44 protein-coding genes (1 of these 44 running past the window's edge) are annotated in these 57,671 nt (G+C 44.1%); 21 read left to right on the top strand and 23 right to left on the bottom strand.

Annotated features, from left to right (window positions below; all coding sequences use genetic code 11):
• The 4 genes from Q0788_RS02885 to guaD form a co-directional block, all read left to right on the top strand.
• A protein-coding gene (locus tag Q0788_RS02885; protein ID WP_298807739.1) for an FAD binding domain-containing protein crosses the window boundary here: on the top strand, positions 1-711 show its 3' portion. The gene continues 1,008 nt to the left of window position 1, outside the view; the window shows 711 of its 1,719 coding nt (coding positions 1,009-1,719); its start codon lies off the left edge, out of view; its stop codon occupies positions 709-711.
• Between the two features lie 95 nt (positions 712-806).
• Positions 807-3,380: a xanthine dehydrogenase molybdopterin binding subunit gene (gene xdhB, locus Q0788_RS02880; protein ID WP_298807738.1), complete on the top strand. Its 2,574-nt coding sequence runs from the start codon at positions 807-809 to the stop codon at positions 3,378-3,380.
• Entirely contained in the window at positions 3,373-4,344 is a 972-nt protein-coding gene (locus Q0788_RS02875) for an XdhC family protein (RefSeq protein WP_298807736.1), read from the top strand. Before xdhB ends, Q0788_RS02875 begins: the two co-directional genes overlap by 8 nt.
• A gap of 104 nt (positions 4,345-4,448) precedes the next feature.
• Positions 4,449-5,855 (top strand): guanine deaminase, encoded by a 1,407-nt coding sequence (gene guaD / locus Q0788_RS02870; RefSeq protein WP_298807734.1) that lies wholly within the window; start codon positions 4,449-4,451, stop codon positions 5,853-5,855.
• Positions 5,856-5,947: 92 nt separating this feature from the next.
• Here the strand turns inward: guaD and Q0788_RS02865 are convergent, their stop codons facing one another.
• From Q0788_RS02865 to uraD, 6 genes are all read right to left on the bottom strand, one after another.
• Positions 5,948-6,478, bottom strand: a complete 531-nt coding sequence (locus tag Q0788_RS02865; RefSeq protein WP_298807732.1) for an ureidoglycolate lyase — start codon at positions 6,476-6,478, stop codon at positions 5,948-5,950.
• Positions 6,478-7,614, bottom strand: coding sequence for an allantoicase (alc, locus tag Q0788_RS02860; RefSeq protein WP_298807730.1), 1,137 nt, complete (start codon positions 7,612-7,614; stop codon positions 6,478-6,480). The genes Q0788_RS02865 and alc overlap by 1 nt, the downstream gene beginning before the upstream one ends.
• Positions 7,615-7,699: 85 nt before the next feature.
• The gene (puuE, locus tag Q0788_RS02855; protein WP_298807728.1) at positions 7,700-8,680 is read right to left on the bottom strand and encodes an allantoinase PuuE; all 981 of its coding nucleotides are present in this window, start codon (positions 8,678-8,680) and stop codon (positions 7,700-7,702) included.
• An 81-nt stretch (positions 8,681-8,761) separates the two neighbouring features.
• Entirely contained in the window at positions 8,762-10,129 is a 1,368-nt protein-coding gene (locus tag Q0788_RS02850; RefSeq protein WP_298807726.1) for a urate hydroxylase PuuD, read from the bottom strand.
• Positions 10,130-10,240: 111 nt separating this feature from the next.
• Positions 10,241-10,609, bottom strand: a complete 369-nt coding sequence (gene uraH, locus Q0788_RS02845) for a hydroxyisourate hydrolase (RefSeq protein ID WP_298807724.1) — start codon at positions 10,607-10,609, stop codon at positions 10,241-10,243.
• A gap of 65 nt (positions 10,610-10,674) precedes the next feature.
• Positions 10,675-11,208 carry a 2-oxo-4-hydroxy-4-carboxy-5-ureidoimidazoline decarboxylase gene (gene uraD / locus Q0788_RS02840; protein WP_298807722.1) on the bottom strand — a complete coding sequence of 178 codons (534 nt, stop codon included), beginning with the start codon at positions 11,206-11,208 and terminating at the stop codon, positions 10,675-10,677.
• Positions 11,209-11,731: 523 nt separating this feature from the next.
• On the opposite strand from uraD, the gene Q0788_RS02835 reads away from it, so the two are divergent.
• Positions 11,732-12,397: a TetR family transcriptional regulator C-terminal domain-containing protein gene (locus tag Q0788_RS02835; protein WP_298807721.1), complete on the top strand. Its 666-nt coding sequence runs from the start codon at positions 11,732-11,734 to the stop codon at positions 12,395-12,397.
• Positions 12,398-12,539: 142 nt separating this feature from the next.
• Here Q0788_RS02835 and Q0788_RS02830 read toward each other — a convergent pair whose 3' ends face one another.
• The 5 genes from Q0788_RS02830 to tolQ all read right to left on the bottom strand — a co-directional run bounded on the left by Q0788_RS02830 (position 12,540) and on the right by tolQ (position 18,154).
• On the bottom strand, positions 12,540-13,946 hold the full coding sequence (locus Q0788_RS02830) for a nucleobase:cation symporter-2 family protein (protein ID WP_298807720.1): 1,407 nt from the start codon (positions 13,944-13,946) through the stop codon (positions 12,540-12,542).
• A 505-nt stretch (positions 13,947-14,451) separates the two neighbouring features.
• Positions 14,452-15,744: a translocation protein TolB gene (locus tag Q0788_RS02825; protein WP_298807719.1), complete on the bottom strand. Its 1,293-nt coding sequence runs from the start codon at positions 15,742-15,744 to the stop codon at positions 14,452-14,454.
• A 136-nt stretch (positions 15,745-15,880) separates the two neighbouring features.
• Positions 15,881-16,903, bottom strand: coding sequence for a cell envelope integrity protein TolA (locus Q0788_RS02820; protein WP_298807717.1), 1,023 nt, complete (start codon positions 16,901-16,903; stop codon positions 15,881-15,883).
• A 73-nt stretch (positions 16,904-16,976) separates the two neighbouring features.
• A complete protein-coding gene (gene tolR, locus Q0788_RS02815) occupies positions 16,977-17,435 on the bottom strand; it encodes a protein TolR (RefSeq protein ID WP_191115155.1) in 459 nt (152 codons plus the stop codon).
• Entirely contained in the window at positions 17,432-18,154 is a 723-nt protein-coding gene (gene tolQ, locus Q0788_RS02810; RefSeq protein ID WP_057759620.1) for a protein TolQ, read from the bottom strand. Before tolQ ends, tolR begins: the two co-directional genes overlap by 4 nt.
• A gap of 616 nt (positions 18,155-18,770) precedes the next feature.
• Here tolQ and Q0788_RS02805 point away from each other — a divergent pair.
• From Q0788_RS02805 to Q0788_RS02795, 3 genes are all read left to right on the top strand, one after another.
• Entirely contained in the window at positions 18,771-20,066 is a 1,296-nt protein-coding gene (locus Q0788_RS02805; RefSeq protein WP_101204806.1) for an NCS2 family permease, read from the top strand.
• A gap of 739 nt (positions 20,067-20,805) precedes the next feature.
• The gene (gene putA, locus Q0788_RS02800) at positions 20,806-24,069 is read left to right on the top strand and encodes a bifunctional proline dehydrogenase/L-glutamate gamma-semialdehyde dehydrogenase PutA (protein WP_298807714.1); all 3,264 of its coding nucleotides are present in this window, start codon (positions 20,806-20,808) and stop codon (positions 24,067-24,069) included.
• 11 nt (positions 24,070-24,080) lie between these two features.
• Positions 24,081-24,773 (top strand): 1-pyrroline-5-carboxylate dehydrogenase, encoded by a 693-nt coding sequence (locus Q0788_RS02795; RefSeq protein ID WP_101204808.1) that lies wholly within the window; start codon positions 24,081-24,083, stop codon positions 24,771-24,773.
• A 190-nt stretch (positions 24,774-24,963) separates the two neighbouring features.
• Here Q0788_RS02795 and Q0788_RS02790 read toward each other — a convergent pair whose 3' ends face one another.
• Positions 24,964-26,136: a cupin domain-containing protein gene (locus Q0788_RS02790; protein ID WP_298807712.1), complete on the bottom strand. Its 1,173-nt coding sequence runs from the start codon at positions 26,134-26,136 to the stop codon at positions 24,964-24,966.
• Between the two features lie 190 nt (positions 26,137-26,326).
• Here Q0788_RS02790 and Q0788_RS02785 point away from each other — a divergent pair, with 190 nt between their 5' ends.
• The gene (locus Q0788_RS02785) at positions 26,327-26,512 is read left to right on the top strand and encodes an NF038104 family lipoprotein (RefSeq protein ID WP_298807710.1); all 186 of its coding nucleotides are present in this window, start codon (positions 26,327-26,329) and stop codon (positions 26,510-26,512) included.
• Positions 26,513-26,725: 213 nt separating this feature from the next.
• Here Q0788_RS02785 and purB read toward each other — a convergent pair whose 3' ends face one another.
• Both purB and mnmA read right to left on the bottom strand, forming a co-directional pair.
• Positions 26,726-28,117: an adenylosuccinate lyase gene (gene purB, locus Q0788_RS02780; protein WP_201547321.1), complete on the bottom strand. Its 1,392-nt coding sequence runs from the start codon at positions 28,115-28,117 to the stop codon at positions 26,726-26,728.
• Positions 28,118-28,329: 212 nt separating this feature from the next.
• Positions 28,330-29,556, bottom strand: a complete 1,227-nt coding sequence (gene mnmA, locus Q0788_RS02775; protein WP_298807707.1) for a tRNA 2-thiouridine(34) synthase MnmA — start codon at positions 29,554-29,556, stop codon at positions 28,330-28,332.
• Between the two features lie 260 nt (positions 29,557-29,816).
• On the opposite strand from mnmA, the gene ispF reads away from it, so the two are divergent.
• From ispF to Q0788_RS02750, 5 genes are all read left to right on the top strand, one after another.
• On the top strand, positions 29,817-30,320 hold the full coding sequence (gene ispF / locus Q0788_RS02770) for a 2-C-methyl-D-erythritol 2,4-cyclodiphosphate synthase (RefSeq protein ID WP_179797303.1): 504 nt from the start codon (positions 29,817-29,819) through the stop codon (positions 30,318-30,320).
• Positions 30,321-30,436: 116 nt separating this feature from the next.
• Positions 30,437-30,787: a Grx4 family monothiol glutaredoxin gene (gene grxD / locus Q0788_RS02765; protein ID WP_057759647.1), complete on the top strand. Its 351-nt coding sequence runs from the start codon at positions 30,437-30,439 to the stop codon at positions 30,785-30,787.
• A gap of 266 nt (positions 30,788-31,053) precedes the next feature.
• Positions 31,054-31,593 carry a hypothetical protein gene (locus tag Q0788_RS02760; RefSeq protein ID WP_298807705.1) on the top strand — a complete coding sequence of 180 codons (540 nt, stop codon included), beginning with the start codon at positions 31,054-31,056 and terminating at the stop codon, positions 31,591-31,593.
• A 259-nt stretch (positions 31,594-31,852) separates the two neighbouring features.
• Positions 31,853-33,748: a tRNA uridine-5-carboxymethylaminomethyl(34) synthesis enzyme MnmG gene (gene mnmG, locus Q0788_RS02755; protein WP_290175860.1), complete on the top strand. Its 1,896-nt coding sequence runs from the start codon at positions 31,853-31,855 to the stop codon at positions 33,746-33,748.
• Positions 33,749-33,987: 239 nt separating this feature from the next.
• The gene (locus Q0788_RS02750; RefSeq protein WP_298807703.1) at positions 33,988-34,947 is read left to right on the top strand and encodes an AEC family transporter; all 960 of its coding nucleotides are present in this window, start codon (positions 33,988-33,990) and stop codon (positions 34,945-34,947) included.
• Between the two features lie 110 nt (positions 34,948-35,057).
• Here the strand turns inward: Q0788_RS02750 and Q0788_RS02745 are convergent, their stop codons facing one another.
• The 5 genes from Q0788_RS02745 to katG form a co-directional block, all read right to left on the bottom strand.
• Positions 35,058-35,222 (bottom strand): hypothetical protein, encoded by a 165-nt coding sequence (locus Q0788_RS02745; RefSeq protein WP_298807702.1) that lies wholly within the window; start codon positions 35,220-35,222, stop codon positions 35,058-35,060.
• A gap of 48 nt (positions 35,223-35,270) precedes the next feature.
• On the bottom strand, positions 35,271-36,272 hold the full coding sequence (locus tag Q0788_RS02740; protein ID WP_191115163.1) for an LLM class flavin-dependent oxidoreductase: 1,002 nt from the start codon (positions 36,270-36,272) through the stop codon (positions 35,271-35,273).
• A 334-nt stretch (positions 36,273-36,606) separates the two neighbouring features.
• The gene (locus Q0788_RS02735; RefSeq protein WP_298807697.1) at positions 36,607-39,141 is read right to left on the bottom strand and encodes a membrane-bound PQQ-dependent dehydrogenase, glucose/quinate/shikimate family; all 2,535 of its coding nucleotides are present in this window, start codon (positions 39,139-39,141) and stop codon (positions 36,607-36,609) included.
• A gap of 204 nt (positions 39,142-39,345) precedes the next feature.
• Complete coding sequence (locus Q0788_RS02730) at positions 39,346-40,275, bottom strand: LysR substrate-binding domain-containing protein (protein ID WP_290177857.1); 930 nt, start codon at positions 40,273-40,275, stop codon at positions 39,346-39,348.
• Between the two features lie 382 nt (positions 40,276-40,657).
• Positions 40,658-42,841, bottom strand: a complete 2,184-nt coding sequence (gene katG / locus Q0788_RS02725; RefSeq protein ID WP_298808347.1) for a catalase/peroxidase HPI — start codon at positions 42,839-42,841, stop codon at positions 40,658-40,660.
• Positions 42,842-43,625: 784 nt separating this feature from the next.
• Between katG and Q0788_RS02720 the strand changes: the two genes are divergently transcribed.
• From Q0788_RS02720 to Q0788_RS02700, 5 genes are all read left to right on the top strand, one after another.
• Positions 43,626-45,542, top strand: a complete 1,917-nt coding sequence (locus tag Q0788_RS02720) for an MFS transporter (protein WP_298807695.1) — start codon at positions 43,626-43,628, stop codon at positions 45,540-45,542.
• A gap of 50 nt (positions 45,543-45,592) precedes the next feature.
• Positions 45,593-46,465, top strand: a complete 873-nt coding sequence (gene prmC / locus Q0788_RS02715) for a peptide chain release factor N(5)-glutamine methyltransferase (protein ID WP_298807694.1) — start codon at positions 45,593-45,595, stop codon at positions 46,463-46,465.
• 41 nt (positions 46,466-46,506) lie between these two features.
• On the top strand, positions 46,507-47,316 hold the full coding sequence (locus Q0788_RS02710) for a HesA/MoeB/ThiF family protein (protein ID WP_298807693.1): 810 nt from the start codon (positions 46,507-46,509) through the stop codon (positions 47,314-47,316).
• A 170-nt stretch (positions 47,317-47,486) separates the two neighbouring features.
• Positions 47,487-48,830 carry an AarF/ABC1/UbiB kinase family protein gene (locus tag Q0788_RS02705; protein ID WP_298807692.1) on the top strand — a complete coding sequence of 448 codons (1,344 nt, stop codon included), beginning with the start codon at positions 47,487-47,489 and terminating at the stop codon, positions 48,828-48,830.
• 128 nt (positions 48,831-48,958) lie between these two features.
• Positions 48,959-50,215 (top strand): YbfB/YjiJ family MFS transporter, encoded by a 1,257-nt coding sequence (locus Q0788_RS02700; protein ID WP_298807691.1) that lies wholly within the window; start codon positions 48,959-48,961, stop codon positions 50,213-50,215.
• Positions 50,216-50,220: 5 nt separating this feature from the next.
• On the opposite strand, the gene Q0788_RS02695 is transcribed toward Q0788_RS02700, so the two are convergent.
• On the bottom strand, positions 50,221-50,709 hold the full coding sequence (locus tag Q0788_RS02695) for an Lrp/AsnC family transcriptional regulator (RefSeq protein ID WP_298807690.1): 489 nt from the start codon (positions 50,707-50,709) through the stop codon (positions 50,221-50,223).
• Between the two features lie 221 nt (positions 50,710-50,930).
• Between Q0788_RS02695 and leuA the strand changes: the two genes are divergently transcribed.
• The gene (gene leuA / locus Q0788_RS02690; protein ID WP_298807689.1) at positions 50,931-52,715 is read left to right on the top strand and encodes a 2-isopropylmalate synthase; all 1,785 of its coding nucleotides are present in this window, start codon (positions 50,931-50,933) and stop codon (positions 52,713-52,715) included.
• 217 nt (positions 52,716-52,932) lie between these two features.
• Complete coding sequence (locus tag Q0788_RS02685; RefSeq protein ID WP_298807688.1) at positions 52,933-53,568, top strand: hypothetical protein; 636 nt, start codon at positions 52,933-52,935, stop codon at positions 53,566-53,568.
• A 153-nt stretch (positions 53,569-53,721) separates the two neighbouring features.
• On the opposite strand, the gene accC is transcribed toward Q0788_RS02685, so the two are convergent.
• From accC to Q0788_RS02670, 3 genes are all read right to left on the bottom strand, one after another.
• Positions 53,722-55,083 carry an acetyl-CoA carboxylase biotin carboxylase subunit gene (gene accC, locus Q0788_RS02680; protein ID WP_057759692.1) on the bottom strand — a complete coding sequence of 454 codons (1,362 nt, stop codon included), beginning with the start codon at positions 55,081-55,083 and terminating at the stop codon, positions 53,722-53,724.
• Positions 55,084-55,208: 125 nt separating this feature from the next.
• On the bottom strand, positions 55,209-55,640 hold the full coding sequence (accB, locus tag Q0788_RS02675; RefSeq protein ID WP_298807687.1) for an acetyl-CoA carboxylase biotin carboxyl carrier protein: 432 nt from the start codon (positions 55,638-55,640) through the stop codon (positions 55,209-55,211).
• Between the two features lie 240 nt (positions 55,641-55,880).
• Positions 55,881-57,248 (bottom strand): MATE family efflux transporter, encoded by a 1,368-nt coding sequence (locus Q0788_RS02670; RefSeq protein WP_298807686.1) that lies wholly within the window; start codon positions 57,246-57,248, stop codon positions 55,881-55,883.
• Positions 57,249-57,671 lie beyond the last annotated feature (423 nt).

Raw genomic sequence — 57,671 nt, 5'->3', positions numbered from 1 at the left:
GCTGGCATGAGCTATCAGCAGATGTTGCCTGTACTTGAGCAGTATTTTCCAAGTTTTGCGCAAGTATTTGAGCGCATTGCCTCTCCGCAAATTCGTAATATGGGTACCATCGGCGGCAATATAGCCAACGCTTCTCCAATTGGTGATTTACCACCGATTTTATTAGCGTTAGATGCGTCAATTCATCTGCGTCATTGCGCGCCTAATCATGAAGAATCAGGTAACGATTTAGATAATAGTGATTCGGTTTATACGGATGAGATCATACCTTTATCAGAATTTTTCCTAGATTATAAAAAGACTAAACTGCAAGCAGGCAGTTACGTAGTCGCTATTCATATTCCTCTGATGCATGACAATCAGCACTTATTTATTCATAAAATTAGCAAACGCTACGAAGATGATATTTCAGCGTGTCTATTGGCTGCGCGAATCGATGTATCAGCAGATGGCATGACGATAGAGAATGCAAAGCTTGGGCTTGGCGGAATGGCTGCCATACCATTGTTAGCCACAACCTGTCAGCAAGCGCTCATTGGGCAAGCGGCTGAAGTTGCGAGTTTTGAGCAAGCAGCACAAGTCTTGTCTGCAGACGTTACGCCTATGACTGATGTCAGAGCCAGCCGTGAATATCGCTCACATGTGGTACAGCGTCTGCTGGTGAAGTGCGGTAAGCAGTTGGTAGCAGGTAGACAGACTGAGACTGCTTAACTAGCAGAATTGTTGTTTGCTAATACCGCCTTATCGTTATATTTGCCAAGAATAACAGAGCATTAATCAAAGCGTCCTAATAGAAGAGATCCGCCATGAGCCATCATTCGTCCTTATTTGACAGTTATAGTATCCGCCGCGTGCGTCCGCCAAAAAATAAAATTGGTACCTCGGCTAAGCATGATAGTGCGATTAGTCATGTCATGGGGACGGCGACTTATGTGGATGATATTGCAAAACCGCAAGGCACGCTACATCTGGCAGTAGGTAAAAGCAGCCATGCTCATGCACGTGTACTGAGTATGGATTTAAGCGCTGTTAGAGATGCGGATGGGGTGGTAGATGTCTTAAGTTTTAAAGATTTGCCTGCGCAGACGGATATCGGTGCGGTGTTCGACGGTGAGCCACTGATGGTGGATGACATCACAGAGTATGTGGGTCAGACGTTATTTGTAGTAGTAGCGAGCAGTCATCGCGCTGCCAAAAAAGCGGCTACCAAGGCAGTGGTGGAGTATGAGCCATTGCCAGCAGTACTTAGTATTGATAAAGCGTTAGAGCAAGAGTTCTTTGTACGTCCGAGTCACTTTATGAAGCGTGGTGACGCGGCGACTGCACTTGAGAACGCACCGATTCGCATTGAAGGTCATATTCATATGCGCGGGCAAGAGCACTTTTATCTCGAAGGCCAAGTGTCTTATGTCGTGCCTTGTGACGATGGCGGGCTAGAAGTATACACGTCGTCACAGCATCCAAGCGAAGTACAGCAGTTGGTCGCCGAAGTGACGGATTTGCCATTTCATGCGGTAAACACAGTCGTGCGCCGTATGGGTGGCGGGTTTGGTGGTAAAGAGACGCAAGCCGCTGCATGGGCATGTCTGTGCGGTATTATCGCCAAACGTCATAACGTTCCAGTCAGTATGCGTTTAGATCGTCAAGATGACATGGTGGTGACGGGTAAGCGTCATGAGTTTGCCAACCGTTATGAGGTTGGTTTAGACGAGTCTGGTCGTATATTGGGCGTGGATATGCAACTGGCTGGTTTGTGTGGTTATGCGCCAGATTTGTCTGATGCCATCGTTGATAGAGCGATGTTCCATTGTGATAACGCCTATTATTACCCAGCTGCTCATGTTGCGGGTCATCGCTGCAAAACGCATACCGTATCCAATACTGCTTATCGAGGATTTGGTGGTCCACAAGGTCTGATGACTGCTGAATATATGATGGACCATATTGCCTATACATTGGGGCAGGATCCATTACAAGTGCGTTTGGCAAACTTGTATCAAGATGGTCAAAGTACGCATTACGGTCAGACGATTGAGCATTTTGATTTAGCGACCATCATGACCAAACTGGCAGACGATTGCGATTATGACAATCGCCGTCAACAAATTATAGAAGCCAATCAAAAAGCTGCCGCTGAAGGCAGTGATAAACGTTTGGGTCTTGCTTTAACGCCAGTAAAATTCGGTATTTCATTCACGGTGCAGACGCTTAATCAGGCAGGTGCATTGGTACATATTTATACCGATGGCAGTATCCACCTTAATCATGGTGGTACGGAGATGGGGCAGGGTTTATATATTAAAATCGCCCAAATTGTTGCCAATGAATTTGACGTTGATCTGGATACAGTTAAAGTATCAGCGACACGTACGGATAAAGTGCCTAACACTTCACCAACCGCCGCGTCATCAGGTACCGATATCAATGGTAAGGCGGCTCAAAACGCTTGCTTGAATATCAAAGCGCGTATACTTGAATTTGCTGCTGAACATTTCGACGTAGCGCAAGAAGACATACGTTTTGAAAAGAACCATGTCTATATTGGCGATAAAGAAACATTGACTTTTGCTGAGATGATTCAACTATCGTACCAGAACCGTATCAGTCTATCGTCTACTGGCTACTACAAAACGCCGAAGATATTTTATGATCGCTCTAAAGCATGGGGACGTCCGTTCTTCTACTTTGCTTTGGGCGCTGCCTGTGCTGAGGTGGAAATTGATACATTGACAGGTGAGTACAAAGTCCTGCGCTGTGATGTGCTGCATGACGCAGGACAATCGATCAACCCTGCCATTGATATTGGCCAGATTGAAGGTGGCTTTGTGCAAGGCATGGGTTGGCTCACAGCAGAAGAGTTAATCTGGAATGACAAAGGTAAGCTCGCATCTGATAGTCCTGCTAATTATAAAATTCCAACCGCGCATGACTTGCCTAAGCAGTGGAATGTCAAATTGTACGATCGCAAAAACGAAGAACAAACGATTTATAACTCTAAAGCCGTTGGCGAGCCGCCGTTTATGTTGGCAGCCAGTGTTTGGTGTGCCCTTAATAATGCAGTGGCTAGCCTTGGTGATTATAAAAAGAATCCAGAGCTGACCATGCCTGCGACGCCAGAAGCGGTTTTAAAAGCAGTCATGCACATGCAAGGCACGTCGTGGAATTTAACAACTAAAGCAGATACAGATACGGTTGATAGTTTAGTAAAAGGCGCAGAAGAGAACAGTGACCTTTACAACGAAAAAGCAATGCCGCAAGACGTACGTCATGCTAAAGACATCGATCCAAAAGAAGTCGAAGGCAAACAAACCGATGACCAGCCTAACGCGATAGAGCATCCAAATGTAGCAGGGGCAAGAGGTCCTGCGCACAGTGAATGAGTCGCTAGCACCGCCAGTCGTTTGGTATGAAGGTCTAGCGCGATATCAGCAGCAAGGCATCGCTCACGTGTTGGCGACGGTCGTGGCCGTAAATGGATCTGCTCCTCGAGCGCTACAGGCAAAGATGATCGTCGCGCAGGACAGTATCATAGATACGCTAGGCGGCGGCGGTCTAGAACATGACGTGATCAATACTGCACGGCAGCTATTAAATGGTGAAATAGCAGCAACGGTATCAAAAGAAGTAAAACCAAAAGTCGCTGAAACTGACGGTGAAAGCGCATCAGTACCTTCTAAAGGGGTACGCCGTGATGCTGTCTATACTAAGCACTACCCGCTAGGTGCAAAATTGGCACAGTGTTGCGGCGGTAGCGTCACCGTTATGTTCGAATGCTTCAATGTAACGCCGCCGATGTCAGTACTAGTGTTTGGTGCAGGGCATGTAGCATCAGCGCTAATGACCATCCTCGCTGAGCTACCTTGTCAGGTAGATTGGGTGGACAGTCGCCCAGAGATGTTTAAGCGTTACTTAGTTGATGAATCTACTACTAATCAATCCAAACTTTATAACCTACCAGCGCATATCCGTCCGCATATCGATGATGAGCCTGTAGATTTTGTGCGCCCATTTATCGAGCAGGGTGGTCAGCGTTTTATTCTGGTTATGACTCATGACCATAGTGTTGATTTTGAGTTAGTGCGGGCGGCATTAGATACTATTTATGATACTAGCTCGTCTGAGGATCAATGTTCAGATATTTCAGCACCTTACATAGGCTGCATTGCCTCGGCAACCAAAGCCAAGCGTTTTAGAGATCGCTTGATGCAGCGTGGCTACGGTGAGCAACTGGTCAATCAGTTGGTCATGCCAATCGGATTGCAAGTTGGTGGGAAAGAGCCGATGGCGGTGGCGGTCTCTATCGTGGCACAACTCCTGCAGCAGTATCATCAAGCTATTTCTTGAACGGTTCACTCCATATAACTTTTATACTTTTTATCAAATTATTAAAGCGCTCAGTACTATTTATCAAAACGCTCAGGACTACCCAGCCATTGTGAGATCTACGAATGACCCTACATATTTATCAAGCTCGACTGCTGCACTACTTGACCGAAAGCGATCGTATTGAGCGTACAACCTCTGATCATTCACAGACATTAGCTGTGGAACGAGACATTACGTTGCTACCAGTGATTGAAGGTATACAGGTTTATCCTGAATATATCGCTGATGGTGCACTTGTCGTAGATGATGTGACAGGGTGCATTGTAGAGTATGGGCATAACGAGACAATATTAGCGAAATATACTAATACCTCTGAGCAAGTAGACCAGTTAGTAGTTAAAGTACATGATTATCGTGACAAACTTATCATGCCAGGTTTTATCGATACTCATGTACATTATCCGCAAATAGATATGATTGCTGCTTACGGTGAGCAGTTGCTCGACTGGCTTAATAATTATACTTTCGTCACCGAGGCCAATTTTGGCGATCCAAAAGTAGCACATGATACGGCGCAGTTCTTTCTAAATCAGTTGCTAGCCAATGGTACAACGAGCGCCATGGTATTTTCTACCAGCCACCCTGAATCAGTGAACGCATTTTTTACGGAAAGTCACAAGCTCAATACTCGTATGATCACAGGTAATGTCTTGATGGATCAAAATGCGCCTGATAATTTGTGTGTGCCTGCTAAGCAAGGCATTCGAGATACCCAAAAAATCATTGATAACTGGCATGAGCGCGGACGTCAGCATGTGGCGATTACGCCAAGATTTGCCATTACCTCGTCACCCAAGCAACTACAAATGGCAGGTGAGCTGTATGCCAGTTACGAGAGTGTCTATCTACAGACGCATCTTGCAGAAAACCTTGATGAGATTGCCTTTGTGAAACAACTGTATCCCAATCATAAAGGCTATCTCGATGTCTATGATACGATGGGATTACTGGGTCGACGCACCACCTTGGCACATGGTATTCACCTTGAAATATCGGAGTATGAACGCTTACGCGATACTGGTACGCAGATATCACACTGTCCGACGTCCAATCTGTTTTTGGGTAGTGGACTATTCGATTTACCCAAAACGTTAAGTTATACCGGTGTCAGTATCGCCACTGACGTTGGAGCAGGGACAAGTCTGTCGATGCTGACGACTCTGTCAGAAGCGTATAAAATCCAACAACTACAAAGCAATCAACTATCCGCTCATCAAGGGCTATATCAAATTACTTTGGGTAATGCCCAGTCGCTATTATTGGACAATAAAATCGGTAACTTTATGCCAAATAAAGAAGCGGATTTTGTGGTCATCGATATGGGTGCAACGGAATTGCTTGAGCGACGTATGGCGCAGACCAAGACACTGGAAGAGCAGTTGTTTGTACTAATGATGCTGGGTGATGATAGAGTAATTGATCAGACGGTAATCGCAGGTGTGAGTCGCTATCGAAAATCTACTGCTTAATAAATTAGCGAAAAATATGAATAAAGAAAAAGCCCTGTTTATGTTAAACATAAACAGGGCTTTTATCAGTTTGATTTGTGCTTAATGACAGCTTAGTTGCATTCATCTTCTAACTTAATAGACACATGCCAATCCGTGATATCAACCTCATGACAATTATTACCCTCGCCATTGATACGATCAATAACTAAGAAATCACTGTCACGCCCAAGCGCGAGTAGAGGGTGATGCCAGACATTAGCATCGTACTGTACACCTTGGTGAGATTTCGCGTAAAACACGGCTAGGTCATCAGGCGACTGCGGCGGCACACCAGCTTTTGCGACAACGACGATATAGTCTTGACCTTCCATAGATACAAATGCTTGTGTCCCAAGCGGATGGTATTCCATGACCGAAAGGGCAATCGGATTCTCACGTTTTTTTGCTCGGAAAATACTCATACCAACTGAGCCACCGTCTAGCTTACTTTCGGCAAGTGCATGATGACGAACCGCATAGCCATTGTTGATCTCATAAGTATTGTCAGCGGTTTTCTCATCAATACTATAGCGCTCGATGACCGAGCCATAGGAGGCAAAATTTGCCTTAGTCAAAGGCTTAGCCGTTAGAGTGACACTCATTATTTAGCCTCTTTGCTATTAGTGTCAGTACCAGCACCAGTGTCAGTATTAGCCTCAGTAATTTTTCCATACACGCGTACACGGCTGATACCACCATCTGGAAAAATATTAACCCGAATATGAGTGATAGGCTGGTCTATCTGAAGCTTGTCTTTACCAAAGTGATGAATGTCATCCGCATTGGTTTTTTGCGGCTCAAGCAGGGTTTCCCAAAACATACTCTGAGTCACTAAAGTTTGCTCTGGTGTATTTGGTGAGTAGACGGCTTGGATCGAGACCTTATCAGGGTAGTTGCCTTTAAAGTGGGCAGTATCTATCTCGATGGAATCAACGATACCTGCTTGACCTAGCGCGATGATGCACCAGTCATTGCCTGGCTCACGGCGACGACGAGTCTCCCAACCATCACCCATGTTAGGCGCTTTAGTTGGTAGTAGTAAATTACTAGCCGCACCAAAGTGCGCATCGTTACTGGCAATGGCACGACCACCGTTTAATGCGCCCGCTAAGTCAAGTGTCTCATCTTGTGTATTTAGGCTCGCATCAAGTTGAATATCACCATAGACACGTAGTCGGGCAACGCCGCCATCTGGATAAATGTTTAAACGAATATGGGTTACCGTTTGCTCGTTATCAATCTCGATAAGCTCATGGTTGTGACCTTGCAGTGGGGTCATACCCACTAGTGCCTGCCAATTTTTATTGTCCCAATCTTCTTTGCTTAGACTGGTAAGTTCAGCTTCATCTTGCTGCAGTAGCTCTGGCGCGTACAAGGCATCGACACTGGCGGAAGATGGGAAGTTACCCGTGAAGTGACTGGTATCAATATCTAGACCAGCTATTTTGGTTGGGCGAGCAAGTTGGATAACTAAATAATCGTAACCCAAGTGGCGTTTACGACGTGTTTCCCAGCCGTCCATCCATTTACCGTTGTTATCGAATTTACCCACGACAAAGATAGGCGCATCAGGATTTAAGATCCGGCTTTTATCTGCAAAGAAATCATCGGTTGCAAATAGGGATTTTGCGCCCAAACGACTGTCAGCGACGTTTGATTTTTTGGTAAATGCTGGCAATGTCTCAGGTAGGTTGTTTGCTGAGAGGATTTGTCCGACTTCTGAACTATTTTGACTCATGGTTATTTCCTTTATTCTATATTAGGTTTTATTTGCCGCATGCGGTCTGTCTTGTGTGGTCAATGTATCAAGATGATGGCTGAGATTACATCCAGTTGGCAGTGTTGTCTGGCGTGGCAGGGTGGTTGTCGTACCAGTGCTTGGCGATATCATCACGGCGGCATATCCATACGTCCGGCTTAGCGGTGATATATTGCAAAAATTGCTTTAGCGCTTTGATGCGTCCTGCACGCCCAATAATGCGGCAATGCAAGCCAATGGTCAGCATTTTAGGGGTATGTGCGCCTTCTTCGTATAAGGTGTCAAAGCTGTCTTTGAGATACTGATAAAATGGTTCAGCATGGGTGAACCCCGGGCTAGAAGAAAAACGCATGTCGTTGGTCTCTAAGCTATAAGGTATGACCAAATGTGGTTTACGCGTAATCATATTGCCGTCTTGAACCTTTACATTGAGCCAATATGGTAACTCATCACCGTATGAGTCAGAGTCATAGGTGTATCCACCTTGCTCGGCAACCAATTCACGAGTATTTGGACTATCACGTCCTGTATACCAGCCGAGAGGTTGACAACCGAGCATACGTTTAAATATCTGGGTAGCACAGCGAATGTGTTCGCGCTCAGTCTCACGGTACATATCCTGATAAGTGATCCAGCGTAGACCATGACTGGCAATCTCATGACCGTCTTCTAATACCCGCTCGATAATATGCGGTGTTTTTTCAGCAGCGGCGGCACAGGTAAACGTGGTGATAGGAATACCATAATCTTTAAAGACATCTAGCACACGCCATACACCGACACGGCTACCGTATTCGAATGCAGATTCAATAGACTGGTGACGGTTGTTAAATTCTGGTGTGCCTAAAATATCAGACAAAAAACGCTCTGATTGACCATCGCCATGGATGACGCTATTTTCTGCACCTTCTTCGATGTTTAATACAAACTGTACGGCGATTTTTGCGCCACCTGGCCAGTTCGCTTTTGGTGGATTGCCAGCATAGCCTTTTAAGTCGCGAGGATATGTGCTCAGATCAAAGTCACTGGTAATTTTTTTGCTCATTATCTATATTCCTATATCGCTTAGAGCCTTAAGTATTTATTAAAATATTGCTCGTAAAGGACAGTTATTTTTTATCAAAAATTAAAGTGATGATGCATAGGCCACGAGCTGTTGGCGCTCGGCATCCGTCAACTGAGTAATATTACCAAGCGGCATATAGCCAGTTTGTACCGCAGTGACGATTTTCGCTTTATGAATTTTTAAGTCTTCTGGTGTCTGCAAAATGATTCCTGCTGGCGGCGCGGCAAAGCCTTGCTGTGTTGGCTGCACCGCATGACAGGTGCTACAGCGCGTATGCACGACATCCATCATGGCGTCATCTGCTGATGCGCTCACTGGTACGGCTTCAGCAGTAGCTGCATCAGTGCTAATACTGTTATCAGCACTGTTAGTAGCATTGCTATTAGAACTGTTATTAGCATTAGCAACGGTATCAGTGCTTGAGTCAATAGTCGCGCTTGTAGCTGTAGGGGTGCTATCAGTTGTCGTAGGTGCTACTGAGGCAGTAGCAGGCATTGCAGGCGCTGGCTCAATCGGCTCAGGTCGCATCCAAATAATCAACAATACGGTTAATACGGCTGGAATAACCAAGTAACGTGGTTTTTTATGACCTAAGTGCTTTTGGTTAAAGTAATGACGGGCAGTCGCGGTAATGATACCGACGAAGACCAATACCAACCAACCTTTTTCATGAGCATACATCATTGGGTAATGGTTGCTGATCATGGTAAAAATGAGCGGTAGGGTAAAATAGTTATTCATCAGTGAGCGATTTTTGGCTTGTAATGCCAATTCAGCCACTTCTCTACCTGGTTTTTCACCGCGCCGCACACAGTCAACGAGTGCACGCTGAGCTGGCATAATACCGAAGAATACGTTACCTACCATCACTGTGCCCAAGATAGCACCGATATGAATAAACGAGGCGCGATCACTAAACAGCTGGTAAGAACCCCAGCTCGCGATGACCAGCAAAATAAAAATCAGCGTACTAAAGATAAACGCGTTTTTACCCAAATGACTGCGCACGATAACTTCATAAATGAAGTAACTGCCAAATAAGAAAAGCAAGCTGGTGGCAATGGCACCGATACTGGTAAAAGGCACTTTGCTTGGGTCGATCAGGTAGGCAGTTGCATTGGCATAATAGACGATAGACATCATCGCCGCACCCGTCAGCCAAGTGGTATAAGCTTCCCATTTAAACCAATGTAGCGTCTTTGGCATCTCTTCTGGCTCGAGTTTGTATTTGGCAATCTCATAAAACCCGCCGCCATGGACGGCCCAAAGATCACCTGAAATGCCTTTGTCTGTTTTCCACTGTGGCGGTTTGCGTAGGCTTAGATCTAGCCACACAAAATAAAACGATGCACCAATCCATGCGACCCCAGCGATAACATGAAACCAGCGGAAAAATAAACTCAACCATTCGAGAAGATAGGCGCCCATGTAATAAATGTCCTTTAATATGACAGTGTCTTAATAAAATGTCTTGGTAATTTCTTTTGATAGTATTTCTTTAAAACTAATAACCAAGCAGAGAGCTAAATAGCACCAAAGTTACGATCCGCGATAGGTACTATAACCGTGCGCACTAAGCAGGAGCGGTACGTGATAATGACTGGCATCGCTTACCACAAAGTCGATAACCACTTGCGGATAAAATGCTGTCAGCTGCTGAGCATCAAAATAAGACTGAGTATCAAACGTTACGGTATAGCGTCCGGTATCTAGCTGACGGTCAGTACTATCGATGGCTGTATCAAATTGCCAAGCGTCTGGTGTGACACGGCCATCACTATTGGTTGTACCATGCCCTAGTAATGTGGCGACACCATTGTCTTGTACGCGGTGTAAGGTAACGGCGACATCAGCGGCAGGTTTGCCAAGATGAGTGTCTAAGATATGTGATGATAGGGTGGCAGACATGATGCTTCCTTTGTATTCGTGAAAAATATAAATAGGGTGAAAATGCTAGTCTAACTCTGCGACTACTATTTGCTTGTCGAAGCATTACCTAGCAATTTAGTTAAACGTAGACGTGTAATTTTATTTTGCTCAGTGGCTGCATTTGCCAGTTCAGTAGCACGATCGTTAGGCAAGCGCGCTAATAGCAGATCTAGCATTTGCTGCGCGCTTTTACCCGTTGCAAAGACAATAAAAATAAAACCAAATTTATCAAGATAGTCTCGATTGCCTTTGGCAAGTGCTTCGAGCACCTCATCGGCTGCATCGTTAGCTCCTGATTGTTCATGTGCGGCGCTACTTTGTGTGTTGCGGTATTTTTCTTTTAGAGATGCCACGTTACCGATTTGCGGGTGCCCATCAAATGCTTCTAATAAGTTAGCCTCATCATTTTGTACTTTGTTCCAGATAGCGTCGCTACTTGCTAGCAGTGCGTCAAAGTCTGCAAAAGGGCGGGCGTCTGCAAGTTTATAAGCCCAGTTTTTATTGGTGCAGCAAGTCAATAGCTGAGCGATGGCGACTTCTTGTGATAAATCGTTGAATTGCGCTAAGGTTAAGCTCACGATGACATCCTTTTCTAATAGGGTAGCCCGCTATCTGTATCGGGCGATAAATGTTTGATAGAGGTTTATACCTTATGGTTATTTGCATAAACTTATAGGTACCAGCAGTAGTCTTGATAAGTAGCGGTTGCTTCAGCTTTATGGCTAATTTGATTAAGCTAGCAGCTACTAATTTGCTCAAAATCAAAAGTCGATAATCGATGTGTTCGTAGTCAGACCTTTGGCGCTTATATACGCTTTGCATAATTTCAAGTTATAGTGAACTGACAATATGAAACAGATTTGCTAAGGAAACACTGATATTTTAGCCGTCCAAAACGTCTGGCAAGAGGCAATTAATGACGGCGTGATTGATTTACAGTTCCCATTTTGCTAAAACCTGACTAATTGGTCAACTGTTTTATGCGAAATATTTTTATTTAACAGGTTATGCTGATCAAATCTATGTGTTTATATAAGAATACACAGCGAAATATAGTGACTATTTTGTCGAACCTGTCTCTTAAAGTGAGATACCACTGCTATGACTCAAAACAATCAAAAGGAAGAAACCTCAGTGACTGATACGCCCTCGCACCGTAGCCAACAAGCCATTCGCGCACAGAATCAAGCGCTTATCTTAGCGGCAGCTGAAGAAGAGTTTGTGCTTCAGAGCTATCGCGGCGCTACGATGCAGGGCATTGCCGATAGGGCAGGCTTGCCTAAAGCCAATGTTCACTACTACTTTAAAAATAAAAAGAATCTCTACATGGCAGTGCTACGCTCGATCATTCAAGAATGGAATGAAGGCTTGGTAACCATGACGGTAGATAGCGACCCAAAAACAGTCATCGAAAAATTCGTCCGTACTAAGCTACATCAGGCATTTGTCAATCCAAGTCGCCATAAACTGTTTGCGATTGAAGTCATCGGCGGCGCACCGCATCTGCATGAATTTATGTCCACCACGATGAAGGAGTGGGTACACGATAAAGCACAGGTAATGAAAGAGTGGCACAAGCAAGGCAAAATTGGGATTACTGATCCTCTACAACTACTGATTTTGATTTGGGCGACGACCCAACGTTATGCTGAATTCGAGATTGAGATCGTTGGATTAATGGATAAGACCGCTTATGATGCAGCAGATGAAGCACGTGCGGCAGATTTTCTGGTGCCTTTTATTCTAAGGGGCTGTGGCCTTGAATAATGACAAAGTACCTATTTGACAGGGTGCCTATTTAATAAGTCAGGTGCTTAATCAGCGAAGTGCACAGATTGTTTCTATTTTTCTGTGCACCTCGTTTACGGCGAAACACTTCGATATGTTCAGCTCTAGCTTGTGTTTAGCCTTATGCTACTTCTTGCGTTGGTTCTAAACCGTCGTCAGCATGCTGTGCTTTGGTATCAAACTCGATGCCATAGTTTTTGGGTAAAATCATATCAAGCGTAATCGCGACAATTCCTGACATCGTCACCGCTGAGCCAAAGATATTCTGAAAGAACTGCGGCGTTTGTGACAGTACGTCAGGGACAAAGGCGATACCCGTTGCCAGACCCAGTGAAGTGGCAATGATTAACACATTACGATGCGTGAATTGCACGGTAGATAAGATACGAATACCAGCAGTCGCTACCGTCGCAAACATCAGTAGCGTGACACCGCCAACGACAGGCTTTGGTAATTGGGTAAAAATAGCACCAAGGACGGGGAATAGCCCCATCAGGCATAGAAGGCCACCAACATAGAAACCCACGTAGCGACTGGCAATACCCGTCATTTGGATCACACCATTGTTTTGGCTAAAGGTCGTCACGGGGAAGGTATTGAATACCGCTGCAATTAGAGAGTTAACACCATCTCCTAATACACCGCCTTTGATGCGTTTCTCATAGAGAGGGCCTTTGATCGGTTCCCCTGATATCATTGAGGTAGCCGTCAGATCGCCTGAGGTCTCGATACTGGTAATGATGTACATAAAGGCAATAGGAATAAAAGCCTGCCAATCAAAACCAAAGCCATACTTAAAAGGAATCGGCACCGTAAAAAAAGCCGCTTCAGAAACCAATGAAAAATCGATACGTCCCATAAATACGGCAGCGACAAGGCCGAGCATCAAACCGATAAAGATGGCGCTTGAGCGAATGACTTTATTGTTGATGATGCTAATCAGTACGACACTTGCCAGCACACCACCGCCCAAAAGTAAGTTCGGAATACTACCAAAATCTTCAGCACCAAACCCACCTGCTAAGTCGGTCAGACCTACCTTGGTTAATGACAAACCAATCGTGACAATCACGCAGCCTGTAACAATAGGGCTCATAAAAGATTTGAGTTTGGTGATAAACTGACTCAAAAATATCTCAACAAATGCACCGAGAAAGGAAACACCAAAAATAACGGATAAAATCTCTTCTGGACCACCACCGCGGTTTTTTACCACAAACCCTGCCGTCAGTACTGCTGCCAAAAATCCAAAACTAGTACCTTGTAACGCCATGAGACCAGAGCCAACAGGACCTACTTTACGAGTCTGAATAAAGGTTGCGACGCCAGATACTATCAATGACATACTGAGAAGGTAGGGGATATGCTCTCCTAAACCTAATGTGCCACCTATGATAAGAGAGGGTGTGATGATACCTACAAACGCTGCAAGTACGTGCTGTATAGCACCTAAAAATGCTTTAATGGGGGTAGGACGGTCATGCAGTCTATACAGTAAATCGGTATTCGCTGGAACGTTTTCACTCATGGTGGTTTCCTCCTAAAATAACTGCTTAGTACCCGCTTGACTGTAGATATCAGACAATGTGGTAAATCACGAGATCAAAGTTTTAACCCAATCTTTGACTTGTTTTTTATCGATGTAAACAATAGGGGTACGCATCCGTCTGTAAGATAAATAATGAAAATAGCTAATATATGTTGGCTAATATTTGAACAAACTGACCAATTGGTCAGGTATATTTAGGGTATAGGTAAAATGCAAGTCATTGCAATGTTTTTTTTGGTACTAGTGCGTTTACAGGTTTGTTACGAAAGAGGGAGGGTTAGGTAACATTGAAAAGTAGATCAAAGAAGAGGGGTACTGACCATTGAGAACGAATAAATACTAAGATCTATCGGCAGCTCTATTGCTGTTTTTAATCAAAAAAAGCCCCAACCATAACGAATATGATTGGAGCTTTTTTCAACTTTGCTCAATAATTGATATCTATTCCACCATAACCAAAATTGCTACTTTAGTGGACGACCAATTATTTTGGGCTTGATGACCATACGGGTGAGCGGATAACGCCTTGTCCTGACTTACCAAACGCTTCGCCACCATTGAGGGACTTGATAGTCAGCACGCCTTTGCCGCCTTGGGTCGATGCGTAGACCACGCGTTTACCGTTTGGTGAGAAGCTTGGTGCTTCATCAATACCCGTATTGCCAAGATTGGTAGTGATCGCACCATTGCTATTCATAATAGCCGCTGAGCGCCCACTCAAAAAGGCAATTTGTGTACCGTCACTGCTAAACTGCGGGCTGGTTGCATAACCACCGTTTGACACTTTAGTGGTTTGTCCTGTGGCAAACTCGTAGCGATAGACTTGTGGCTTGTTAAAGCCAGTTTTATCACTGACGAAAACGAAAGATTTGCCGTCTGGTGCATAGCTTGGCTGCACTTCACTGCTCGGTAAATTAGTGAGCCTTCTAGGTGTACCGCCGCTGGCGCTCATCTCATAGATATCAGCGCTACCTTCAAAGCTGCTAGAGAATAATATCTTGCTGCCATCAGGAGAGAACGAAGGGCTTAGGTTACTACCTGAAAAAGGCGTCAGAGCAGTTGCACCGCCGCCACTGACGTTTTGCACGTAGATAACAGGATATGATTTTTCACGTTGTACCGAGTAGGCGATACGGTTGCCATCAGGTGACCATGCTGGTGAAAAAATAGAGCCTGCCACTTCAGTAATGGTTCTAGCGTTTTCGCCATCAGCATCCATTACTTTGAGACGAGAGACCTTTTGCTTGCCAGTTCCTGTTTCTTCAATATAAGCAATGCGCCCTGAGAAGTCCCCTGGAATACCAGTAATCAGCTCGTATACTTTGTCTGCGATGACATGACTAGCGTAACGCATGCTTTCTCTATTGTTGTCAGCAGTTAGGCTTTGCTTGCCTTCTATCACACGACCAGATTTGACATCGATGACTTCATAATCAGTGATTATTTTGCCACGATTGGTACGCGTACTGCCGACGACCAGATACGGTATGCCCATGCTTTGCCAAACAGGTAATGTACCTGTCAGCTCTTTACTACTGTGCGGCTGCTGCGGTAGATCTTGATTGGTTACTTTTAGCTCGGTTTTACTCAAGTCATTTAATACAATCGGTGATAAGACAGAGTCACCCGCAAACGATACAAACGCAACTTGGTTTTGCTGAACAGGAATCTCATAGTCCAATTCTAGTACAACAGGTGCAGCGAGCACGCTTTGCGATATCAGCAATGCTGAGGTACTGGCGAGTAATGAGACTAGTAATTTTTTGTGGGTACGCATGAGTAAATGGAGCTCCTAAAATTAGTATGATATTCATTTTTTATTTAATGAGACAAGCATCTAGATGAGGCAGCAACCTATGCGAGACAAGCCGCTTAACGTCACGTTACCAATATTATAAGAACCTAGCAACTGATTAATTGCTGCCTTTAAACTGTATGGTAAAAGTCGGGTATTTAGGGTCATCAGCATCAATCGGGAGACTGCCAGTATTGAGTACCGCTTGTCTTGCCGCTTCGTTGACCGTGCTATCAGGTCCAGAGGCGGTCACATTGATCACATCGCCATTTGCATTGACAGTGATGGTTAGGGTGGCACGTTGAGTAGAGCCTCGCGCAGCAGTAGGCGGCGTATAGTTACGCTTGATTAAATTGATAATTTCACTGTTGCTGGCACCACGACTGCCACTGGACGCAGAGCGGCTACTGCCCTTGGACGTACTAGAGGTTGACGTATCACCAGACACAGTAGACTGTCCATCTGATAGGCTAAAGGTTTTGCCTGCATTGCCAGAGCCGGCAGTATCAATCTCAATATTGCGATCGCTAGCAGTGGGACGTTTTATCTTTGGTGGATTGTTCTGCTTTTGACGAAATTCTCCCAGCCTTTTTTGTTCTTCTATGAGCTGATCACGTTTGCTTTGATCGACTTGGTCAAGCTCTTCCATAGCGGATTCGTCTAGTTGTGCTGCCCACTCAGCCATTTTGCGCTCATACTCTTGATTCTGCTCAAGCAGACGTTGTTGATGATCTTCGCTCATAAGTATGGGTTGACCAGCGGGCTCCTCAGATCGTGTAAATACAGGTACGCGCTGAGAGCTTGTCTGACTTGGATTTTGCGCACTGACGCTGCTACCAGATACTTCTGGCTGGGCACTACTGGATGAGTCGCTAGTGCTACTATCCATCTGCATTGCGCTGGCTGCTGCACGGTTGGCCAATATTTGTCCTTGCATTTCAGCAAGTTGCTCAGGAGATACCATGACCGTCTCAATACTACCAGCAGTCTCAACTTCAGTGGTTTGATAGTTATAAACCAGTATGCCGATGATAAGGCCATGCGCCAGTAAGCTTAGCAACGTCGGCAGTGTTAACCCGTTGCTTTCTGGTTCGGTAGGTACATAGACGGCAGGAGCATTATGCATGGTAAGGATACTCATGAACGTGATTTGTCAGATTGACTACTAGAATTGGCTATTATGATATAAGACATTTACTAAAGGACGCTTATCACTATAAAGAAGGTGTGGGTAGTGGCGCACCAGTCAGTAACCCAACTTTTTCGATACCTGCTTGTTGCAAGGTTGCCATGAGCGTCATGATGGCACCATACTGATTGTTTTGATCGGCATTGATCATTACCTGTACTGGCTCAGTGTTACTATTATCGCTCTGAGACTGTAGGTTAGATAATGTATTAATCAGCTCAGGCTCACTTACTGGCACGTCAACATTGCTTTCATAGCTGATAAAAATATCACCTTTATCAGTCAACGAGACAATCACAGGTAATTGGCTTTGACTCATGGTATTGGTTTGCTCTTTTGGCAGATCAACATCGACGCCTGTAATCAGCATCGGCGCTGTCACCATAAATATCACCAGTAGCACCAGCATGACGTCAATGTAAGGTACGACGTTCATTTCTGCATTAAGGGCTTTTTTTTCACGGCCGTAGGGGTTTGGTTTCATAGCCCTGTCACCTGACCTGCATTAACTTGGGTTTCTTTGCTAATAGGCGCTTGTACGCTGGTCTCACGCTGCAGCATGCCTGTCATCTCATCACAAAATAAGGCACGCGAGTCATATAGTCGGCTCGATTTTGCTGTGAAATGATTGTATGCCAATACCGCAGGGATAGCGGCAAACAAACCCATGGCTGTGGCAATCAGTGCTTCGGCGATACCGGGAGCGACAGAGGCGAGGGTAGCTTGCTCAGTTTGAGACAGTCCCAAGAATGCATTCATGATGCCCCACACTGTACCGAACAATCCGATGTACGGAGCAACGGAGCCAATGCTGGCTAGCGTCGTCAGTCCTGACTCTAGCAATTGCTGCTGACGACCTAGGCCGACGCGTAGCTTGCGTTCAACACCATCGATAATGTCATCTTTAGGTTGACGCTTTTTGTGCATTCTTAGGTATTCTGAAAAGCCCACATAAAAAATCTGCTCAAGTCCTTGACGATCAGGAGAACCCTGAATGCCTTGATATAGCTTGGCCAAGTCTTCGCCTGACCAAAACCAAGTTTCAAACTGTTGATCAAAGTTTTTGGCTGTACCAAGTCGCGCACTCATGCGAAAGATAATAACCCAGCTGAGTAAAGAGGCTAATAACAATAGTGCCATCACAATCTGCACCAATAGACTGGCTTGGGTAATAAGATCGACAATATTTAATGATTCAGGCATGTAATGGACTCACGAATAATTGATAACAGCTGGCTGGAATAGTGATATCCGAACCAGACAACCTCTAAACAAATACTATTTACTTTTTATTATTTAATACGCAGCACGTTTCTTTACTAAAAATTTGTAACTGTGCTTAGAAAAATGCTGCAACAGTAAGTATCGCGATTTAGGTATCGGTATAATAACCCCCTAGTTTACTTCTAAATGAGAGAAAGGTCATTATTAATGTGTTAAACGACTATTTAGTTGGGCTGCTATTGATTCATTCAATAGTTAGTTGGATAACATGAATAATGACCGAGCAAATACTTATCATCTAAAATGATTGACTCAAACCGAATATTACCTTAATGACGAATAGAAAGTAGTTTTTCGAATAGCGTAGGGCAGCATGGCTTTATGTGGCTTTTCTGGCCAATAGTCTTGAAGTCTCCCAAAATCGCATTTTGTACGAGATAGACATTATCAACGATTGAGTTTGTAAGATAACTGGTCTAATATGTTACGCTTTGTTACTACATTATTCTTATTGTGGCATCGTTATTTTTTCGCTGAGGTCATGTTTAATTTTAGGTAATGATGACTTTTTATTAGCCAGTCGGGGGCGACACTTATGAATGCAATTGAACGCTATTTTGGGATTAATGGTGAAAATACCACGATCAAAACAGAAATCATCGCTGGTATAACCACGTTCTTGACGATGGCTTATATTATCTTTGTCAACCCTAACGTCTTAGCCGATGCGGGTATGGATAAAGGGGCCGTATTTGTAGCGACCTGTATAGCAGCAGCAGTAGGTTGTTTCATTATGGGTATCTACGCCCGACTACCAGTTGCGCTAGCACCAGGTATGGGTCTTAATGCCTTCTTTACCTATGGTGTGGTGCTTGGTATGGGCTACGCATGGCAGACAGCGCTAGGTGCGGTGTTCTTGTCTGGTTGTATTTTCGTACTATTGAGTCTATTTAAGATTCGTGAAGCAATCATTAATGCCATTCCAACGTCTCTTAAAAACGGCGTAGTTGCTGGTATTGGTGCGTTCTTGGCGTTTATTGCATTGCAAAGCGCAGGCATCATCGTCAATCATGATGCAACCTTAGTTGGCCTTGGTGACATGACGTCATTTGGTCCTGTCATGGCTTCATTAGGTTTTGTTGTTATCATTGGCCTGTCTTATAAGAGAGTCCCAGGTGCGGTAACCATTGGTATTTTATTGGTTGCACTGATTAGCTTATTAATGGGCTATACACAGTTCACAGGTATCATCTCTTCACCACCTTCTATTGCACCGACGCTGATGCAATTAGACATTGCTGGTGCATTTGATGTGGGCATGATCAGTGTGATCTTTGCTTTCTTATTTGTCGATTTGTTTGATACTGCTGGTACTTTGATTGCTACCACTAGCCAAGCAAAATTAACGGACAAAGATGGCAATATCCCGAACATGGGCAAAGCACTACTCGCTGATTCAACAGCGACAGTAGCGGGTTCTTTACTGGGTACTTCATCGACGACCAGCTATATTGAGAGTATCTCTGGTATCGCCTCAGGTGGCCGTACAGGCTTGATGGCTGTTACGGTAGGTGTGTTATTCCTGTTCAGTATTTTCTTCTCGCCACTAGCGGGTATGATTCCAGCTTATGCAACGGCTGGCGCTATCTTTTATGTAGCCGTACTTATGATGGGTACCCTAAAGGATATTAACTGGAGCGACTTAACAGAAGCGGCACCAGTGGTCGTGGTATTGCTATTCACACCGCTTACATACTCTATCGCTGACGGTATCGCACTTGGTTTTATTACCTTTACAGCTGTAAAAGCAATTGCAGGCAAGTTTGCAGATATCAGTATCGCTGTCTGGATTTTGACTGCTATACTGTTGTTCAAGATTATCTTCCTATAATGTAAAGTGTAGTAAGACATTAGATCGTGTATTAAACAAAAAACCCTCTTTATCAGCTGATGATAAAGAGGGTTTTTTTTGTCAGCATTATAAGCCTATCGTCTTAATTTGAGCTCAGTATTCTTGGGGGTAATGTTTAGTATTTCTGATACCAGTATTAAGTAGGGTGATGCCAAACTATGGGCAATAGTAAACAAAAAAACGTAACCAAAGCGTCATGGCCAATAAAGTGCTTGTAAGTTATTGTTATTTAGATATATATTAATTTATGAAAATAATAAATTTCGTTAGTTTGAAAAAAACTTTCGTGATATTATAGCCGAGTTAAGCGCATCACCTCAATCAACGCCGTAGAGGTTTTTCTTACAGTGAATTAGCATCACCAAAGATGACAGATTTGTGATTATTAGAGCGATTTTTCGGTTCAATAAGGCGATATTTGGTCATCACACTCCTTTCACTACTAACAAGAAGAAGGCACTAATGCCGCTTAGCTTTTCGTTGTTGCCTTTGTATTGTTAACGTAGCCCGTTTAACAGTCGAACGACCTACTTAACCGTCTCCAGCCTATGCTGGATTTTTAGTTTTGTGATGGCGCCGTTTGGTCTTTTGATTATTGCTGTGAATATCCGTCAATAACCACTATTTTTTGATAGCGGTTATGAGCAGTTATACAGGACGATCAGACTTCCTAAAGCACCATTTATTATGGTTTTTAAACGATAGTTATGGAGTTATTATGAACCCAGTAGACCAGTTTACCCCGCAAGAGCCGATCTTGTTTAATCCTGTTGATATGCTGTCGCCTGAGTATCTCGCCCAGTCAGCAGAAGCGCTAAATAAGCGTATTTCGCCGCTATATAGCGCTGATGAAGAACGTTGGTTGTCTGAGTTGTTGCCACTTGCTAAACCCAGTATAGAAGAACGCGATGCTGCTGCTGAGCAAACGCGCAAACTGGTTGAGCACGTGCGTAATGATGGTAAAGCCGTCAAGATGGTTGATTCATTATTGCTGGAGTATAGCCTTGATACCCAAGAAGGTATCTTGCTAATGAGCTTGGCAGAAGCCTTGATTCGTGTGCCAGACAACTATACGGCTGATGCATTGATTCATGACAAAATGAGTGTGGCTGACTGGAAAAAGCACATCAAAAATGACAATGGCTTTATGGTCAATGCTTCTACTTGGGGCATGATGATGACTGGTCGCGTTGTCAGTATTGACAGCAGCACCACTGCATCAGGTTTCTTGGATCGCATGACTAAGAAGATGGGTGAGCCTGTCATTCGTAGTGCGATGCAAAAAGCCATGCGTATCATGGGCCATCAGTTTGTATTGGGCGAGACCATCGAAGACGCCAATAAAAATAGCCAGCCATATCGTAATAGAGGCTATACCTATTCATTTGATATGTTAGGCGAAGCGGCGATCACGCATAAAGATGCGGAAAAATACTTCAATGACTATCTACATGCGATCAGAGCTACGGCGAACGTAAAAGTCAAAGAAGGCATGCCAAAGCCGTCAGTGTCTATCAAATTATCAGCACTGCATCCTCGCTATGAAGCCACGCAAGAAGCGCAAGTAATGGGCTTATTGCGTCAGCGCTGCCTACTATTGATTGAAGCGGCACGTGAAGTCAATGTCGATATCAGTATTGATGCTGAAGAAGCAGATCGCCTTGAGATTTCTCTAAAACTGTTTGAGTCTTTATACCGTGATAATTTAACGGCGGACTGGGATGGTTTGGGTATCGTTGTACAAGGGTACTCTAAACGCGCTATCGCTGTATTAGCGTGGCTTGCTCGTCTGTCTACTGAAGTCGGTGATCGTATTCCAGTACGTCTAGTAAAAGGCGCTTACTGGGATACTGAGATCAAACTTGCTCAGCAAAAAGGTCTATCAGGCTATCCAGTTTGGACACGTAAAGAAGGTACGGATACTGCATACCTTGCTTGTGCGCGCTTCTTATTGTCAGACCATCTGCGCGGCCTAATCTGGCCACAGTTTGCGACGCATAATGCGCATACACTGTCATCAATCATGACCATGAGTGCACATAGAGACTTTGAATTCCAACGTCTGCACGGCATGGGCGATGCGCTTTATGATCACATTTTGCAAGCTTATGAGATTCCTGTACGTATCTATGCGCCAGTAGGTGCACACAAAGACTTGCTACCGTACTTGGTACGCCGCTTGCTTGAGAACGGTGCCAACAGCTCGTTTGTTCATCAGTTGCTAGACAAGTCTTACCCAATCGAAAAGCTAACAGTGCATCCATATGACAAACTGCTTGGTAATGCAACATTGCACAATCCAGACATCCCGTTACCGTTAGAGATTTATGGTGAACGTCGTGCAAGTTTTGGCCCTAATATCTTTGTGGAGTCACAATGGTTGCCGTTCAAGTCAGCTATTGATAGCCATCTACACAAAACATGGTCAGCAACCTCTATCATTAATGGTAAAGCTGTTGATACTTACGAAGTAAATGGTCAAACGAATCAGCTTGATACGCAGACTGTACTTGCGCCTTGGAACCACGAAGTTAGTGCTGGTAAAGTAACTTATGCCAACGCTGAAGTGGCTCGCCAAGCGATTGACGTTGCTGTTGCTGGTCAAGATGTATGGAAAAATGTACCAGCTGCTAAGCGTGCTGAGATATTACGTAAGATTGCTGAGCTATACGAAGAAAACTACGCTGAACTAATGGCACTATGCCAAGTTGAAGCGGGTAAAACCATGCAAGATGGCATCGATGAAATCAAAGAAGCCGTTGATTTCTGTCGTTTCTATGCTGACGAAGCAGAGCGTCTAGATGACGTCGTACATGAGTTCACAGACTTGGCTGGTAAGCAGTCTCGTCAAGTGTATAAAGCACGTGGCACTTTCGTTTGTATCAGTCCATGGAACTTCCCATTGGCTATCTATACGGGACAGATTGTAGCTGCACTTGCTGCAGGTAACACGGTAGTAGCGAAACCTGCTGAACAAACCAGTTTGGTAGCTCACTTTGGTGCACAGTTGATGTATCAAGCGGGCATACCTGCAGAAGCATTGCAATTGGTCATTGGTGCAGGCGACGTAGGTGGTGCTTTGACGGCTGCTGATAATATCGCAGGTGTGATATTTACAGGTTCGACTCAAACAGCCCAACGTATCAACCAAAGCTTAAATGATCATGCACAAACCAGTGGCGAATTGCCTGTCTTTATCGCTGAGACTGGCGGTCAAAACGCAATGATCGTTGACTCAACAGCATTGCCAGAGCAAGTCGTTAGAGATGCGGTACTATCAGCATTTGGTTCAGCAGGTCAGCGTTGTTCAGCTTGTCGTATATTGTGTGTACAAGAAGAGATGGCGGATGATTTAATCGAGCTATTGCAAGGTAATATGGCTGAGCTGTCTGTAGGTAATCCTCTATATGCTGCCACAGATGTAGGTCCAGTAATTGATGCGGATGCTAAGCATGGTTTAGAGGCGCACATCGAACGTATGGGTGCTGAGCCGACTGCTACTATTTTGGCACAGACGCCGATGAGCTCAAGCTCAGTCGTCAGTCAAGAGAAGTCTACTTTTGTATTGCCAACCGCAATTGAAGTAAAGAGCATCGATGTGATCGGTGGTGAGCACTTTGGCCCAATTCTACACGTACTGCGCTATCAAGCACGTGATTTGAATAAGCTGATTGATGCCATTAACAACACAGGCTTCGGTTTGACGTTAGGTATCCATAGCCGTATCGAAAATACTGTTGAGCACATTGAGCGTCGTGCCTTTGTCGGTAACACTTACATCAACCGTAACCAAATCGGCGCGGTCGTAAACGTACAGCCATTCGGTGGTTGTGGTCTATCAGGTACTGGCCCTAAAGCTGGTGGCCCGCACTATGTCGCGCGTCTGATGCAACTTAGCTCAGAAACAGTCAACGCTGAACAGTCAGCTGCTCATATGACAGCGACCGAAACCCAAACTACCACTCAAACAGAACTCGCATAAGGAGTAGCAACATGGCGACTGAATTCAAAAAAAATCATGCCCAGGTTTGTGAATCTTGGCGATTACTCGGCGCAGTCAACCGCGCAACGTATCTACAAGCAGCCATTCCAAAACTGGCATTGCTCACTGGTGATGCCAATAAAGCAAAGCGCTTATTCAACCATTTGTTGAGCGCTGCGCCTAGCTTGGATGAGATGCATCGTATGACAGGGGCAACAGGCGAGTCAAATGACTTGTATGTTACTGGTCGTGGTAAAACCATGGTCATCGGCGGCGAAACTGCTAGAGCTATGGCAGTATTAGGTCAGCTTATCGCGGCATTGTTGACAGGTAATGAAGTTATATTGCATTGCCCAAGCCAAGATGAGATGTGTAATGAAGCTGCTAAGATACTGCACGACACAGGTATCAGCGAAGATGTCTTGAGTGTGGCTAACGATTCGCAAACTGTGACACTTTTATATATCGATCGTCTAGCACAAGTGGCTGTCTCTGGTAGCCGCAGCGAGGTGCAAGCTATCAGTCAAGAGCTTGCCAATACTGACGGTATTTTGACACAGGTTATCAGTGTCACTGATATGGAAGGCTTGTCAGAAATGCTGACGCCTGATTATCTGCATCGCTTTGTCACTGAGCGAGTCAAGACTATCAATACCACAGCAATCGGTGGTAACGCGAGCTTGCTTGAGCTTGGTACAGAGTAGAATCAATGCAGTAATTACGAATCTGCTTAGCTTTTATATCAACTTTTATAAAGGCTAAGCGATATTTGGTAATGCTCTAACTATCAAACTAGTAATTGCAAAAAACGTATAAGAAAAAACCGCTATCTGAGTAATTTTAGATAGCGGTTTTTTTGTTTACGTTGTTTAACTGAAGTTTGATAATGAGATTTTATTCAGCCACATCCACCCATACCCAACCGTTCTCTAGCCATTCGCTCAAATCATCTGCATCCACATCGGTGACATCGCTATGCTGTAATGCTTCACCATTGGCCAAGCGTACCAATACTGCTATCGCCGCTTCATCAAGCCCGTCGATACGTTGACCATTAGCATACAGTACAGTGCCATCACCGGTCTGGCTATAGAGTAGGCGGTTGCTATAGTCTGCCTGCAATGTGGCTCCTTCTGATAGGGCTTGCATAAGCTCATCGGTATCTAACATCTCTTCTGGCATCAGCGCATCATATTGGCGTTTACTAACCACTTCAGAAACTGCTTGGCGAATCATATCATCACCACGATCAGATTGTAGCATCTCTAGCAATTGCGCCTTGATAGCGGCTATACTATCTGCTTGCAATTCACCTGACGCTTGTAGCGCTTGCGGTAGTAGCATCGGGATAAATAACTTGCTGTCATTGGTCGCAATATCGGCCACGCTATCGATGATTTGCATCAGGTTTGGACGGCGGCAACCAAACGAGAAAGTCAGACAGTCGTCTTGTGCTACACCGAAATGTGATAATTTCGGTGGTACATAAAGGACATCACCCGCTTCTAGTATCTCATCAAAAATAAGCTCGCCCATGTCGTCAAATAAACGCAGAGGCTCATCAGCAACAAACTCTGTCTGGTCATCACAGAATTTGCCCAACTGCCAACGTCTAGAGCCATAGCCTTGTGCCAAAAACACATCGTAGTCGTCATAATGCTTACCGACCGAACCACCTGCTGGCGCATAAGAGACCATGATGTCATCGCGCTGCCATTGCGGAATAAAGTCAAATGCTTGCCACAACTGACCAAGCTCTGGCGACCATTGCTCAAGATTTTGTACCAATACAGTCCATTGCTCTGGCAAGTTTTCAAAATCTGTTTCATTCAGTGGGCTTTTTTTGAGTTGCCACTGTGCCTGACCTTCTTGTTTACTGGCTGCTTGAGTCAGCAGTCTTGCGCTAGCATCTTCTTCAAGCGCAAGACCAATCATGTCATCTGGTTCAAACATGTCAATTAGCTGCGGCAACCCTTGCTTGATAAGCAGTGGCTTCTTTTGCCAGTATTCAGTCAGGAATTGCTCAGGCGTGATAGAGTCGGGTAAACAAAGAGGAATAGAAATCATTGATAAATCCATATTTTGGCAGTGTACAAGATTAATAATAAAGGATGCTATATAGGGGGATTTTAATAGTTTAAGATTGTCATCTATTTGATGTCTATTATTTTGGTAACGTTTATATAGTACATATAAGCAATAACGATTATCAAAATAATAGCTGTCATCAGAGCATCCACTCAATCGTAGGAACGTTATGAAAAAGCTACATTTTGTTGTCATCATCGCTAGCGTGTTTTTGCTACAAGCCTGTGTCCATAAAATCGTCACAGTACCCGCAAAAATCGCTTATAAAACTACCAAAGGCGTGGTTAAAGGAACCGTTGCTGTGGGTAAAGCCATCATACCGGGCGACAGTGATGACGATGATGATACAAAATAAAACCTTACTTATCGACTATGGGTTTTGAATCAAAAGCAATCGAATCAAAACCAGTCATAGTGTTCAAAGTAAGGTTACTGTTTATTCAGATAATAGCTATTAAGATAACAACTTAATAAGATAAAAGTGCTAGCAAGATAGGAGCGAGTAAATAGTACTGGGCGCTCCTACCTTTCTAGTCCGATCTTATTATCAGTATGTTCTTATCAGTTATTAAAGCTTGGCAATCCACTCTTTAATAGCGCGTGCTTGCTCAGCGGCATTACCGATATAAGTAGCAGGCGTCAATGCACGCAAGCGTTCTTTATCCGCATTACTAACTGCCGATAGCTCATCGCTTTCGACAAACGTTAGCATGGCTTCACGAGTCATGGCATTACCACGAGTCAAAGCTTTTAGCTTCTCGTATGGGTTTTCAACACGGTAGCGACGCATGACCGTTTGAATCGGCTCTGCTAACACTTCTTGCGCTTGATTCAAATCATCATTTAAACGCTGTGCATTTAGCTCAAGTTTACCCACGCCTTTTAAACAAGCATCAAACGCAATCATGCTCTGTGCTAGGCCAACACCGATATTACGCAGCACCGTCGAGTCAGATAGGTCACGCTGCATACGTGAAATTGGTAACTTCTCACCCAAATGTGCCAACATCGCATTGGCAACGCCCAAGTTACCTTCAGAGTTTTCAAAGTCAATTGGATTAACTTTATGTGGCATAGTAGAAGAGCCAACTTCACCGTCTTTTAGGCGCTGTTTAAAATAGCCTAAGCTAATATATTGCCAAATATCACGGTTGAAATCGATCAAGATTGTATTGAAGCGCTTAACGGCATCAAACAATTCAGCGATATAGTCGTGTGGCTCAATTTGAGTGGTGTAAGGGTTAAATGTTAGCTCTAAACGCTGATTGATAAACGCTTCAGCATGGCTCTGCCAGTCGACATCAGGGTACGCTGAAAAATGCGCATTATAGTTACCGACTGCGCCGTTGATTTTACCTAATAGCTCTACTTGATTGATTTGCTTGATTTGACGGGCTAGGCGATAGGCTACGTTTGCCATCTCTTTACCAAGTGTCGTTGGACTGGCTGTCTGACCATGTGTACGTGATAACATTGGCTGATCAGCGTGAGCAATAGATAAGTCAACGATGCTATCAGTCACTTGCTGCATTTTGGCAACGACTAGCTCGCGGCTGTCTTTGAGCATCAATGCATACGATAAGTTATTGATATCTTCACTGGTACAGGCAAAGTGAATAAACTCAAGTGAGTCAATCAAGGCATCCTGACCACGGAACTTGTCTTTGATAAAGTACTCAACCGCTTTTACATCATGATTGGTCGTCGCTTCGATGTCTTTGATAGCTTGAGCATCTGCTTCGCTAAAGTCATCAACGATTGCATTCAAAAAAGCGTTAGTCTGGTCATCAAATGCTGCTAATTCACCAATTGCGCTGTTGTCAGCTAAAGACTGCAACCAGCGAATCTCTACCGTAACGCGAGCTTTGATTAGACCAAATTCAGATAAATAAGGACGTAAGCTGTCAGCCTTTGATGCGTAACGACCATCAATTGGAGAGAGAGCGGTAAGTGGGGTCATGGTTATGCCTCAGTAGTTATGAAATAAAAAACTGCAAGAGTCTAGATAAAAAATTACCATATAAAAAACGACGTCGAAATCGTTGCGCGTAATATAGCAGAAATATGATATTAAAAAAGCGGTCTATGCAAATAAAGCGATGTTGACGCTCGTTAAAATTATGTTATTCACTGCGTCAACATCTGTGCTTTAGGTTGGGTCTTAGGAAGTAATTAAAATCCGCAAGGTGCATCGATAGATTCAATCACGCCGCCGCCCAGACATACTTCATCGATATAAAATACTGCTGACTGACCAGGGGTGACGGCGCGCTGTGGCTCATCAAATACCACGCGCACTTCGCTGCCATCAGCATTGGTCGCAAATACGCGACACGCTTGATCTGGCTGGCGATAGCGAGACTTTTCCATACAGGCTAGGCCTTCGTCGCTAAATACATCCGCAGGCGGTAGACCGTCGATCCAATCGAGCTTATAGGCTTTTAGCTCGTTGCTCATTAGCATGGGATGTTCATGCCCTTGACCGACGATTAAACGGTTTTTCTCTAAGTCTTTGGCCAATACAAACCATGGTTCTTCAGGACGGTCTTTAACACCGCCAATACCGATGCCGCCACGTTGACCCAATGTGTAATACATGAGGCCATCATGAGTACCGATGACTTTATTATCATCAGTAAGTATCTCGCCTTTTTGAGCAGGCAGATATTGCTGTAAGAAGTCTTTAAAGCGGCGCTCACCAATAAAACAAATACCCGTAGAGTCTTTCTTTTTAGCCGTCGCTAGGTCATGCTTTTCAGCTATCTGACGTACCACTGACTTTTCAAGCTCACCAACGGGAAATAGCGTTTTGGCGATTTTGTCACCGCCAACCGCATGCAAGAAATAGCTTTGGTCTTTATTATTATCAAGACCGCGTAAGAGCTGTGCAACCTCGTCACCTTCGGCATTGGTATAATTCACACTGCGACGCGTATAGTGACCGGTCGCGATATAATCTGCACCAAGCGTCAACGCATAGTCCAAAAACGCTTTAAACTTGATTTCTTTATTGCACAAGATATCAGGGTTTGGGGTACGTCCTGCTTTATATTCCGCCAAAAAGTGCTCGAATACGCGATCCCAATATTCCATAGCAAAGTTGGCCGTGTGCAGCTTCATACCGATTTTGTCACATACGGCTTGCGCGTCTGCTAGATCATCCATCGCCGTACAGTATTCGGTGCCGTCATCTTCTTCCCAGTTCTTCATAAACAAGCCTTCGACCTTGAAGCCTGCCTGCTGAAGTAGAACGGCTGATACAGAAGAATCGACCCCACCTGACATACCGACAATCACATGCTTGGTGCTAGGATTTTCGACATCAGCAAGTGTTAAAGGGCAATGAGCATTAAAAGACTCAGAAACGGTTGTGCTTGAGGTATTTTGTATGGCTGACATAAAACGGCTCAACTATTTATACGTTATCCAAAGTACATGCCGACGCCAAGTGTTATGCAATCACTACAATACGTAGTCTCAGTACAACAACGTCAGCTTGTCTTTTGGATCTGGTATTATGATAAAATAAACGTCATATTATACCAGTTAATTGAAACTGGTGGCGACCGATGGTGTCTGGCTACTAGTAAAACCGCTTTGAAAATTCAGATAGTGGTTTTGAATTATTTTAATCACCTTTAACTCATCTTGGAATAATAATGATAAAAATTGGTCAAGGTATCGACGTTCACGCTTTTCATAATAATGGTCAGCAGCAGCAATATGTCATTCTAGCGGGCGTGCCTATTGAGCATACTCACAGTTTGCTCGCACACTCTGATGGGGATGTGGTCTTGCACGCACTTGCTGATGCGCTACTTGGTGCATTGGCGCTTGGTGATATCGGGCAGCATTTTCCCGATACCGATGCGGCACATGCTGGATTGGATTCACGAGTACTGCTGCGTTATGTTTATAGTAAAGTGCAAGAGGCTGGTTATAGCCTAGGTAATGCTGATATTACCGTGATGTGCGAGCGGCCAAAGTTAGCGCCGCATAATCTAGCCATGCGCGCTAATATCGCTAGTGACCTGCAAACAGATATTAGCAATATCAGTGTGAAAGCGACCACGACTGAAAAATTGGGATTTACGGGTCGTCAAGAGGGCATCATGGCCAATGCCGTGGTATTATTAGTCCCTAATGCTATCGAACCTACATAGATTGAAATTCGTGCTTGTAATACAGCGGCAGTCGCCCCATGTATCAGCCACGTCTTTATACAATTATTTAATATAAATAATCATTTTAATGAACCGCTTTATCAATAGGAGCTTTTATGAGTGAGCAAACCCCAAACACTGCTGCAAACGACGTTGAACAATTGATCCGTGATCAAATCCGTGACAATAAAGTTATTATCTACATGAAAGGCACACCGCAATTTCCACAGTGTGGCTTTTCAGCGCGCTCTATCGAAGTGTTGACTCAGATTGGTCGTCCATTTGCGTTTGTAAACATTTTAGAAAACCCAGAAATCCGTGCAACGTTGCCAAAAATCGCTAACTGGCCAACGTTCCCGCAGTTATGGATTGATGGCGAGTTAATGGGCGGATCAGACATTATCTTGCAAATGTATCAATCAGGCGAGTTAAAGCCATTGGTTGAAGCAAACAGCCCTGCTGCTTAATACTTGAAAGTGCGAATTGGATGTCTTTAATGTCCAATTAGCCTTTGCAGGATACAAGCACAGCAAACCCAGATAGTCATGTGATGGCTATTTGGGTTTTTTATTGTCGCTATTAGTGTTGTTAGTAGCGTATTTATTATTGTCCCCATTAGTATTTCCACTCGCGTATGTCATTAGGCTTCGTTGTTTTTATAGGATTTACCCCCATATAGTGTCCAAGATATCAGCGATATAAATAATAATTATCAGATGAGTAAAAGAGCTTTATGAATAACCAAACCAGCGAACAGTTAAATGAGCAAAGAGAAGCGGCTGAGCAGGCGGCGATCGAGAAGCGCCGTGAACGTTTAAAAAATGGATCGACACGCATTATTGAGATTGCTAATAATGAGTCATACTCAGCACTTAAATGTATTCATCAGCTTAGTGTGGCAGGTGGTGCAACTGAAGCGACATATGTTGCGATTGAGCAGCGCATTGTTGTAGACCAAGATCCTGCAGGTGCTTATCATTTGGCATTATTGGCACAGAACACACCAGATTTGCCAATTGATGCTCGTCAGCTTATCGAATTGGTAGTCAACAAGGGTGATAACCATCAGCGCTTGGCATTACTTAAAAACTTACCATTACCACCGGTCGAGCTTATCAAAGAGCAGATTTTGGCGAGTGATGATGGTGAGGCGATTGGTCAAATGAACGCCTATCTACAGATCAATCCAGAGGGGTATGGTAGCCATCATATGCTGTCTAGTGGGCAATCAGATCAGATCGTACCGCTTAGCCGTGGAAACAGTAATAACTAAGACATCATCACGAACTCAAAAGCTAGCAACCAAAGTGATGATGGCATAAATATCTTTGCGCTTAATTATAATAGTTTTTGTCCTAGCGTTTTTTAAGCGTGAAAAAATTGTTATAATGATAGGTTATTCAACCAATTATGAACGACTTATCTAAGTCGTTATCTTTTTATAAATTCGACTGACGTTTATTTGCTGACTGTTTTCTTATTTGAACATAAGATATGGCAATCAGCAGCGTTATGAGTCAAGTGAGGCACACATGCAATACCCAAAACATTACGACGTGATAGTGATCGGCGGTGGTCATGCTGGTACAGAAGCTGCTCTGGCGGCTGCACGTATGGGCGCACAGACCTTATTGTTGACGCATAATATTGAGACGCTCGGGCAGATGAGTTGTAACCCTGCGATTGGCGGTATCGGTAAATCGCATTTAGTGCGTGAGATTGATGCGTTGGGCGGTGCAATGGCATTGGCAACGGACAAGGCTGGTATTCAGTTTCGCGTACTAAACAGCCGTAAAGGGGCTGCCGTTCGTGCCACGCGTGCGCAAGCAGACCGTATCTTGTATAAAGCAGCTATCCGTCATACGCTAGAAAATCAGCCAAACCTAGATATATTCCAGCAAGCCGCTGATGATATCTTGGTCGAAAACGGTCGTGCGACGGCAGTCGTTACTTCTACGGGTATTATCTTTAAGACCGAAACAGTGGTACTGACTTCAGGGACTTTCTTGGGCGGTGTGATTCATATTGGTTTAGAGAACTCAAATGGTGGCCGTGCAGGGGATCAGCCTTCTATCAAGTTGGCAGATCGTTTGCGTGAGCTTAAGCTGCCAGTTGGTCGTCTGAAGACAGGTACGCCAGCACGTATTGATGCACGTAGTGTTGACTTTAGCGTGATGACCGTACAACCAGGTGATACACCGTTGCCAGTGATGAGCTATATGGGTGATGTTTCTATGCATCCTGAGCAGGTCAATTGTTATATAACCCATACCAATGCGCGTACTCATGACATTATTCGTGAAAACCTTGACCGTTCACCAATGTTCTCTGGCAAAATCGAAGGCGTAGGCCCGCGTTATTGCCCATCTATCGAAGATAAGATTCATCGCTTTGCGGATAAAGACAGCCATCAGATTTTCATCGAGCCAGAAGGTCTGACCACACATGAGTTGTATCCCAATGGTATCTCAACCAGTTTGCCATTTGATGTGCAGTTAGACTTTATTCATAGTATGAAAGGCTTAGAAAACGCGCATATTACTCGTCCAGGTTATGCGATTGAGTATGATTACTTTGATCCACAAAACCTCAAGCCAACGCTTGAGACTAAGTCGATTGATCGTCTGTACTTTGCGGGTCAGATTAATGGTACGACAGGCTATGAAGAAGCGGGCGTACAAGGTTTGCTTGCCGGTACCAATGCGGCATTGGTCACTACTAACAATAGCGAGTTTGACACATGGACACCGCGCCGCGATGAAGCGTATCTTGGGGTGCTTGTCGATGACTTGATTACTCACGGTACTACCGAGCCGTATCGTATGTTTACAAGCCGCGCAGAATATCGCTTGCTCTTACGTGAAGACAATGCTGATCAGCGTTTGACAGAGACTGGTCGTAAGCTAGGTCTAGTAGACGATGTACGCTGGCAAGCCTATCAAGAAAAAATGGAAGCCATTGCGACAGAAACCTCACGCTTAAAAGATATGTGGGCCACGCCTGCTAATGCTTTAGGTAAGCAAGTGACTGAGCAAACGGGTGAGGTGTTATCTAAAGAGTCGACTGCCTTTGATTTGCTAAAGCGTCCGCAAATACATTTTGCTGATATTGCCGCTATCACTGACTCAACCGTTGATGCGCAAGTGGGCGAGCAGATAGAGATTTCTGTCAAATATGCCGGTTATATCGACCGTCAGCAAGAAGATATTGATCAAATGAAGCGACTAGAAAACACGGCGCTGCCGTTAGATTTTGATTATAGTATCGTGTCAGGTCTATCGAACGAGATAGTACAAAAACTTACGCAAGTTCGTCCTGCGACGCTAGCTCAAGCGGGACGTGTGAGTGGTGTAACCCCTGCTGCCATTCAGTTATTGGCAATGACGGTTAAAAAGCATAAAAAAGCAAAAGCTGCATTGGACTCATAATAGCTATGCAATAAAGCCTTTTATTATAAAGCACTTATCGTATAAAAAGCCCGTAACGATATTTCGTTACGGGCTTTTGTTTGTCAAAAAAACAGTCGATTTTGAAAGAAAGTCACATGTAACCTTGTCCTACTTGCTACTTTGTCTCTATACTAGGTCAGTAAATTTTCTTACTACTTGTTAATTTGTCTCGCTGATGTCCATATATTGATGGGCTTGTCGCCGAACTGAGTCTACTTATGATTGATGCTATTGTTTTTGCTATTACCATTGTCTTACCCAACCTTGCCTTAATGTGGTTGGGTTTTTTTATGCAAAGACGCGGTGAGGCAAGCCAAACTTTTATCGATCAGGCATCAAGTTTTGTCTTTAATTATTGCTTGCCGTGTTTATTGTTCTTTAGCGTGGTCGATAGCGATGTCGATTATGGTAAGCAAATTACGCTTATCCTTGTTGGTATCTTGGTGACGTTTATATTATTTATTGGCGCAGAGTTTTATGCCAAACGCTTCGTCAAGCATCCTGAAGACCAAGGTGTGTTTGTACAAGGCGTATTCCGTAGCAACATGGCCATCATTGGACTTGCAACCGTGGCCAACGCTTACGGCGCGCAAGGATTAAGTATCGGTGCGGTCTATATGGGCGTGGTGACGATACTGTTTAATATCTTGGCGGTCATTACCTTGAGCCGCGTATCCAAAAGCGTGGATGACACATGGGTTAGTCGCGGTACGATGATCGTAAAAAAATTGCTAACCAATCCTCTAATTTTGGCATTGGTCGGCGCATTCGTCTATAAAGCATTGCCGCTACCACCGCTTACTGGGGTGATTCATACCACTGGTGATTTACTGGCAGCGGTGGCTCTGCCGCTAGCACTGATCTGTGCAGGTGCTAGTATTAACCTAAAGTCTATGTTGCATCCTTCGGGCTTATCTATGCAGGCGAGTATTGGACGAATTGTCATTGCGCCATTGATTGCTATCGCTGTTGGACTTGGCTTTGGATTATCAGGCGTGCATATGGGGGTATTGTTTTTGATGGTCGCATCACCAACAGCTGCAGCCAGCTATGTCATGGCAAAAGCAATGGGTGGTAATGATGTATTAGCGGCTAATATTTTGGCATTTACCACTGTTGTCGGCATGTTTGGTATGGCGATTGGGGCAGCGACGTTACGTGCGCTTGGGTTGATGTAATGCAGATTTTGTACTATTTTTAAATAAGTAAGTACTTTCGCTTTACCTAACTTTGACAGCATTAAAAAAGCCCTCTTTTCAAATAAGAAAAGAGGGCTTTTGGTATCAATCTAGCGTTCGCTATTACGCTTGTCTTCACGGCGCTGCTTGCGCTTTGGACTAGTACGATAGGTCAAATAACCACCGATAGCCATAACTGCAAGAAAGGCAATGATATACATAAATATTGACGAGCCAATCATGAGCGATGCACCGATAATGGGAGTTGCGTCCATGTCAAAAATCCAGTTAAGGTTCATCAATAATTATGCAAGTGTCTCATTTCATTGTAAAGTAAATAAGTTTAGCTCCGGTGTAAGTTCAAGTGAACGGATACGGGCAGCTTGGTCATAGATATTGGCCGTCACAATTAGCTCATCTGGCTGATAGGTTGCCAAAAACGCAGCAAGTCTTGGTTTGACCGTGTCGACAGAGCCAATGAATGATACTGACAATGCGTTATCTACCATCATTTTCTCTGCTTGACTCCAGATACTGTCCATATCGTGAGTAGGCTTAGGCATTTGACCTGTTTCGCCACGACGCAGACGTACAAAGCTCTGCTGTGCTGAAGTAAAGTGATATTGAGCGGTCGCATCATCATCAGCCAATAACAAGTTTGCGGCCAACATGACATAAGGCTTATCTAGATAGACAGACGGTTTAAACTGCTCACGGTAAGCCTCAATTGCTTGTCCAAGCATTTGCGGAGCAAAGTGAGAGGCAAACACATAAGGCAGTCCTAAATGTGCAGCCAAAGTCGCACCAAATAGAGAAGAGCCTAATATCCAAATCGGTATGCCTGATTTTGCGCCAGGGAATGCCTGTACAGGACTGCCATCTGTATCATTACCTAGGAAATACATCAGCTCTTGCACATCTTGTGGAAAGCGTTCTGCATCTTTCATTTGTCGACGAAGTGCCTGAAACGTCGCACCATCAGTACCAGGTGCACGGCCTAGACCTAGGTCCACACGGTCACCATATAATGCCTGCAAAGTACCAAACTGCTCAGCAATCACGAGAGGGGCATGGTTCGGTAGCATAACGCCGCCAGCACCAATACGGATACGGTCGGTTTGACTACCGATATGCGATAGTAGTACTGAAGTAGCTGCACTGGCAATACCGGGCATATTGTGATGCTCTGCCATCCAGTAGCGGTTTAAGCCTGATTTTTCTGCTTGCTGCGCGGTTTCGACCGTTTGGGCAATGCCTTCAGCGATGGTTTTGCCTTGAGGTACAGGTGCGAGATCTAAAAAAGATAAAGGGATTTTGTTACTCATAAATTTTCCAGTAGTGTGTAAATTATTTTCTACTGATATGCTTATAGGTAGTGATAGTTTCAAGTGCCGCTAGTCACTGTTAATGAATTATAACAAAGCCAGGTAACTCTGTTTTTAAGCTCACTTAACAATTATTACGCCGTATTTATAAAGGTTGTCGTTGGTCAAAATAAGCGATAAATAAACCGTAAGTAAGGTTATAAAAGGATTTAGCAGCATTAAAAAAAGATGGCATTAAAAAAAGCAGGCAACCTAGGTTACCTGCTTCTCTAATTGGTCGATTATAAGATAATGATAAATTAAATAATCACTATCTTAAGAACCAAATTCAGCATTATTTATCTTGGTCACCAAGCTTGTAAGCTAAGACATAATCACCAATGGTTGTGCCAACTGAACCATGACCACCTGCGACCAATACGACCATTTGCTCACCTTTAGAGTTCAAGTAAGTCATTGGCGTGGCTTGACCACCTGCTGGAATACGAACATTCCATAGTACGTCGCCATTTTTCAAGTCATAAGCTCGGAAGTTGTTTTCTGTCGCCGCTGACAAGAACGTGACGCCACCTTTAGTGATGATAGGACCACCGATGCCAGGTACGCCCAATTCCAGTTTGATAGGAATAGGAGACAGATCCTGTACCGTACCATTTTTGCGTTGATAAGCGATATCACCTGTGGCCAGATCGGCACCGGCGATTGTGCCCCATGGTGGCTGCTGACAAGGTACGCCTAATGGTGATAAGAAGGGGCCCAATTCTACTGCGTAATCTGCACCTTCATTGGCATTGACGCCTTGCTCGCCTTTATTGGTTTCTGCATCGCCCAACGTGTCTCTAGGAATGAGTTTTGAGGTAAACGCCAAATATGTTGGCATACCGAACATCACGCCATTCTCAGGATCGACAGCGATACCGCCCCAGTTAAAGGTACCAAAGTTACCTGGATAGACCAAGCTACCATTGGTTGATGGTGGAGTATAGCGACCATCATAGTTGAGCTGATTAAACTCAATACGGCACATCATTTGATCGACGAGACTGGCACCCCACATGTCTTTTTCAGTCAGTGGTTCAGGCTCAAAGCTCAAACCAGAATAAGGCTGAGTTGGCGCTGCGTGCTCTCCCGCTATGAGATAGCCTTGCGGTGCAGGACGCTCCTTAATCGGTACAATAGGCTCACCCGTTGCGCGGTTCAAGACGTATACATCGCCTTGTTTGGTTGGTACAACCAGCGCAGGCTGTACACCATCGGCCGTATCTAGATCAAGTAAAGTTGGCTGAGCAGGCGTGTCCATGTCCCAAAGGTCATGATGGACAAACTGCTGAACCCAGCGTGCTTCACCAGTCTCGATATCTAGAGCGACAACAGATGTTGCATACTTTTCTTCAGCAGCATTTCGGTAGCTACCTAGCTGATCGGGTGTGCGGTTGCCCATAGGGAAGTAGGCCAATCCAAGCTCTTCATCGGCAGTAGCGACTGACCATGAGTTTGGTGAGCTGGTCTTGTAAGTTTGGGTTGGATCATTGACATCGAAAGGTGCTGTATTGTCAGGATCACCTGAGTCCCAGTTCCAAAGAAGCTCACCAGTATTGACATCATAGGCACGGATCACACCAGAAGGCGAGTTGACATCATAGTTGTCATTGACAGCACCAGCGACGATGATGGTATCGCCCGCGATAACTGGTGGTGACGTAGAATAATAGTAACCTGCTTGATTAAACGGCATGTTATGCATCAAGTCTAATGCACCATCATCCCCAAAGTCTTGGCAGCGTTGCCCAGTATTTGGATCAAGTGCATATAGTTTCGCATCAGAAGTTGGGATAAATATCTTGGCATCACATTGCTTAGATGCGTTTTCAAAGGTATTACCAGCAATTTTTTGTACTTGCACGGGGCTAGCTGTACTGTTGCTATTCTCTGCTGAATTATTAGCAATAGTAGAGATAGTATCAGGACTGGCCGCTTGACCCGCATAATAAGACACACCGCGACAGGTTTGGTGCTGACGTTGTAAGTTTTCCTCTACTTGAGGATCAAACTTCCACAGCGTCTCACCAGAGTCGGCATCTAGCGCTAGTACCCAGTTGTGAGGGGTACATAGGTATAAACCGTTACCGATTTTTAATGGCGTTGCCTGATAAGTGGTCTCACCGACATCGTTAGGCCCTTTGACATCACCTGTTTGGATTTGCCATGCCAGTTCTAAATCTTTGACATTATCGGTATTGATTTTATCTAGAGGCGAGTAGCGCTGACCATAATCAGTACGACCATACGCGCTCCACTCGCCATCTGGCGTTTGCTGACCGTTTGATAATGGGTCACCAAGGTTAGCTGAGGTCTCATCTGAGCTGACGTTTTGCTCGTCATCATTTGCAGCAGTCAAATCAAGCTCACCGAGTTTGTCAGTGGCATTATTGGCTAGACTACCAAAAGAGAGTAGTGCACCTACGATTACGCTTACGAGCAGACCCCAATAATACAGAGGGCTTTTCTTAACGTTGTTTGTGGTTCGTGTGCTATTTGAAGCTACTTGAGTTTTAGGCCCACGCATTTTGTTGGATACCCATGGCAGTAGCATGAGCAAACCAAATATAAGTGGGAAGCCAACACGAGGTGCTAGCGCCCACCAATAAAACCCAGATTCCCAAAGTGCCCAAGCCATGGTTGCTACGATAAATAGCGCATATAACCCGTAAGCACTCCAGTGTTTTTTGAACAATAAAAAAGCTGTCGTTAGTATGATAACGCCAGCAATAAGGTAGTAAGGACTACCGCCTAAGGACAATAAATAAGCGCCGCCAATGAGTAGAGGGGCGGCAAAAATTGCCATAATGATCGCTACGAATTTTTCCATGAGCGGTATCACCTGTTTACAGAAGAGCAAGTTAATATGTATTGATATTTAGTCGCTAATCAATTTCATTCGACCAAATATCAATACAAGTGTGAATAATATATAAAAGAAACATTGAATAACGTTCTAGAATCTATTTTATCATCCACAGCTCAGTCTAGTAAGGGTGAGCAAGTCTGAGATACTTTATTTAACAAATGCTCATTAATTTGCAAATTGCTTTTGACATAGCTCCATGAAAGCGCGACCATATTGACGGATTTCTGCATCATCACGTACCGCCATCCAGCTGGTAAAGCGCCCGAAATGATCGACGGGTATGGCCGTCAGGTTTTGATAATGACTTGGCTCAAATGCCATTTCTGCGATAATACCAATACCTAGGCCCAGACCGACATAGGTGCTGATTACATCGGCATCGAGCGCCGCTAGTACGATATCCGGCTCCAGTCCTGCTTCATCAAACGTCTTGTCAATCGCGCCGCGTCCCGTAAAACCACCGTGATAAGTCACAATCGGATAGCTGGCAAGCGTGGGCAGGTCAATATACTCTTGGCTAGCCAGTTCGTGATCACTTGGTACGATAACGCGATGCGTCCAGTCATAGTAACGATAGCATCTAAGATAATTATTATGCAGCAAGGACTCAGTGGCGATACCGATATCGGCTTGACCACGGATGACCATCTGAGCGATGGTCTCAGGATCTGCCTGTTGCAATATCAAATTTACTTTAGGAAAACGATCTTTGAACTCTTTAACCACTTGCGGCAGTACATAACGCGCTTGTGTATGAGTGGTGGCAATCGTCAGCGTACCGATGTTTGGATTATTAAAATCTAGACTGAGGTTTTCAATGGTACGAATTTCAGCAAAGATAGACTCAATATGCGGCATAAGCGCTGTGCCCATAGTGGTCAGTCCTGTTAATCGTTTGCCTTGGCGCACAAATACTTCCGTCTTTAACTGGTTTTCTAGTGCAGCGATATGCTTTGATAAGCTTGATTGACTGGTATGTAGCACGGTCGCCGCTTGGCTTAAGTTATAACCGTTAATCACCGTATGCCATACTGTTTCTAGCTGTTTGAGCTGAATCTGCAAATGCCGTTGGTTGACCACTACGTCGATTGCCATAACTTAATCCTATTGTATAAATATACAAACCTCGTCTGTATATGAAAGTAAAAATGTCTGAACATACAGTAATAAAGTAGTGTAAAACAAAGCTATTATTCTTGTATATAATAAATAGCTATCAATTTATGATAATTATGAATATAGAATTTGTATTTTGCAATGCTAAAAAATTATTTGTTCAGTAAATGCTGTGTAGTCAGTGAATGCTTTTTTATTCAGTGAGGTAATTTGACTTAACAACTCATAAAAAACGGTCATTATTGAGCATAAAAAAACAGCTACCTTCTAAAAGATAGCTGTTCGTTAGTTATAAAGTTATTTATTACTATTAATATTTATTACTATTAATTGGTCGGTATTGACCAATTTCAAACTCAGTTTATTTAGCAATATCGAAGCGATCTGCATTCATAACCTTGTTCCAAGCGCGGACGAAGTCACGAACGAATTTCTCTAAGTTATCATCTTGCGCGTATAGCTCAGCATAAGCACGTAATATAGAGTTAGAGCCAAATACCAAGTCTACACGGCTCGCTTGCCATTTGACATTTCCTGTACCACGCTCACGTACTTCGTAGCTATTAGCAGTGTTGTCGGCTGCTTTTACAGGGTGCCATGTGTAGTTCATGTCTGTTAAATTGACAAAGAAGTCATTGGTAAGCACGCCAGCACGTTCAGTAAAGACGCCATGTTGGCTTTGACCATGGTTGGTATCAAGCACTCGCATACCACCAAGCAATACGACCATCTCAGGTGCTGTCAAGCCCATTAGCTGCGTGCGATCAAGTAGCATCTCTTCTGGTGATACCGCATAGTCGCCCTGAATCCAGTTACGATAGCCATCATGTAGTGGCTCTAAATCAGCGAAAGATTCAGCGTCAGTCATTTCAGCATCAGCATCGCCGCGACCTGGATTAAACGGTACAGTAATATCTACGCCTGCATCGTTTGCTGCTTGTTCAATCGCAGCGTTACCAGCCAATACGATAAGGTCTGCTAAGCTAACATCTTTATCAAAGCCAAACTGAATGCTTGTCAATGTCTCAAGTACACGCTGTAATTGTTCTGGCTCATTGCCTGCCCAGTCTTTTTGTGGGGCTAAACGGATGCGTGCACCATTTGCACCGCCGCGATAGTCCGAAGCGCGGAAGGTACGAGCGCTGTCCCATGCTGTAACGATCAACTCACGACGACTAAGGTCACTGTCTAATATTTGCGATTTTAGCGTTGCAATATCATCAGCAGTCAAGTCCGCGTTGCCTGTAGGGATAGGGTCTTGCCATACAAAGTCTTCGCTCGGTACATCAGCACCTAAGTAACGAGATTTTGGCCCCAAATCGCGGTGAGTCAGTTTGAACCAAGCTCTAGCAAACACTTCATCGAAGTACTCTGGGTTGTTATGGAACTTCTCTGAAATCTCACGATAGATAGGATCTTTGCTTAATGCCATATCTGCATCAGTCATGATTGGGTTACGACGGACACTTGGATCATGAGCATCTAACGGACGATCTTCTTCTTTGATGTCAGTTGGTTCCCACTGCCATGCACCCGCTGGACTTTTGGTCAGTGCCCATTCATGGTTCAATAGTAGCTCGAAATAACCGTGGTCCCACTGGGTCGGATTGGTGGTCCATGCGCCTTCGATACCACTTGAAACGGTATCACCTGCATTACCACGACCTTTAGGATTGCGCCAGCCTAGACCTTGTTCTTTAATGTCAGCAGCTTCTGGCTCGTCTTCTAGTATCGTCGCATCGCCATTACCATGACATTTACCAACGGTATGTCCACCAGCGGTTAGAGCGACAGTCTCTTCATCATTCATTGACATACGAGCAAAGGTAGTACGCATATCTTGAGCGGTCTTTAGTGGGTCAGGGTTACCATCAACACCTTCAGGATTGACATAAATCAAGCCCATTTGTACTGCTGCTAGTGGGTTTTCTAGTGACGCGCGGTCTTCGTCGCTGTCATAACGGTTTTTGGTTTCAGCTAACCATTCGCGCTCAGAACCCCAGTAGATGTCTTTTTCTGGATGCCAGATATCAGCACGGCCGCCAGCAAATCCTAGGGTTTTGAAGCCCATAGATTCATAAGCCATGTTACCTGCCAAAATCATCAAATCAGCCCAAGACAATTTATTACCGTATTTTTTCTTGATTGGCCACAATAGACGACGGGCTTTATCAAGGTTGACGTTATCAGGCCAGCTGTTCAATGGTGCAAAGCGTTGGTTACCAGTATTAGAGCCGCCGCGACCATCAGCACCGCGATACGTACCAGCTGAATGCCATGCCATGCGAATCATCAAGCCACCATAATGACCCCAATCAGCTGGCCACCATTCTTGCGACTCAGTCATTAGATTTTTTAGGTCAGTTTTGACCGCTTCTAGATCTAGCTGCTTAAAAGCTTCAGCATAATCAAAGTCTTCACCCATTGGGTCAGTCTTTTTGTCTTGCTGATGCAATATGTCTAAGTTCAGTGCGTTTGGCCACCAATCTGTCGCAGCAGATGCAGTGGTAGTATGTGCCTGATGCATAACAGGGCAGCCACCCATGCTCGGACGCTCAGGCTCATGCGTGTTATCAACGTTTTCGCTATGGATCGTTGGGCCTTGACCATCACCCTGATCATAGGTTGTGTTAGTAGGCGCATTATTATTGTTGCTTTCGTGATCTACAGGACAACGAGCAGCATCTGGGGCAGTGTTTTTGTCAGTGGTGTTATTGGTTGAGTCGGACATGGTATAACTCCTGGGTTGTGATAATCGAAAAGAACAAACCGTGAATCTCGGTAGTCGTTGTTTATGTACAAAGCATAACTAAGCTGAGTCGATTTATAAAACTAATATATAAGAATTATAAGTTTTAAATTACCAATCGTAAAAGACTTGATGTTTTGTTTATCTCAATCTTCATTAACGCCCGTGCTTATCATCGCCAGTTAAGAGTAAACCAATAGAGTGCACCTAACCAATCAAGCCTGCGTCAGTTTTACTACTACCTTTATATTACCTATAAATAATGTCATTGTCAGACATCTTTCAAAATAGAAATTAGCAATAAAAAAGAGAGCTAAGATAACCTTGGTAAAACACTGCAGTTTTTTGCGTTACTATTAAGAAATATAAGCGATTGCCCATGGCCTGCAATCGCTAAGTTAATGCAAAAACATCTAGTCAAGATAAAGGTTCTCAAGTACCATAACTGGATTTTGTTGTAATGATAATATTGGTGCAACGTAGAGCAATTTTTATCGATCCTTTTGTCGATAACTGATTCTAAAGATTGATAAAAATTGTGCGCGGTTGTGTTCTTTGTCTGAATTGTTGGTGAGTTATTATGTCTGCTGTCAAATCTGTACCGCCCAATCAACCAATTGCCAAAAAGTCATGGGGCGAGGCTACAAAAGCTTATCTCGATCCTCGTGTCATTATTATGCTGTTTTTGGGGTTCTCAGCGGGTATACCTATTCTGCTGATTTTCTCAAGTCTATCGCTATGGCTGAGAGAAGCAGGCATTGATCGTAGTGTCGTCACTATGTTCAGCTGGGCAGCATTGGGTTATTCGTTCAAATTTATTTGGGCGCCATTGATTGATGCGCTCCCTGTGCCGTTTTTGACCAAGTGGCTAGGGCGTCGTCGTAGTTGGATGGTGGTATCACAGCTGCTTATCGTGCTAGCGATATTTTTGATGGCAAGGGTAAATCCTGTTAGCGAAGATGTCTTAGTTTATATGGCAGGCGCGGCCGTTCTGTTGGGGTTCTCTTCTGCGACGCAAGATATCGTGATTGATGCGTACCGTATTGAGCTTGCACCGCCGTCTATGCAGTCTATTCTGTCCTCTATCTATGTGTCAGGCTACCGTATCGGTATGATTGTCGCAGGGGCAGGCGCGTTATATTTGGCTGATTATTTCGGCTCAAATGAGACGTTTTATAGTTATGAAGCGTGGCGCAATACCTATTACATCATGGCAGGGGTCATGACGTTAGGGGTGTTAACGACGTTTGCCAGTTATGAGCCAACCGCTGAGACCCTGCAAGGTAAAAAGCAAAAGGGTAACTTAAAAGTATTCCTGATTTATTCAGCGTTACTGCTTATCCCAGGCCTACTGTTTGGTGTTATTTACCTGATTAATATTTTGATCAATACAGTATTTGATAGCACAGTGGCCTTGATACCACTAATAATAATGCCAGCGATTAAATTTTACTTTTTAGCATTGGTCGCGTGCGCGCCATTATTATTGCTGTACTTTATTATCAATCAACCAAAAATCATTAACAAAGCTCCGTTGGTCGCTGAAACTCGTGAAGACTACGTCAGACTGGTAGCGTTGTTTGTATTTTCAGTGATTGCCTTTATCGCTGCTTACATATTGATGGGGCAAGTCCTGCCCGAGTTTGAAGGCGCTTTTTCTAGTTTCTTTGTAGAAACCTTGCATTTATTAGTAAGCCTAGGCGCGGCGATGGCAGCAGGTTATGCCTTGGTACAAGTAGGACTGGTGAAAAAAGAAGTGGCCATGGCAACATGGATCGAGCCTGTTTTAGACTTTTTCCGACGTTATGGCAAAAAAGCCCTGCTGCTATTAGCCTTGATTGGTCTATACCGTATTTCAGATATCGTCGCAGGCGTGATCTCCAACGTCTTTTATCAAGACATGGGCTTTAGCAAAACAGATATCGCTAATGCCGTAAAACTGGTCGGTGTGATTATGGCAATTGCAGGTGGCTTCTTGGGCGGGATTTTGGCTCAACGTTTCCGTATAATGCATGCCATGATGATTGGTGCAATTTTAGCGTGTGCGACTAACCTGTTGTTTGTAGTGTTGACGTATAACCCAGGTAGCCTGCCCATCATGTATATGGCAGTAATATTTGATAACTTGGCTGCGGGCCTTGCGAGCGCTGTATTTATCGCTTTCTTATCAGCACTGACCTCGATTCGCTTTACTGCTGTACAGTATGCGATTTTTTCCTCATTGATGACCCTGATACCAAAAGTAATGGGTGGTTATTCTGGTGCTATCGTCGATAATATGGGTTATCCGTTTTTCTTTATCTTTACCTTTGCTATTGGTATTCCAATTCTGGCACTGATCTACTTTGTTGATAGACATATTGTCATTGGTGATAATGATGATATCTATGGTGATGACAATAATGATGGCAGCGGTGGTAACGGGATAGGTGACAAACTAAGCAAAACCAATCCTAACCTGACCGATACCAAAGAGCCACCACGCGCATCAGAGTAGGCTAAACAGTATTTTACCTTTATTCATTCACTGTTTTCTAAGAGCTATCTATGACCATATCGACCATTCGTCAAATCAAGCAGCAGATTCAACAGCTAACGAATGGTGATACAGCTAATCAGCTACCGTCATTTTGGCTAACAGATTGGTTGTTGTATGTCATTGATAAGCCTGCGATAGCGTTGATGACTGATGAAGATTATCAGCTAACTGATAGTGAGGTCGCACGGTTCAATGATGGTGTGGTAAAAATGCAGCAAGGTATACCGCTTGCATATTTGACTGGTCAACAAGAGTTTTGGTCACTTAATTTTAGGGTAAATGAGCATACCTTGATTCCTAGGCCTGATACCGAGGTATTGGTCGAGCAGGTATTAAACTGGATAAACGCTCATTCAGCGCAACTTGGTAACAAACGATTGCTGGACTTAGGGACAGGGTCAGGTTGTATTGCGATCAGTCTCGCTCATGAGTTAAAGCACGCTAATTGGCAAGTCGTGGCGGTTGATTTATCACTAGAGGCGCTTAAAGTTGCCCAGCATAATGCCGTGAGCAATAATGTTGCTAATGTTGAGTTTGTCAAAAGCAGTTGGTATCAAGCGCTACCTATTTGCGATGAGCCGCAGTTTGATATCATCGTCTCTAACCCTCCCTATATTGACGAGACAGACGAGCATTTGGCAGGTCTAACAGCTGAACCGATTAGTGCGCTCAGTGCACCCAATCAGGGTTTGGCTGATATCGAGCATATCGTCCAGCAAGCGACGAAATACTTATGTACAGGTGGGTTATTAGCTATTGAACATGGCTATGATCAAGGTAATGCGGTTCGCAAGTTGTTTTTGGATAGTGGTTTTGAATCAGTGCATACTGTAAAAGATTACGGTGATAATGATCGCGTCACGCTAGGACAAATCCAATAGATAGTTTCTTGATAGTAGATTTCTTTGATTATAGGTTGTAGATGAATATGGTAGAGGAGATGGTACAGCTATCTGATGATGAGCTGCTGCGTTATGCTCGACAAGTTTTATTAGACGGTTGGGATATGGATGCTCAGCTGCGATTAAAGACAGCACGTATGGTCATAATAGGGGCAGGCGGGCTAGGTTGCCCTGCGTCTGAGACATTGGTACGTGCTGGAGTGGGGCATGTCCACCTGATTGATGATGACGAAATTGAGGCGAGCAACTTACAACGGCAAACGCTGTTTTTGCCAGAAGATATTGGTCAGTCTAAAGCATTGACCGCAGCGCACATGTTAGCGCGCATCAACCCTTTAATAAAGGCTCGCGGCACAGTCGTACGATTGGATGAAGACAACGCTTATGAATTGCTCGATATAGCAGCAGGCAAGCCTGACTTACTCTTAGACTGTACGGATAATTTTGCCACGCGCGATATTATTAATCGCATTAGTGTACGCTACCAAATCCCACTATTATCCGCCTCAGCGATTGCGATGCAAGGACAGCTAGCACTGTTTGAACCTCAGCTCGATACTGGTTGTTATCACTGCGTGTTCGGCTCAGTAGTACCTGATGAAGCCGCTGACGAACGTACGTGTGCCAATTCAGGAGTGCTAGCCAGTACCACTGCCATCATGGGTAACCTACAAGCCAATGCTGCACTGCAATACTTGGGATTAACCAAAAATCTACTGACAAACAAACTGCTCATATGGGATGGTAGTCAGATGCAGCAGCGGCTAATGGGCTATCGAAAAGACCCGCAGTGTCCTGTCTGTAGCAGTTCTATAGTCAACTCTCTATAAATTGGATACGGTGTCAGGCTTGCTTCGTCTACGACTTGTAGTACTTTCACGCGCATGCCTTGTATCCAAATTATATTGAACCGGCTATAACTGAGTAATCTGATTTTAACGCATTTTTATATTGTATTGCCTATCTTCAAACCTCCTTCTTATTACCATAGTTGTTTTTTATGAAAATTCATCGTCCGCATTTATTAAAACATACTTTTAATGTCATGAACCGTGTTCGCCAAACAGCGAGCGTGGCAGGTCTGTCTGCGCTAAGAGTGGCAAAAGGTGAGAAACCTGACGCGATGCTACTCAAAGAAACCTTTGAGCAGTTAGGTACGACTTATATCAAAATCGGTCAGTTCATCGCCAGTACGCCGTCACTGTTTCCGCGTGATTATGTTAAGGCTTTCCAGAGCTGCTTGGATCAAACCACGCCATTGTCTTATGCTTATATCGAGCAAGTGCTAAGAGAGGAGCTAGCGACTAATGGCATGACGCTTGATGATGCGTTTGCACATATTGACTCAGAGCCACTAGCATCAGCTTCTATCGCTCAAGTGCATGCAGCTCGTCTGCACAATGGCGATGAGGTGGTGCTAAAGGTACAAAAGCCTGGCGTCGAAACCATCATGCAGACCGACTTGGGTGTATTGCATGGCATAACCAAGCTACTTGAAATCCTGATGCCATCGATGAAATTTGCGAGTATTGCGCCGATTATCGATGAGATTCGCCTGCGTATGCTTGCCGAGACGGACTTTATCGCTGAAGCACAGAATATTCGCGATTTTCAGCAGTTCTTAGGGGTATCAGGCAATACTCGTGTCGTTGCACCAACCGTATATGAAGAGCTGACTACCAAGCGTGTGCTAACGATGAGCCGTCTCTATGGCGTCTCTATGGTCGATGAGTCACTCATGCGTCAATACTGTGCAGATCCTGCCCAAGTTATGGCAGATACTTTAAATACATGGTTTGCCAGTCTCATGTTATGCAATAGTTTCCATGCGGATTTACACGCTGGTAATCTAATGCTATTGACTGATGGTCGTATTGGATTTTTGGATTTTGGTATCGTCGGTAAGCTCAAAGCTGAGAGCTGGCGTGCATGTATGGGCATGATGCAAGCCATGCAAGACAGTGACTATCAAGCCATGGCTCGCCATATGATTGATATGGAGATGACGCATGGTGGCAATAAAGTCGATGTGGCTGCACTGGGGAATGACTTACAGCGTATGATGACAACCATCATGGCAGAAGATAAGACCTTTACCAGTGGTGTAGCTTTTAATAGTAAAGAACAAGCCGATGAGCTGAATAAAATGATGCTTGAGATTGTTGAGGTTGGTAAACGTCATGGCATCCATTTCCCACGCGACTTTGCTCTATTAACCAAACAGATGTTGTATTTTGATCGGTTTATGCGTACGCTAGCTCCAGATATGGATATGTTTAGCGATCAGCGGGTACAGATGCTAGGGCAAGATACAGTAGAGACACCAACGTTAGACGTATTATAGTTTTCGCTAATAACTTTATGCTGGCCTAATATATCTAATAACTTCTCTATTTCTGCGTTTATTTATTACTGCTTTTGACTGTCTAACACAAAGGATTGTGTGCTAATTGCCGCAAAAATGGCTCTGTCATGATGACTGCTTTTAAAAGCCGTATGATCCCGACGATTACCAATGAAGCTGCCATTGCCTGTATCGGTATGTACTGCATGGCAGTCGTTATGGGTTATGGCCGTTTTCTGTTTACCGCTACCTTACCTGATATTATGGTGCAATTGTCGCTATCAACGACGATTGCAGGCTGGCTGGCATCAATCAATTATATCGGTTACTTTATTGGCGCTCTTATCGCCATGTTTGTACCTCAGCGCTTGACATGGCAGGCGCTGACGCTGTGGACGATTATCAGTGTTGTCACCACGATGTTACTCGTCATACCAAATATGTCGCTCACGCTATGGTATATCATTCGCTTAATTGCAGGCATTGCAAGTGGCGTGGCGATGATTCTAAGCTCATCATTTGTGATTCAAACCCTCAGCCCTGAGCGCCGTTCTGTATTATCAGCAGTCCACTATGCAGGTATTGGCGTCGGCATTAGCGCCTCTGCCATCGTAACGTGGTGGCTATTAAAACTAGGCTATCACTTCGATGTAATTTGGCTAGTCGCAGGCGTCACCAGTTTGCCGCTTGTGTGGCTACTGTATGCGATAAAGCCAAGACAAGTACAGGCTGTTGATTCACAGCAGATTGATGCCAAACAACACGTATCAATACATCAGGCATATTTAAACTTTAAACGCTCCTTATATGAGGCCATTTCTGGACACCATAAAGCGCTTGCTTTGCTTTTTGTCAGCTACGTACTGGCAGGGTTTGGTTATATTAGCTCGGCGACTTTTTTGCCCGTTATGGCAGCACAGCGGCTAACGACACAGACGTATGCTGGATTAATGATTTGGTTGGTCGTTGGTATCTTTGCAATGTTGTCAAACCCTCTATGGGGCGCGCTTGCCAAACGTATCGGTGAGATAAAGACCCTAATGGGGCTGACGGTATTGCAAGCATTTGGGATGTGCTTACCGATATGGTTTGATGGTGCGCTTGGCTTATATGGCAACGCTGCGATTTTGGGTCTAACCTTCGTCGGTATGGTATCGATGACACTGACTTTATTTAAAAATATCAATCCTGCCTATTCTAATTTACTGATTGCTTTGGCAACGTTGGCTTATGCATTGGGGCAGTTTTTGGGACCTTTGGTGACAGTGGCACTGGCAGGGAATAATGGCAATTTCAATGCAGGCTTACTTGTCGCTGCTATTGGATTAATGATTGGATTTTTACTATTGGTATGGTTTCGTCGACAATCACCAACGACCGCTTAGATCGTCTAAACCACACTACGGCTAAATACTTCTCGTAATTCAAAACTGGTATGAACTTGGGCCACGCCTTCGATACGATTGAGGCGATGTAATAAAAACTCTTCGTAATGTGTCATATCACGTACTCTAACCTTAATCAGATAGTCTTCGGTGCGACCTGTGACAATACTACAGCTGATGACTTCCTCAAAGCTTTGAACTTTGCGTTCAAATTGCTCAAAACGTTCTGCCGTATGACGATCCATACTAATAGCGATAAACACGGCTAGTGGATAGCCAAGTTTTTGCGCATCGGTTTTGGTATGGTAGCCAGTGATTATGTTCGCATCCTCTAAGCGTTTGATACGACGTGCGCAAGGGGTGGCAGACAGGTTGACACGTTCAGCGAGTTCAGTAATGCTCATACGCGCCTGTGTTTGCAATAAGCGCAGTAACTGTCTATCTATCTCGTCTATATCTGCTGTCCCTGTACTATCAATATAATTGTCTGGCATTTCTCAAGCCTTAATAGTGAATTTATTCGATTATAATGTCTAAATTGTTTTTTTCCACTAAAATAACAGAAAATAAAGTAAAAGAAAGCAGGTTTCTCTCTGTTAAACTTTGATATTATTATGGTATGAACACTAGTTATCTCGTATGATAAATACTGATCTAATCAACAGCTAATCGCCTAGCTAAATATATAAATAACCATATCATCTAAGGATTGATTATGTCTGACCAAGCCACGCACATTGCAGCCACAGGGACTGCAAAGATTACACCAAAAAGTGCCGCTTTTGACTTCCGTAAATACCGTCCATTTGCATTTGCGCCATCGCTGCCAGATCGTACTTGGCCAAGCAAGACGATTGAGAAGTCACCGATATGGGCAAGTGTGGATCTGCGTGATGGTAACCAAGCACTGATTGATCCGATGACCATTGAACAAAAAATGCGCTTCTTTAAGACCTTAGTAGACGTTGGCTTTAAAGAGATTGAGATTGGTTTTCCGTCAGCGGCGCAGGTAGAGTTTGACTTTGCGCGTAAGCTTATCGAAGAAAACCACGTACCTGAAGATGTGACGCTACAAGTATTGGTACAAGCGCGCGAGCATTTGATTGCCCGTACTTTTGAATCATTAAAAGGTGCTAAACGTGCGGTTGTCCATGTCTATAACTCAACCAGCCGTGTACAACGCGAAAAAGTCTATGGCAAAGATAAAGCTGAAATCAAAGAGATTGCTATTACAGGTGCCAAGCTATTACAAGAATATGCAGCAAAGTATCCTGAGACAGATTGGGTATTTCAGTACTCGCCAGAGAGTTTTAGCCAGACAGAAACTGAATATGCCGTAGAGGTTTGCGATGCAGTGTGTGACGTTTGGCAGCCACAGCAGGGTCAGGAAGTTATTTTTAACTTGCCAGCGACGGTTGAGGCTTCTATGCCCAATGTCTTTGCTGATCAAGTAGAGTACTTCTGCCGCAATTTAGCGCAGCGTGAGCACGTGATTGTGAGCTTGCACACTCATAATGACCGTGGTTGTGCGGTAGCAGCAGCTGAGTTGGGTGTGCTTGCAGGCGCGGATCGTATCGAAGGCACATTGCTTGGTAACGGTGAGCGTACAGGGAATATGGATATCATGGTCATGGCAATGAACTTGTTTAGCCAAGGTATCGATCCTGAGCTTGATTTTAGCAATATGAGTGAAATCGTACAGGTTGTGAGCGAATGCAATAATTTACCATTGCACCCGCGTCATCCTTATGTGGGCGAGTTGGTCTTCACGGCATTTAGTGGCTCACATCAAGATGCTATCAAAAAATCTCTCGATTACAATGAAAGCAATCAGAGCGAAACGGATAACGTCTGGGACGTGGCTTATCTACCTATCGATCCTGCGCATATTGGCCGTAGCTACCAAGATGTGGTACGTATCAATAGCCAGTCGGGCAAAGGTGGCGTCGCATATATCTTGCAGCGTAACTACGGCTTTAACTTACCACGTTGGATGCAGATTGACTTTAGCCGTGTGGTACAAAAGCAAGCTGAAGCAGCCGCTCGCGAGTTGCAGAACGATGAAATCTTGCAGACCTTTGAAGATACTTACTTGCAGCAGGGCAAATTTGAGCTGCTAGATTATAGTGTTAACAATAAAGGCGGCGCGGTTTACTTTAGTGGTCAAGTGCAGATGAATAGCGACACTATTGATATTGATGGCACGGGTAATGGCCCATTATCATCGTTTATTGATGGACTTGCACAGCATACTGGCAAATCCTTGCATATTATTAACTATGCAGAGCATGCGATTAACCCGCATCATAACAGCGGTAATGGTATCGATGATGATACCAATAGTGATAACAAAACCAATGCCAATGCCGCCGCTTATATACAGCTTAATGTAGATGGCGAAGTGTATTCAGGCATCGGTACTTGTAGCAGTACGGTATCAGCCATGCTAAAAGGGGCATTATCAGCTTTTGCTCAAGCGCTAAACACAGAAGCTGCTTAGTGTTAAATAGTCAGTGATATCACGCAAAATTCTGTATGCTAATAACGCCATCGCTCCTTGTCTTTAGCAAGTAAAGCGATGGCGTTATTTTTTGCTATAAATACCTATGAAATTCCGACTATAGGTTTATGAGCAATAGCATAATGTTACTTGTGTTTTTGGTGTCTAAGACTTACGCTAATGTATATATTAAAACATTATAAATAAAAGGTTAATTATGGAACCTATCTCATTTGCTTCATTCACACTGGCATCTATTTTAGCCTCGTTGCCTGCGAATGGTGAGGCTATTACCAAGCCGACCATTACCACTCATATTAGTCCAGCCATTGCCGGACAGTGGGAAATAGACTTGGACAGCAGCGCTCATTCTACTCACGCCATGATGACCAAGGTAGCGGAAGCTAACCAGTCTGTATCAAATAGTGCGCAACAGCCTAACAGTTTAGAGCCTAAGGTAACGGCAGGCATGGACGGCGGCGTACTGACTCAAAGTGAAGAGCGGGTTCTAAACATTAAACCAACGACTAGTAATAACTTACTTGCGTCAGTTGGTCAGTCTAACCAGTGCCGCGAGCTATATAACTTTAGTGCGGATAATGAGATGTGGTCTGTCAGTGGCAAAGAGTGGACATACGGCCGCTATCTGGTCACCCATCGTGAAGAAGGGCTGCCAGTGATTGCGATTAAGACCGTTTATGATAATAATGAAGTAGACTGCTCAGGCAATCAGATCGACCAGACTGATGAAGCGTTAATTGCATTTATCAATCATGATGGCAACCAAATGCAATGGTGTGCTGACCCTGATGGTAACGAATGCTTCATGAACTTCAATAGAGTGTTGCCATAATTAAATATGCTCGTTGTACTTTATGTATGATTGATAGCTTATTGATGGCATAAAAAAACCGCTATATTGATAGCGGTTTTTTTATGTGCTGTTTTAATTAAAGTTACGACTAAATTATTTAATAAACTTAGCGAACTCTATAAGTATTTCAGCCTACGAGTCTTTTTTAGCTTTATTCGCAGTCAGCAGCTCTCTTTCAAGGTAATGAATGTTTTGCGCTTCACGAGTGAAGTTATCATCCGCCAAAATTACATCACGATGCAAAGGTATATTGGTTTTGATACCTTCGATAATCAGCTCATCAAGGGCATGTACTGTCTTAGCAATAGCTTGCTGACGAGTTTGACCGTGACAAATAAGCTTACCAATCAATGAATCATAATAGGTTGGTATCTCATAGCCAGGGTATAGATGCGAGTCAAAGCGAATGCCAGAGCCACTTGGTGTGAACAGTTGGCTGATAGTGCCTGGGCAAGGTACGAAAGTCGCTGCATCTTCGGCATTGATACGACATTCGATCGCATGACCTTGGATCTCAATCTCACTCTGACGATAAGACAGGCCGTAACCGGCAGCAATTTTGAGCTGTTCGACAACAACATCAATACCAGTAATCATCTCAGTCACTGGATGCTCAACCTGTACACGAGTGTTCATTTCAATAAAGAAAAACTCGTTATTTTCAAATAAGAATTCAAACGTACCAGCACCGCGATACTTAACAAGCTCGCACGCTTTTACGCAAGCTTTTAAGATTGGCTCACGTACATCATCTGGGATGTCAGGTGCAGGTGCCTCTTCTAGTACTTTTTGATGGCGACGCTGCAATGAGCAATCACGATCATATAGATGGATAGCATTACCATTACCATCACCTAGTACCTGTACTTCTACATGGCGCGGGTTTTGTAGATAGCGCTCCATATAGACAGTGTCGTCACCGAACCAGAGCTCAGCTTCTTGTTTGGCCGCTTGTACTTGACCAATTAGTTCGTCAAAGCGTTCAACCACACGCATACCGCGTCCACCGCCGCCAGAAGCCGCTTTAATCAATAGTGGAAAGCCGATATTGCGAGCTTGCTCTTCAGCATTATGCAGGGTCACAGCGCCAACTGAACCAGGTACAGTTGGTACGCCCGCTTTTTTCATAGCATTGATGGCAGAAACTTTGTTGCCCATAAGGCGAATATGATCAGCATTAGGACCAACGAAGGTCAATCCTGCTTCTTCTACTTGTTCAGCAAATTCAGCATTCTCAGATAAAAAGCCGTAACCGGGATGGATAGCATCTGCACCAGTAATTTCAGCAGCGGTTAAGATGGTATTGATATCAAGGTAGCTTTGGTTAGCATTAGGCTTGCCAATACAAATTGCCTCATCAACAAAGCGCAAGTGCATCAAGTTGGCATCAGCAGTAGAGTAGACACCTACCGTTTCGATACCTAGCGCTTTACAGGCGCGGACGATGCGCAGGGCAATTTCACCTCTGTTGGCAATGAGCAATTTTTTTATCATGGGTTCATCCTTGTCGAAGCGTCAGTCATTGACTGAGTTTCGATACATAGCATCATATTATTTAGCATTGACGCGGTATATATACCAAAAGTCAGCCATAATGAAATAAAGTATGGCAAATATCGTTACGCTTTATAGCGTATGACAGGTTGACCGAACTGTACGACTTCAGAGTTATCTACCAAGATTTCGTCAACAATACCACTTTGAGTCGCTTCAAGCGGGTTCATGATTTTCATGGCTTCGATAATACCTAAAGTATCACCTGCCTGAACCTTTTGACCGGCTTTCACAAATGGTGGATCATTAGGACTTGGTGCTGAATAAAAAACACCAACCATTGGTGAAGACTCAACGCTACCCGCTTTTTCTGCAGGTTTGCCTTCGACAGCGGCAGCAGGAGCAGCGCTCGCAGCTGGGGCAGCCATCATAGTTGGCGCAGGCGCGTCATAGTGACGAGTTAAGCTAATATGCTCGTCGTCAGAACTGATTTCTAAATTAACCAGTTCACTTTCTTCCATAAGGGCGATGAGGGTGCGTATTTTTTCAATATCCATAGTTTTTATCTGGCCTTGTACTAAATTCGAGAAATAGTGTAACTAAATATTGTCTAATTAATTGCTAATGATACCTAGATTCAGGGCAATGAGCAATCAATGTACAGTTGTTAACTGAGAATTTTTACATATTTTGACGTAAGCCATCTTTTTAGCAAGAAAATATCTACGATTTTTCATAGTCTGTATGATCAAATGACGTTAATGATAATCATAAAATGCAATCTATGAGCAATTGGCTTAACCCCATAGCATAGTTAAGCGTTTTTGCTGATAGCGTAGACGCAAAGTAAGTAAGATAGATGATAAGAACAAACCTGTAATTAACGCCATCCAAAACCCTTGTGCACCAACGTCAGTAAAACGCACTAGATAGACGCCAAGTGGTAGGGCAACTAACCAATAGCAGAAGAGCGTTACCCACATCGGTATGGTGGTATCTTGCATGCCGCGCAATATACCAGCGACGTTAACCTGCCAGCCATCAAATAACTGATAGGCGAGTGCAAAGATAAGCAAATGCATAGACTGGGCTCTGACCTCTGGGTTATCCGTGAATGCTGCTGCTAACTCAGGTCTAAATAGCCATATCCCAAGCATACAGGTCAAAGCGATCAATACGGTCCATACCAGTCCAGTAGCTTGCACTTGGCGAAGTGCTAATAGGTTTTTTTGACCAAATCGATTGGAGACCATGATAGTGAGCGCCATGGCGACCGATATCGGTATCATAAATAGCTGTGAGGTCACTGACAACGCCACTTGATGCGATGCTGTTGCCAGTTCACCCAAGGGACTGATAACGAGTGCGCCTAAGCTAAATAAACTGGCTTCGAAGAAGATAGAGATGCCAATAGGAATACCAAGTTTCAACAGTTTTTTAATCTGTGTACGATTGGGGCTAGAGAAGCCATAAAAAAAGCGCGTGCTCACAAATTCGCGACGTTTTGTGAAGCTAGTATAGACAGCCAATAATAGGACATTTATCCATAACACCAATGCTGTCGCCACCCCGCAGCCTGCACCGCCCATTTCTGGCATGCCAAATAACCCATGAATAAAAATATAGTTCAAAGGAATATCTGCAAGCAGGCCAATGATGCTAATGACAGTCACAGGCTCAGGACGACCCAATGCCTCACAATAACTGCGTAGAACAGCATATACAGCGAGCGCTGGGAAACCAAATGAGACACCATGTAAATACTGTGTCGCTATCGGCTGAATGTTCTCGGGGACACCCATAATGCCAAGAACATTGGGAGCCAAATTGACAATGATAAACCCGATAATGCCAATGACACCTGCGGTCCATAAGGACTGCTGCGTGATATGCGGCACTTGGCCGTGCTGGTCTTGACCAATCGCTTCACCAATCAGAGGCGTGGTTGCAATTAGCACACCTGTGGCCAATAAAAATAGTGGTAGCCAAATACCAGACCCAACGGCTACCGCAGCCAAATCAAGTGCCGAGACTTGACCTGCCATGATGGCATCGACCACGCCAAGTGCGGCTTGGCAAAACTGAGTGATTAAAATAGGGAGAGCGAGTACGCCTAAACGTAAGCTGTAGCTTTTAAAATCTTTGAAAGACAATGGAAAAACCATGGTAAGCAACTTTTTATTCTTTGCGGTAATTGTTATTAAGGTAGTTATTATTAATAAACAAACACTGCTATCAATCGACTAAGATTGACACAGCAAGGAGAGTGTAGTGCCGACGATAATACTCCGATAAATAATATGAGCAAGCTTATAATGTTGCATAAGTAGATAGACAGAGTATGAAAATAAAAGTAAATACACTAAAATAAAAATAACCCGTCGATCCAAGTAGTGGATTGACAGGTCATATACATAGTAAGATGGTAAAGAAGCCACACTATGATGTCAACGTTTTAGCGCCGCTATGCAGGCATTAATCTTAGGTTTTTTGTACTCTATTTCATAGCCAATAGCCAATAGCCAATAGCCAATAGCCAATAGCCAATAGCCAATAGCCAATAGCCAATAGCCAATAGCCAATAGCCA

The organism is uncultured Psychrobacter sp., assembly GCF_947500265.1.
GTDB lineage: Bacteria > Pseudomonadota > Gammaproteobacteria > Pseudomonadales > Moraxellaceae > Psychrobacter.
This window is presented reverse-complemented; position numbering and strand designations above follow the sequence as displayed.

Bases quoted from the DNA above. Each gene is read 5' to 3' on its own strand.
- Q0788_RS02835 (WP_298807721.1), top strand. From the start codon at position 11,732: ATGACTCAAAACAATCAAAAGGAAGAAACCTCAGTGACTGATACGCCC.
- Q0788_RS02700 (WP_298807691.1), top strand. From the start codon at position 48,959: ATGATGACTGCTTTTAAAAGCCGTATGATCCCGACGATTACCAATGAA.
- mnmA (WP_298807707.1), bottom strand. From the start codon at position 29,556: ATGTCAGCCATACAAAATACCTCAAGCACAACCGTTTCTGAGTCTTTT.
- Q0788_RS02730 (WP_290177857.1), bottom strand. From the start codon at position 40,275: ATGGCAATCGACGTAGTGGTCAACCAACGGCATTTGCAGATTCAGCTC.
- Q0788_RS02850 (WP_298807726.1), bottom strand. From the start codon at position 10,129: ATGGGCGCCTATCTTCTCGAATGGTTGAGTTTATTTTTCCGCTGGTTT.
- Q0788_RS02790 (WP_298807712.1), bottom strand. From the start codon at position 26,136: ATGATTTCTATTCCTCTTTGTTTACCCGACTCTATCACGCCTGAGCAA.
- leuA (WP_298807689.1), top strand. From the start codon at position 50,931: ATGTCTGACCAAGCCACGCACATTGCAGCCACAGGGACTGCAAAGATT.
- Q0788_RS02760 (WP_298807705.1), top strand. From the start codon at position 31,054: ATGAATAACCAAACCAGCGAACAGTTAAATGAGCAAAGAGAAGCGGCT.
- katG (WP_298808347.1), bottom strand. From the start codon at position 42,841: ATGGGTGGCTGCCCTGTTATGCATCAGGCACATACTACCACTGCATCT.
- putA (WP_298807714.1), top strand. From the start codon at position 20,806: ATGAACCCAGTAGACCAGTTTACCCCGCAAGAGCCGATCTTGTTTAAT.
- Q0788_RS02820 (WP_298807717.1), bottom strand. From the start codon at position 16,903: ATGAGTATCCTTACCATGCATAATGCTCCTGCCGTCTATGTACCTACC.
- Q0788_RS02735 (WP_298807697.1), bottom strand. From the start codon at position 39,141: ATGGAAAAATTCGTAGCGATCATTATGGCAATTTTTGCCGCCCCTCTA.
- Q0788_RS02865 (WP_298807732.1), bottom strand. From the start codon at position 6,478: ATGAGTGTCACTCTAACGGCTAAGCCTTTGACTAAGGCAAATTTTGCC.
- Q0788_RS02825 (WP_298807719.1), bottom strand. From the start codon at position 15,744: ATGCGTACCCACAAAAAATTACTAGTCTCATTACTCGCCAGTACCTCA.
- uraH (WP_298807724.1), bottom strand. From the start codon at position 10,609: ATGTCTGCCACCCTATCATCACATATCTTAGACACTCATCTTGGCAAA.
- Q0788_RS02740 (WP_191115163.1), bottom strand. From the start codon at position 36,272: ATGAGTAACAAAATCCCTTTATCTTTTTTAGATCTCGCACCTGTACCT.
- prmC (WP_298807694.1), top strand. From the start codon at position 45,593: ATGACCATATCGACCATTCGTCAAATCAAGCAGCAGATTCAACAGCTA.
- Q0788_RS02705 (WP_298807692.1), top strand. From the start codon at position 47,487: ATGAAAATTCATCGTCCGCATTTATTAAAACATACTTTTAATGTCATG.
- Q0788_RS02720 (WP_298807695.1), top strand. From the start codon at position 43,626: ATGTCTGCTGTCAAATCTGTACCGCCCAATCAACCAATTGCCAAAAAG.
- tolQ (WP_057759620.1), bottom strand. From the start codon at position 18,154: ATGCCTGAATCATTAAATATTGTCGATCTTATTACCCAAGCCAGTCTA.
- guaD (WP_298807734.1), top strand. From the start codon at position 4,449: ATGACCCTACATATTTATCAAGCTCGACTGCTGCACTACTTGACCGAA.
- tolR (WP_191115155.1), bottom strand. From the start codon at position 17,435: ATGAAACCAAACCCCTACGGCCGTGAAAAAAAAGCCCTTAATGCAGAA.
- accC (WP_057759692.1), bottom strand. From the start codon at position 55,083: ATGATAAAAAAATTGCTCATTGCCAACAGAGGTGAAATTGCCCTGCGC.
- Q0788_RS02805 (WP_101204806.1), top strand. From the start codon at position 18,771: ATGAATGCAATTGAACGCTATTTTGGGATTAATGGTGAAAATACCACG.
- Q0788_RS02830 (WP_298807720.1), bottom strand. From the start codon at position 13,946: ATGAGTGAAAACGTTCCAGCGAATACCGATTTACTGTATAGACTGCAT.
- mnmG (WP_290175860.1), top strand. From the start codon at position 31,853: ATGCAATACCCAAAACATTACGACGTGATAGTGATCGGCGGTGGTCAT.
- grxD (WP_057759647.1), top strand. From the start codon at position 30,437: ATGAGTGAGCAAACCCCAAACACTGCTGCAAACGACGTTGAACAATTG.
- Q0788_RS02670 (WP_298807686.1), bottom strand. From the start codon at position 57,248: ATGGTTTTTCCATTGTCTTTCAAAGATTTTAAAAGCTACAGCTTACGT.
- ispF (WP_179797303.1), top strand. From the start codon at position 29,817: ATGATAAAAATTGGTCAAGGTATCGACGTTCACGCTTTTCATAATAAT.
- accB (WP_298807687.1), bottom strand. From the start codon at position 55,640: ATGGATATTGAAAAAATACGCACCCTCATCGCCCTTATGGAAGAAAGT.
- puuE (WP_298807728.1), bottom strand. From the start codon at position 8,680: ATGAGCAAAAAAATTACCAGTGACTTTGATCTGAGCACATATCCTCGC.
- Q0788_RS02785 (WP_298807710.1), top strand. From the start codon at position 26,327: ATGAAAAAGCTACATTTTGTTGTCATCATCGCTAGCGTGTTTTTGCTA.
- xdhB (WP_298807738.1), top strand. From the start codon at position 807: ATGAGCCATCATTCGTCCTTATTTGACAGTTATAGTATCCGCCGCGTG.
- Q0788_RS02745 (WP_298807702.1), bottom strand. From the start codon at position 35,222: ATGGACGCAACTCCCATTATCGGTGCATCGCTCATGATTGGCTCGTCA.
- Q0788_RS02710 (WP_298807693.1), top strand. From the start codon at position 46,507: ATGAATATGGTAGAGGAGATGGTACAGCTATCTGATGATGAGCTGCTG.
- Q0788_RS02685 (WP_298807688.1), top strand. From the start codon at position 52,933: ATGGAACCTATCTCATTTGCTTCATTCACACTGGCATCTATTTTAGCC.
- Q0788_RS02750 (WP_298807703.1), top strand. From the start codon at position 33,988: ATGATTGATGCTATTGTTTTTGCTATTACCATTGTCTTACCCAACCTT.
- Q0788_RS02795 (WP_101204808.1), top strand. From the start codon at position 24,081: ATGGCGACTGAATTCAAAAAAAATCATGCCCAGGTTTGTGAATCTTGG.
- purB (WP_201547321.1), bottom strand. From the start codon at position 28,117: ATGACCCCACTTACCGCTCTCTCTCCAATTGATGGTCGTTACGCATCA.
- alc (WP_298807730.1), bottom strand. From the start codon at position 7,614: ATGAGTCAAAATAGTTCAGAAGTCGGACAAATCCTCTCAGCAAACAAC.
- Q0788_RS02695 (WP_298807690.1), bottom strand. From the start codon at position 50,709: ATGCCAGACAATTATATTGATAGTACAGGGACAGCAGATATAGACGAG.